The organism is Microbacterium zouquanmingi (genome assembly GCF_052266675.1).
In the GTDB taxonomy this organism is placed as follows: Bacteria; Actinomycetota; Actinomycetes; order Actinomycetales; family Microbacteriaceae; genus Microbacterium.
The window spans coordinates 1-55,257 of the sequence record NZ_JBQPRA010000007.1 but is presented as its reverse complement, the minus strand read 5'-3'; the positions used below and the strand labels follow the sequence as shown (position 1 = coordinate 55,257).

Genomic DNA, 55,257 nt, shown 5'->3' with positions numbered 1-55,257 from the left:
GATTCCCGAGTCGCTTCCGGTCGTCGCGCTCGCAGGCATGCGCGATGCCGAGGTGCCGCAGGCGGTGCTCGATGAGACCACGGCGGGTGAGCAGCTGACCCGCCACCTGCTGGAGCTGGGACACCACACAGTGCACCACGTGCGCGTGCCGGCCGCGGGTCGAGAAGACGGGCGAACGAGCGGATGGCGCCGCGCGCTGGACCTCTTCGGTGCTGAGGTCCCACCAATGCGGGATGCGACCTGGGACCCGCGCAGCGGCGTGGTCATCGGGCGAGAGCTCGCCGCCGAGTCTGATGTCACCGCAGTGTTCTGCGGGAACGACGAGATCGCGATGGGAGTGATACGCGGCATCGTCGAGAGCGGGATGCGCGTGCCCGAGGACATCTCAGTCGTGGGGTTCGACAATCATCCGCTGTCGGGGCTGTGGACGCCGCCGCTGACAACCGCCGAACAGGACTTTGCCGGCCTGGGGCATCGCGGGATGCAGCTGCTGCTCGATCAGTTGCGCGGCGCGCCGGGGAATCTGTTCTCCTCGGAGCGTCCGCCGCTGGTGCTGCGCGAGAGTACCGCCCGGCCCTCATCTGCTCGCATCTGAAGCCAGCCGCGCCGCCTCGTAGCACGCCACCGCACCGTTCATTTGACCCCACCCATTACCCCGCATTACACTTGGCCAGGTGTGTGCACGTCTTGACGTGCCTGCACGCGGGCTCCGATCCATATCGGTCAGCCCCCACGGCATACTCGCCACACCAAAAGCACGCCTGATCGGGCGTGCCGGTGAGTCATGATGTGAAACCCATCACGCTGTCACCGTGCAGCATTATGAGGAGAGAACGTGCCAACCATTCAGCAGTTGGTTCGCAAGGGTCGCTCGCCCAAGGTCACCAAGACCAAGGCGCCGGCGCTCAAGTCGAACCCCCAGCAGGCCGGTGTCTGCACTCGTGTGTACACCACTACGCCTAAGAAGCCGAACTCGGCGATGCGCAAGGTCGCTCGTGTGAAGCTCCGCAACGGCACCGAGGTCACCGCCTACATCCCCGGCGAGGGCCACAACCTGCAGGAGCACTCGCTCGTGCTCGTCCGTGGTGGTCGTGTGAAGGACCTCCCCGGTGTGCGTTACAAGATCGTCCGCGGCGCCCTGGACACCCAGGCAGTCAAGAACCGTAAGCAGGCTCGTTCCCGCTACGGTGCGAAGAAGGGTTGAGTTAGATGCCTCGTAAGGGTCCCGCCCCCAAGCGCCCCGTCGTCAACGACCCCGTATACGGCGCGCCGATCGTCACCTCGCTGGTGAACAAGATCCTCGTCGACGGCAAGAAGTCGCTGGCCGAGTCGATCGTCTACGGCGCCCTCCGCGGTGTCGAGGCGAAGAACGGTCAGGATGCCGTCGCCACGCTCAAGAAGGCGCTCGACAACGTGCGCCCCACCCTTGAGGTCCGCAGCCGCCGCGTCGGCGGCTCGACCTACCAGGTTCCGGTCGAGGTCAAGCCTCACCGTGCCAACACGCTCGCCCTGCGCTGGCTCGTCAGCTACGCCAAGGGTCGCCGCGAGAAGACGATGACCGAGCGTCTCCAGAACGAGATTCTGGATGCTTCGAACGGCCTGGGCGCTGCTGTCAAGCGTCGTGAGGACACTCACAAGATGGCCGAGTCGAACCGCGCGTTCGCTCACTACCGCTGGTAACCCTTCGACAGGCTCAGGGACCGGGCTTGCCCCTCTGAGCCTGTCGAATACTCCACTCTTCGCAGTCTGACTGCTAGACAGAAAAGGACACTCCTGTGGCACAAGACGTGCTCACCGACCTGAGCAAGGTCCGCAACATCGGCATCATGGCGCACATCGATGCTGGCAAGACCACCACGACCGAGCGCATCCTGTTCTACACGGGTGTCAACCACAAGCTCGGCGAAACGCACGATGGCGGCGCGACGACTGACTGGATGGAGCAGGAGAAGGAGCGCGGCATCACGATCACGTCTGCCGCCGTGACCTGCTTCTGGAACAACAACCAGATCAACATCATCGACACCCCCGGCCACGTGGACTTCACCGTCGAGGTGGAGCGTTCGCTCCGCGTCCTCGATGGCGCTGTCGCCGTCTTCGACGGCAAGGAGGGCGTTGAGCCCCAGTCCGAGACCGTGTGGCGTCAGGCTGACAAGTACAACGTTCCGCGCATCTGCTTCGTCAACAAGATGGACAAGCTCGGCGCTGACTTCTTCTACACGGTTGACACGATCGTCAACCGCTTGGGCGCAAAGCCTCTCGTCATCCAGATCCCGATCGGTGCAGAGAGCGACTTCGTCGGGGTCGTTGACCTCGTCGAGATGCGTGCACTCGTCTGGGAGGGTGACTCCAAGGGTGACGTGACCATGGGTGCTTCTTACGAAGTGCAGGAGATCCCGGAGAACCTCAAAGAGAAGGCTGCGGAATACCGTCAGCGCCTCCTCGAGACCGTCGCCGAGACCGACGACGCGCTTCTGGAGAAGTTCTTCGGTGGCGAAGACCTCACGGTCGCCGAGATCAAGGGCGCCATCCGCAAGATGGTCGTAAACAGCGAGATCTACCCGGTGCTGTGTGGTTCGGCGTTCAAGAACCGTGGTGTTCAGCCGATGCTCGATGCAGTCGTCGACTACCTGCCGAACCCCCTCGACGTCGGTGCCATCGAGGCACACGACCCGAAGGACTACGACACGATCATCAAGCGCAACCCCAGCTCCGAGGACCCGTTCGCGGCTCTGGCGTTCAAGGTTGCTGTGCACCCGTTCTTCGGTCGCCTCACCTACATTCGCGTGTACTCGGGCCACCTGGACTCCGGCTCGCAGGTCGTCAACTCGACCAAGGGTAAGAAGGAGCGCATCGGGAAGATCTTCCAGATGCATGCCAACAAGGAGAACCCGGTTCCCGCGGTCACCGCAGGTAACATCTACGCGGTCATCGGTCTGAAGGACACCACCACTGGTGACACCCTGACTGACGTGGCAGCTCCCGTCGTCCTCGAGTCGATGACGTTCCCGGATCCGGTTATCGAGGTTGCGATCGAGCCGAAGACGAAGGCCGACCAGGAGAAGCTGGGTGTTGCCATCCAGAAGCTCGCTGAAGAGGACCCGACCTTCCGCACCGAGCTCAACCCCGAGACTGGTCAGACGACCATCAAGGGCATGGGCGAGCTGCACCTCGACATCCTCGTTGACCGCATGAAGCGCGAGTTCAACGTTGAGGCCAACGTCGGTAAGCCGCAGGTGGCTTACCGCGAGACGATCAAGAAGTCCGTCGAGAAGCACGACTACACGCACAAGAAGCAGACCGGTGGTTCGGGTCAGTTCGCGAAGATCCAGTTCAACATCGAGCCGCTTGCGCTTGATGCTGACAAGACCTACGAGTTCGTGAACTCGGTCACGGGTGGTCGCATTCCGCGCGAGTACATCGGTTCGATCGATGCTGGTTTCCAGGATGCGATGAACGTTGGCGTGCTCGCCGGCTTCCCGATCGTGGGCGTCAAGGCGACCATCGTCGATGGTGCTGCACACGATGTTGACTCGTCTGAAATGGCGTTCAAGATCGCGGGCTCCATGGGCTTCAAGGAAGCTCTGCGCCGTGCCAACCCGGTTCTGCTTGAGCCGCTGATGGCCGTTGAGGTTCGTACGCCCGAGGAGTATATGGGCGACGTCATCGGCGACCTGAACTCGCGTCGTGGCCAGATCCAGTCGATGGAAGATTCCACCGGCATCAAGATCGTTCGCGCACAGGTTCCGCTGTCCGAGATGTTCGGATACATCGGCGACCTGCGCTCGAAGACTTCGGGTCGCGCTGTGTACTCGATGGAGTTCGACTCGTACTCCGAGGTCCCCAGGGCCGTCGCGGACGAGATCATCCAGAAGATCAAGGGCGAATAAGTCCTTAAGCCGACCGGCCCCTTCGCGGGGGCCGGTCGGACAACACACAACTTCACAAAGCTCTCTCTACTAAACTGAGAATCAAACCCCGTAGGGAACCGGTCACAATCCAGTGCCCGGCAATCTCTACACGAACGTCCTGAGGAGGACCCAGTGGCCAAGGCCAAGTTCGAGCGGACCAAGCCGCACGTCAACATCGGAACCATCGGTCACGTTGACCACGGCAAGACGACGCTGTCCGCAGCCATCTCCAAGGTGCTCGCCGACAAGTACCCGTCGGACACCAACGTGCAGCGTGACTTCGCCACGATCGACTCGGCGCCGGAAGAGCGCCAGCGTGGTATCACGATCAACATCTCGCACATCGAGTACGAGACCCCCAAGCGTCACTACGCACACGTTGACGCTCCCGGCCACGCCGACTACGTCAAGAACATGATCACCGGTGCTGCTCAGATGGACGGCGCGATCCTCGTGGTTGCCGCTACTGACGGCCCGATGGCTCAGACCCGTGAGCACGTTCTGCTCGCCAAGCAGGTCGGCGTTCCGTACCTGCTCGTCGCGCTGAACAAGAGCGACATGGTTGACGACGAAGAGATCCTCGAGCTCGTCGAGCTCGAGGTTCGCGAGCTTCTCGCCGGCCAGGGCTTCGACGAGGACGCACCCGTCGTCAAGGTCTCGGCTCTGAAGGCACTCGAAGGCGAAGAGAAGTGGGTCGACGCGATCCTCGAGCTCATGCAGGCTGTCGACGACAGCGTTCCGGACCCGGAGCGTGACCGCGACAAGCCGTTCCTCATGCCTGTTGAGGACGTCTTCACCATCACCGGTCGTGGAACGGTCGTCACCGGCCGCGCCGAGCGTGGCACCCTCGCCATCAACTCCGAGGTCGAGATCGTCGGCATCCGCCCGACGCAGAAGACCACGGTCACTGGTATCGAGATGTTCCACAAGCAGCTCGACGAGGCGTGGGCCGGCGAGAACTGTGGTCTGCTGCTCCGTGGCCTCAAGCGTGAGGACGTCGAGCGCGGCCAGGTCGTCGTGAAGCCGGGTTCGGTTACCCCTCACACGAACTTCGAGGGCACCGCGTACATCCTGTCCAAGGACGAGGGTGGCCGTCACAACCCGTTCTACACGAACTACCGCCCGCAGTTCTACTTCCGCACCACCGACGTCACCGGCGTCATCTCGCTGCCTGAGGGCACCGAGATGGTCATGCCTGGTGACACCACCGACATGTCGGTCGAGCTGATCCAGCCGATCGCCATGGAAGAGGGCCTCGGCTTCGCCATCCGTGAGGGTGGACGCACCGTCGGCGCCGGTACGGTCACGAAGATCAACAAGTAAGTTCTCTTACTTCAGCACAGGGGTCGGGCCTTCGGGCTCGGCCCCTTTGTCGTTCTCCTGACCGGCACGCTTCCTCGTAGCCGGTGCACAGTGCACAATGGGGAGTGCCGACGGGTGCCCGTTGGTGACAGAGATCCGAAGGGGGACCCGCACATGGCTATCGACGATCTGGTGAACAAGGGCAAGGACCTGTACGAGCAGAACAAGGACAAGGTCGACAGCGCGCTCAAGAGCGAGCAGGCGGAAGACGTCAGCGACAAGGTGCTCGACGGAGTCGCGGACTTCGCGAAGAAGATCGCCCCAGACGCCTCGGCGAAGATCGACGAGATCCGCGACGCAGCGGACAAATCGATTGGCAACGAGTAGTCTCACCCACTGAAGGCGGCGCATTTTCGGATGCGCCGCCTTCGCTCTGCTCATGCGGGGATCGAGCGCGACACGCCCGGGTTTGCGTAAGTGAAATCGGCCATGGCAGAATAGATAAGTTCCACATTCCGGAGGTGCGCTATGCGCGCTGGAAGGATCACTACCACGGCAGTGCATAGGCGGCGCATAAGCGCAGGGTTCTAGGCCGCGGGTAGCAGGACAAGCCCCGACACCTCGCATCGACGTTTCGTCGTGCGTGACGGGCTGATAGAAGAACAGTGGCGCAGTGCGTCCAATGCCCCAGAGTCATCCGGCTCTGGACGGTACGACGCTTTATAGAGAGATGAGCAGACAATGGCGGGACAGAAGATCCGCATTCGCCTGAAGTCGTATGACCACGAGGTCATCGACACGTCGGCGCGCAAAATTGTCGACACCGTGACCCGTGCGGGCGCGACTGTCGTCGGCCCCGTGCCGCTTCCGACCGAGAAGAACGTCGTGTGCGTTATTCGGTCGCCCCACAAGTACAAGGACAGCCGCGAGCACTTCGAGATGCGCACCCACAAGCGCCTCATCGACATCGTGGACCCGACGCCGAAGGCTGTCGACTCGCTGATGCGTCTCGACCTCCCGGCTGACGTCAACATCGAGATCAAGCTGTAAGGGGTCTCGCATGGTTGACATCAATTCAAAGATTTCCAAGGGAATGCTGGGCACCAAGCTCGGCATGACCCAGGTGTGGAACGCGGACGGCAAACTCGTCCCCGTCACCGTCATCGAGCTGGCACCGAACGTGGTCACCCAGGTCCGCACGCCCGAGAAGGACGGCTACAACGCTGTTCAGATCGCTGCTGGCCAGATCGACCCCCGCAAGGTGAACAAGCCCCTCACCGCTCACTTCGAGGCCGCCGGCGTTACGCCGCGCCGTCACGTCACCGAGATCCGCACCGCGGATGCTTCTGACTACTCGCTTGGTCAGGAGATCACGGTTGACGGACTCTTCGAAGCCGGTCAGCTGGTCGACGTCGTCGGCACCAGCAAGGGCAAGGGCACCGCTGGTGTCATGAAGCGCCACAACTTCAAGGGCGTTTCGGCATCGCACGGTGCACACCGCAACCACCGCAAGCCCGGCTCCATCGGCGCATCGTCGACCCCGAGCCGCGTCTTCAAGGGCATGCGCATGGCCGGCCGTATGGGTGGCGAGCGCGTGACCGTCCTCAACCTGACGGTGCACGGCATCGACGCCGAGAAGGGACTGCTGCTCGTCAAGGGCGCCGTCCCCGGTGCTCGTGGCCGCGTCGTCTACGTCCGCAACGCAGTGAAGGGTGCCTGATCATGGCTGACTCGACTCTCGCGCTCGACGTTCTCAATGCCGACGGCAAGAAGGCTGGCTCCATCGAGCTGCCCGCCGCGCTTTTCGACGTCAAGACGAACATTCCGCTGATCCACCAGGTCGTCGTCGCGCAGCGCGCGGCGGCTCGCCAGGGAACGCACTCGACCAAGCGTCGTGGTGAGGTCTCCGGTGCTGGCCGTAAGCCCTTCAAGCAGAAGGGCACCGGTAACGCCCGCCAGGGCTCGATCCGCGCGCCGCACATGACCGGTGGTGGCATCGTCCACGGCCCGAAGCCGCGTGACTACTCGCAGCGCACCCCCAAGAAGATGATCGCTGCCGCCCTCCTGGGTGCGCTCAGCGACCGCTTCCGCGGTGAGCGTCTGCACGCCATCGAGTCCTTCGGCATCGACGGAGCTCCTTCGACCAAGGCAGCCGCGACTTTCCTCGCGACCGTCGCATCCTCGAAGAACATCCTTGTCGTCACCGAGCGCAACGATGAACTGACCACGAAGAGCATCCGCAACCTTGCGAACCTCCACGTGCTCAGCTTCGACCAGCTCAACGCGTACGACGTGATCGTCTCCGACGACATCGTCTTCACCAAGGCCGCTCTTGAGGGCTTCATCGCCTCCAAGACCAGCGCAACCGAGGAGGTCTCGGCATGACCGAGCAGAACGGCGCCCTCCAGTCGGCGTTCAACAAGGACCCCCGCGACATCATTCTGAAGCCGGTTGTCTCTGAGAAGAGCTACTCGCTGATCGACGAAGGCAAGTACACCTTCCTCGTCGACCCGCGCGCTTCGAAGACCGAGATCAAGCTCGCCATCGAGAAGATCTTCGACGTCAAGGTCGCGTCGGTCAACACGATCAACCGCGTCGGCAAGGCCCGTCGCACCCGCTTCGGCACCGGAAAGCGCAAGGATACCAAGCGCGCCATCGTTGCTCTGAAGTCGGGCACCATCGACATCTTCACGGCAATCGGCTGACCCGGGGGATAAAGGACAATCATGGCTATTCGCAAGTACAAGCCCACGACCCCCGGTCGCCGTGGCTCGTCAGTGGCTGACTTCGCCGAGATCACTCGATCGACGCCCGAGAAGTCGCTGCTGCGCCCACTGAGCAAGACCGGTGGCCGTAACAACCAGGGCCGCATCACCACCCGCCACATCGGTGGTGGACACAAGCGCCAGTACCGCGTCATCGACTTCCGTCGTAACGACAAGGACGGCGTGAACGCCAAGGTCGCTCACATCGAGTACGACCCCAACCGCACCGCACGCATCGCGCTGCTGCACTACTTCGACGGTGAGAAGCGTTACATCCTCGCCCCGAACAAGCTGAAGCAGGGCGACGTCGTCGAGAACGGCGCATCGGCTGACATCAAGCCGGGCAACAACCTTCCGCTGAAGAACATCCCCACCGGTACCGTGATCCACGCGATCGAGCTCCGCCCCGGCGGCGGCGCGAAGATGGCTCGCTCGGCCGGAGCATCCGTTCGTCTGGTTGCTAAGGACGGCCCCTACGCGCAGCTTCGTCTGCCGTCGGGTGAAATCCGCAACGTCGACGCACGCTGCCGCGCCACGATCGGCGAGGTCGGCAACGCCGAGCAGTCGAACATCAACTGGGGTAAGGCCGGCCGCAGCCGCTGGAAGGGCATCCGCCCGACCGTCCGCGGTGTCGCGATGAACCCGGTCGACCACCCGCACGGTGGTGGCGAGGGCAAGACGTCCGGTGGACGTCACCCCGTCTCCCCCTGGGGTCAGGCCGAGGGTCGTACCCGTCACGCCAACAAGGAAAGCGACAAGTACATCGTGCGTCGTCGCACCGCCGGCAAGAAGCGTAAGTAGGAGTAGAAGAAGATGCCACGGAGTCTCAAGAAGGGCCCCTTCGTCGACGAGCACCTGCTTCGCAAGGTCGTCGTGCAGAACGAAGCCGGTACCAAGAACGTCATCAAGACCTGGTCTCGCCGGTCCATGATCATCCCGGCAATGCTGGGTCACACGATCGCGGTCCACGACGGACGCAAGCACATTCCTGTGTTTGTCTCCGAGACCATGGTCGGTCACAAGCTGGGCGAGTTCGCGCCCACCCGCACCTTCCGCGGCCACGAGAAGGACGACAAGAAGGGCCGTCGCCGCTAACGCGGCGACGATAGAGGAGAGAGAAATGGTGGAGTCCATCGCACGCGTGCGACACATCCGCGTGACCCCTCAGAAGGCTCGTCGTGTCGTCGCGCTCATCAAGGGCAAGCAGGCCCAGGAAGCTCTGGCGATCCTGAAGTTCGCCCCGCAGAGCGCCAGTGAGCCGATCTACAAGCTTGTCGCGTCGGCTATCGCCAACGCACAGGTGAAGGCGGATCGTGACGGCGAGTACCTCGACGAGCAGGACCTGTACGTAGCTAATGCCTACGTCGACGAGGGCACGACGCTCAAGCGTTTCCGTCCCCGTGCACAGGGTCGCGCTTTCCAGATCAAGAAGCGCACGAGCCACATCACGGTCGTGCTCTCGACGCCTGAGGTCGCTGCTGCGGCTGAGGGCGACAGCAAGAAGAAGGCGAGCAAGTAATGGGCCAGAAAGTAAACCCGTACGGCTTCCGCCTCGGAATCACCACGGACCACGTGTCTCGTTGGTTCTCGGACTCGACCAAGCCGGGGCAGCGTTACGCCGACTACGTGGCCGAGGATGTCAAGATCCGCAACCTGCTGAAGACCCAGCTCGACCGAGCTGGTGTCTCCAACATCGAGATCGAGCGCACCCGCGACCGCGTCCGCGTCGACATTCACACCGCCCGTCCGGGCATCGTGATCGGTCGTCGTGGAGCCGAGGCCGAGCGCATCCGCGGTGACCTCGAGAAGCTCACCGGCAAGCAGATCCAGCTGAACATCCTCGAGGTGAAGAACCCCGAGGCTGACGCTCAGCTCGTCGCACAGGGCATCGCCGAGCAGCTCTCTGCTCGTGTGGCGTTCCGTCGTGCGATGCGCAAGGGCCTCCAGGGCGCGCAGCGCGCTGGAGCCAAGGGCATCCGCATCCAGGTCTCCGGCCGCCTCGGTGGCGCCGAGATGAGCCGCTCGGAGTTCTACCGCGAAGGTCGTGTGCCGCTGCACACACTGCGCGCGAACATCGACTACGGCTTCTACGAGGCGAAGACCACCTTCGGCCGCATCGGCGTGAAGGTCTGGATCTACAAGGGTGACCTCACCGCTAAGGAGCTCGCTCGCGAGCAGGCCAACGCGCCGAAGTCACGCGGTCGCGACGACCGTGGTGGCGACCGTCGTCGTGCCCCGCGTAACGAGGCACCTGTTGCAGAAGGAGCGTCGGCATAATGCTCATCCCCCGTAAGGTCAAGTTCCGCAAGCAGCACCACCCGGGTCGCTCGGGTCAGGCTACCGGCGGCACGAAGGTCTCCTTCGGCGAGTACGGCATCCAGGCTCTGACCCCCGCGTATGTGACCAACCGTCAGATCGAGGCAGCTCGTATCGCGGTGACCCGTCACATCAAGCGTGGTGGAAAGGTGTGGATCAACATCTACCCCGACCGTCCGCTCACGAAGAAGCCTGCTGAAACCCGCATGGGTTCCGGTAAGGGTTCTCCCGAGTGGTGGGTCGCAAACGTCAAGCCGGGTCGCGTCCTCTTCGAGGTCGGCGGTGTCAGCGAGGAACTTGCTCGCGAAGCACTGACCCGAGCCATTCACAAGCTGCCTCTGAAGGCACGCATCATCAAGCGCGAGGAGGGCGACGCGTAATGGCGATCGGCACCAAGGAGCTCGCCCCGGCAGAGCTCGACACGTTCGAAGACCAGCGCCTCGTTGAGGAGCTGCGTAAGGCCAAGGAGGAGCTTTTCAACCTCCGATTCCAGTCGGCTACCGGCCAGCTGGAAAGCCACGGCCGCATCCGCGCCGTCAAGCGCGACATCGCGCGCCTCTACACGGTGATCCGCGAGCGCGAGCTGGGCATTCGTGCCACGCCCGCGCCCGTCGAGGCCCCGGCCAAGAAGGCGTCCAAGTCGAAGGCGAAGAAGACCGAGGATGCCTCGGCTGACGCCGAAGGGAAGGCTGAGTAATGGCCACCAAGAAGGAAGCGGCAGCGGAAGCTCCCGTCTCGCACGATGTGCGTGACGAGAACGCCCGCGGTTACCGCAAGACGCAGCGCGGCTACGTCGTCAGCGACAAGATGGACAAGACCATCGTTGTCGAGGTCGAAGACCGCGTGAAGCACCCGCTCTACGGCAAGGTCATCCGCCGTACCGAGAAGCGCAAGGTGCACGACGAGACCAACTCGGCGGGCATCGGCGACCTGGTCGTCATCAGCGAGACCCGTCCGCTCAGCGCCACCAAGCGCTGGCGTCTGGTCGAGATCGTCGAAAAGGCCAAGTAAGCCGCAGGCTTACTTAAGGAGTAATAGTGATTCAGCAGGAATCCCGCCTCAAGGTCGCCGACAACACCGGCGCGAAGGAGCTGCTCACGATCCGTGTTCTCGGTGGTTCGCGCCGCCGTTACGCCGGTCTGGGTGACACCATCGTCGCCACCGTCAAGGACGCGATCCCGGGTGGAAACGTCAAGAAGGGCGATGTGGTCAAGGCCGTCATCGTCCGTACCAAGAAGTCTGTCCGTCGTCCGGACGGCTCCTACATCAAGTTCGACGAGAACGCCGCCGTCCTCCTGAAGAGCGACGGGGAGCCTCGCGGCACCCGCATCTTCGGACCGGTCGGTCGCGAGCTTCGTGACAAGAAGTTCATGAAGATCGTCTCGCTCGCCCCGGAGGTTATCTGATCATGGCGAACATCAAGAAGGGTGACCTGGTTCAGGTCATCTCGGGTGCTAAGCCCGAGCGCGGCGGAGACCGCGGCAAGCAGGGCAAGGTCCTCGAGATCCTTGCCGCGCAGAACCGCGTGATCGTCGAGGGCGTGAACTACATCACCAAGCACACCCGCGTCGGCCAGACGCAGCGTGGCACCAAGACGGGCGGCATCGAGACTCTCGAGGCTCCCATCCACATTTCGAACGTCGCACTCGTCGACCCCGAGACCAAGAAGCCGACCCGCGTCGGCCGCCGGGTCGAGGAGCAGACCAAGGACGGCGTCAAGCGCATCGTTCGTGTGCGTTACGCGAAGAAGTCAGGTAAGGACCTCTGATGAGCACCGAGACTGCCGCGCCGGCTGGCAAGATCCAGCCGCGCCTGAAGCAGAAGTACAAGGCCGAAATCCAGCAGAAGATGCAGGAAGAATTCGGCTACGAGAACGTGATGCAGATCCCCGGTCTCGTCAAGGTCGTCGTCAACACCGGTGTCGGTGAGGCGGCTCGCGACAGCAAGGTGATCGATGGTGCGGTCGAGGACCTCACCAAGATCACCGGCCAGAAGCCGATCGTCACGAAGGCCAAGAAGTCCATCGCGCAGTTCAAGCTGCGTGAGGGCCAGGCCATCGGCGCGCACGTCACCCTCCGTGGCGACCGTGCGTGGGAATTCGTCGACCGTCTCGTCTCGCTCGCACTGCCCCGCATCCGCGACTTCCGCGGCCTGTCGGGCAAGCAGTTCGACGGCCACGGAAACTACACCTTCGGTCTCCAGGAGCAGAGCGTGTTCCACGAGATCGATCAGGACAAGATCGACCGCGTTCGCGGCTTCGACATCACCGTCGTCACCACTGCGAAGACGGACGACGAGGGTCGGGCACTGCTCCGTCACCTCGGCTTCCCCTTCCAGGCGGAGGACGCAAAGGCGTAACACTGCGGACCCCTGCCCGTCGGGCAGGGGTCCGGTGTGCGCTTACAATTGAAGATTGCATCTCATAGAAGGTCGTCTGTCGTGTAACGGCAGCCGAAACCTCATGATCAAAGGAAAATACTCATGACAATGACAGACCCGGTCGCAGACTTGCTGACCCGTCTGCGCAACGCGAACTCGGCACACCACGACTCCGTGTCTCTGCCGTCGAGCAAGCTCAAGACCAACATCGCCGAGATCCTCAAGCAGGAGGGTTACATCTCCGGCTACGAGGTCAGTGACGCACGCGTCGGACAGAACCTCACCCTCACGCTGAAGTACGGTCCCAACCGTGAGCGTTCGATCGCGGGCATCAAGCGCGTGTCGAAGCCGGGCCTGCGCGTTTACGCGAAGTCCACGGAGCTCCCCAACGTCCTCGGCGGCCTTGGCGTGGCCATCCTGTCCACCTCCTCCGGTCTTCTCACCGACCGTCAGGCTGAGCAGAAGGGCGTAGGCGGAGAAGTTCTCGCCTACGTGTGGTAATTCGAAATGTCGCGTATTGGACGACTTCCCATCGAGATCCCCGCGGGCGTCACCATTTCGGTTGACGGACGTGCGGTTGCGGTGAAGGGCCCCAAGGGTGAACTCACCCTCAATGTGGCCAGCCCCATCGAGGTCGCGGTCGAGGACACCCAGGTGGTTGTCTCCCGTCCCGACGACGAGCGTGAGTCCCGGTCGCTTCACGGCCTGACCCGCACGCTCATCAACAACAACATCATCGGCGTCACTCAGGGCTACACCAAGGGCCTCGAGGTCGTCGGCACCGGTTACCGCGTGCAGCAGAAGGGCAGCTCGGTCGAGTTCGCTCTCGGCTTCTCGCACCCGGTCCTGATCGACCCGCCCGAGGGCATCACCCTGACGGTCGAGGGCAACAACAAGCTCACCGTCAGTGGCATCGACAAGCAGGCTGTCGGCGAGGCAGCTGCGAACATCCGCAAGATCCGCAAGCCCGAGCCGTACAAGGGCAAGGGCGTGCGTTACGCCGGCGAGGTCGTGCGTCGCAAGGCCGGAAAGGCTGGTAAGTAACCATGGCTGTGAAGTCGAAGTCCGACGCCCGCGCGCGTCGTCATGCCCGTCTTCGCAAGAAGATCGTCGGCACCGAGGCGCGTCCGCGTCTTGTCGTGAACCGTTCGGCCCGCCACGTCTTCGTCCAGCTGGTCGACGACAGCAAGGGCCACACCGTTGCCTCGGCGTCCACCCTCGAGACCGAGCTGCGCTCGTTCGACGGTGACAAGACCGCCAAGGCCCGCAAAGTCGGAGAGCTCGTCGCAGAACGCGCCAAGGCTGTCGGTGTCACCGAGGTCGTCTTCGACCGCGGTGGTAACCGCTACGCCGGCCGTGTCGCGGCGATCGCCGACGGCGCCCGCGAAGGGGGGCTGGCACTGTGAGTGACAACAAGGAGAACGAAGTGACCACCGAGCAGCCTGCTGCTGAGAACGCACCGGTCGAGACCGCTGCGTCCACCGAGCAGCCGCAGCGCGACGAGCGCCAGGGCCGCCGCGGTGGCCGCGACCGCGGCCAGGGTGGCCGTGACCGCAACTCGCGTGACCGTGGGGACAACCAGTTCCTGGAGCGCGTCGTCACCATCAACCGCGTCTCGAAGGTCGTGAAGGGTGGTCGACGGTTCAGCTTCACCGCTCTCGTGGTCGTCGGTGACGGCAACGGTCTGGTCGGCGTCGGCTACGGCAAGGCCCGCGAAGTTCCTCTCGCCATCTCCAAGGGTGTCGAAGAAGCCAAGCGGAACTTCTTCCGTGTTCCCCGCGTCGGCACCACGATCCCGCACCCGGTTCAGGGCGAGGCCGCTGCCGGTGTCGTTCTGCTCCGTCCGGCTGCTGCTGGTACCGGTGTTATCGCTGGTGGTCCGGTTCGCGCCGTACTCGAGTGCGCTGGTGTCCACGACGTTCTGTCGAAGTCGCTCGGTTCGTCGAACACGATCAACATCGTGCACGCGACCGTCGCGGCGCTCAAGAGCCTTGAGGAGCCTCGCGCTGTCGCGGCTCGTCGTGGTCTTGACTACGACGCCGTCGTTCCGGGCATCATCATCCGTAACGAGGCAAAGGCGGCTGCTGCAGCCGCTGCAAAGGTAGGTGCCTGATGGCCGCCCGTCTGAAGGTGACCCAGATCAAGTCCAAGGTGAGCGAGAAGCAGAACCAGCGTGACACGCTGCGCAGCCTCGGTCTCAAGCGCATCGGTGACACCACCGTTCGCCCCGACGACGCGCAGACGCGCGGCTACGTCAAGACCGTCGCCCACCTCGTAAAGGTTGAGGAGATCGACTAATGGCTGAGAAGAACGACGCCGTCGAGGAGAAGGCCGCAAAGGCCCCCGCCAAGAAGGCTGCCGCTCCCAAGGCTGCGGCTGAGAAGAAGCCCGCTGCGAAGAAGGCGCCTGCAAAGGCCGCTGCCGACGCGAAGGCACCCAAGGCTGAGCCCGCTGCGAAGAAGCCTGCTGCGAAGAAGGCCAAGCCTGCGGCGGATGCTCCGGCCTCCCGTCCAGGAGTGCTCAAGGTTCACCACCTGCGTCCGGTCCCCGGTGCCAACACCGCGAAGACCCGTGTCGGTCGCGGTGAGGGCTCCAAGGGTAAGACCGCTGGTCGCGGAACCAAGGGCACCAAGGCTCGCAACACCGTACGCATCGGGTTCGAGGGTGGGCAGATGCCTCTGCACATGCGCACCCCGAAGCTGCGCGGCTTCAAGAACCCGTTCCGCGTCGAGTACCAGGTCGTGAACCTGGCCAAGCTCGCGGAGCTGTACCCGAAGGGCGGCGACGTCACCGTCGGCGACCTGGTCGCAAAGGGCGCCGTTCGCAAGAACGAGAAGGTCAAGGTCCTCGGCAACGGCGACATCGATGTGAAGCTCACCGTCTCGGTCGACAAGGTCTCGGGATCTGCTGAGCAGAAGATCGTGGCCGCTGGCGGAACCGTCAAGTAGTCACATCAGAGAGGGGTCGGAGATTCTCCGGCCCCTCTCTGCGTTACGCTGGTCTTTCGGCCGCCCTCAGCGGACCGGCAACCATTCCTGGAGGAACGCCCTTGTTTAGCGCTATCGCGCGGATCTTCCGCACCCCCGACCTACGGCGGAAGATCGGTTTCACCCTGGCGATCATCGCCCTCTACCGGCTCGGCTCGCATGTGCCGGCTCCGTTCGTGCACTTCCCGAACGTCGAAGAGTGCCTGCGTCTGAATGCGGGTACTGAAGGGCTGCTGAGCCTGGTCAACCTCTTCTCGGGCGGCGCTCTGCTCCAGCTCTCGATCTTCGCTCTTGGCGTTATGCCCTACATCACGGCGACGATCATCACGCAGCTGCTTCGTGTGGTCATCCCGCACTTCGAGGCGCTGCACAAGGAAGGTCAGGCAGGACAGGCCCGCCTGACCCAGTACACCCGCTACCTCACGATCGCACTTGCACTGCTACAGTCGACGACTCTCGTGACGGTCGCGCGAAGCGGCCAGTTGTTCGGAACAACCGACATCGCCGCTTGTCAGCAGCTGCTGACCAATGACGTCTGGTGGGCTCAGCTGCTCATCATCATCGCCATGACCGCGGGTACGGGCCTCATTATGTGGTTCGCAGAGCTGGTCACCGAGCGGGGTATCGGCAACGGAATGTCGCTGCTCATCTTCACCTCGATCGCTGCGACCTTCCCGTCCGCGATGTGGATGATCTTCGAGTCGAACGGCTTCGAGACATTCCTGCTTGTTCTCGCAATCGGAATCGTGGTCACCGGCCTCGTCGTGTTCGTCGAGCAATCGCAGCGCAGAGTTCCCGTGCAGTACGCAAAGCGTATGGTCGGTCGCCGCACATACGGCGGCACGAACACCTACATCCCGATCAAGGTGAACATGGCGGGTGTGATCCCGATCATCTTCGCGTCGTCGCTGCTGTACATCCCGATGTTGATCGCACAGTTCAACACTCCGCAGGATGGTTCGGAGCCGGCCGGCTGGGTCGTCTGGATCTCGCAGAACTTCACCACAGGCGACCAGCCGCTGTACATGGCGGTCTACTTCCTGCTGATCATCGGATTCACCTACTTCTACGTCGCGATCACGTTCAACCCGGTCGAGGTCGCCGACAACATGAAGAAGTACGGCGGATTCATCCCCGGCATCCGCGCGGGGCGTCCGACGGCCGAGTACCTGGACTTCGTGCTCACGCGCATCACGTTCCCGGGGTCCATCTATCTCGGTCTGATCGCACTCATCCCGCTCATCGCTCTGGCCACCGTCAACGCGAACCAGAACTTCCCGTTCGGCGGCGCGTCGATCCTCATCATCGTCGGTGTGGGACTGGAGACGGTCAAGCAGATCGATGCGCAGCTCCAGCAGCGTCACTATGAAGGGCTTCTCCGTTGACACAGGCTCAGCACACCGCAGCATCCGCTCGTCTTCTGATCGTCGGCCCGCAGGGCTCCGGCAAGGGCACGCAGGGCGTGCGCATCGCTGAGGCCTACGGTATCCCCGTCGTCTCGACTGGCGATATCTTCCGCGCCAACATCAAGGGCGGAACCGACCTCGGCAAGCAGGTCACCGCGATTCTCGACCGTGGGGATCTCGTGCCCGACGAGCTGACCGGTGAGATCGTGCGCGATCGCCTGTCGCAGGATGACGCTGTGCATGGTTTCCTGCTCGACGGCTATCCGCGTAACGCCGCACAGGTCGGTCACCTCGACGAGTTCCTCACCGCTCGTGGTGAGTCGTTGGATGCCATCATTCTGCTAGACGTTCCGCGCGACGAGAGCATCGCGCGTCTGAAGCTTCGCGCAGAAGAGCAGGGCCGTTCGGACGACACCGAAGAGGGCATTGCGCACCGTCTCGACATCTACGAGAACGAGACTGCGCCGATCCTCGCTGTCTACGGTGAGCGAGGCATCGTCGACCGCATCAACGGCGTCGGCTCGCTCGACGAGATCACCGAGCGGATCATGTCGGCGCTGCAGGCGCGTGGCTTGACGCTCGCGGCCTGAGCTGTGTTCCGTCGCTCGATCTACAAGACCCCAGCGCAGCTGCGGGCGATGATCGAACCTGGACTCATCACCGCAGCCTCACTCGACGCTGCTGGCGCGGCGATTCGTGCCGGGGCGTCGACAGCGGAGGTTGACTCTGCGGCGTCCGCTGCGATCACGGACCGTGGCGCCGAGTCGAACTTCAAGCTCGTGCGCGGTTACCGCCACACCACGTGCATCTCGGTGAACGAGCAGGTCGTGCACGGCATCCCCAGCGCACGCGTATTGGCGCCCGGCGATATCGTCTCGGTTGACAGCGGTGCGCAGTTCCAGGGATGGAACGGCGACAGTGCACGGACATTCATCGTGCCCGACCCGGAGCGACCGGAACTGGTCGCGCGGCGCTCGGAGCTGTCTCGCGTCACCGAGGGCTCGATGTGGGCGGGGATCGCCGCGATGGCATCCGTTTCTCACATCGGCGAGATCGGTGCGGCGATCCAGGAATACATCGAGGCACAGGGCTCTTCTGAGGTTTCGGGCTCGACCTACGGCATCCTGCGCGAGTACGTGGGGCACGGCATCGGGCGCAAGATGCACGAGGCGCCGAGCGTGTTCAACTACCGCACACCCGATCCAGGGGCTGAGATCAAGCCGGGTCTGGTCCTTGCGATCGAGCCGATGGTCACCGCCGGGGGAGAAGACACCCTGGTCGAGGATGACGACTGGACGGTCTCGACGGTCGACGGCACTGACGGCTCGCACTGGGAGCACTCGGTCGCATTCCACGCCGACGGTATCTGGGTGCTGACTGCCGCTGACGGCGGCGCCGCGGGCCTCGCCCCGTTCGGCATTGTGCCGGTGCCGGTGGCGTAGCCTCGCGCCGCGCGAAAAACGTCTTGCTGCATGAAAAACGTGGTGCCAGCACCTGTTTCATGCGGCAAACCATTTCTCGTGGCGTGACGACTTGTCCTGCACCATCCGCGGTCCGAGCTGAAGCTGGGGATAGCGCCGTGTGAGAGCGCCGGTTCGGGCACGATGAGCGGATGCCATTGACACTGCTCGACCGCGCGTGCGCGGTCTCCCCGCTTCCGCTGTGCACGACCGAAGATACTCGGCGGCTCGGCATCCGACTGAATTCGGCCTGGCTGCGCGTGCGCAAGGGGATATATGTCGACCGCGCCGCGTATGACAAGCTTCCGGCGCGCAAGAGGTACGCCGTGCGCGTGTATGCGTTCCTGCGCAAGAACCCGGATGCTGTGCTCTGCCTCGAGTCGGCGGCTGTCATCTGGGGCCTGCCGCAGTTCAACGAACCGAAAGACATCCACGTCTTCGACCCCGATCGCACTGCGTCGTGGCGGTATGGAGATGTCTGTGTGCACACCAGTCGGGATCCCCGCGAGATCGAACAGGTCAACGGGGCCAACGTGACCAGCATGCTGGACACCGTCTGCGATCTCGTTCGGGTCGTTTCACCGGCACAGGCGCTCGCTATCACGGATGCTTCGATCTCGCCGGTGCAGGGCGGACTGCTCAGGCGCAGCGAACTTCGGGAGCGGGCCGGCGGCCAGCAGAATCAGCGTGGGCGAGCACGAATGCAATCGGTGTGAGAACTGGCTGATCCGCTGGCGGAGTCACCCGCTGAAAGCGTGAGCCGAGCAGTCATCCTCTGGAGCGGGTTCGAGGTGCCGGTGCTGCAGCGCGAGTTCTTCTATGAGGGCGAACTCGACCGGGTCGACTTCTTCTTCAAGTCGGTCCGCGCTATTGGCGAGTCTGACGGCTGGGGCAAGTACAACCTGGAGGATCCTGCCGAGGCGGCGAACAAGCTCAAGGACGAGAAGCGCCGTGAGGATCGGCTTCGCCGTCACCAGCATCCATTCGCTCGATGGGAAATGCGCGGCATCTGGAAGGTGACCCCCTCTGTCAGGCGCTGGTGTCCATCGGCGTGCCGATCGTCCGGCCGCGGCAAGACGCAATGCTGGTCACGCTCACGCACAATTCGCGGGCGAAGCCGTGGAATCACCGCGCCTGACCTCGCCTGCGCTGCGCGCGAGAAACGGCTAACTGCATGAGGCAGGTGCTGGCACCACGTTTCTCATGCAGAAGGACGTTTCTCGCGGGGGAATGGCCCGGGGAAAGCGCGAGCAGGGGGTGAGGGAGGGGGTCGCGCTCCCTGCGGGGGCATAGGATTCTGGGGAAAGATGAAAGGGTATGGGCGCTCGGCGCCACCCTCCTTCTACTGAACGGAACGTCATGGCCGCTGCTGCCAAGAGCAACACCAACTGGTTCGCCATCGGAATCTCGATCGCGGTTGTCGTGGTCCTCGTGGCACTCGGCGGACTCGTCGTCTTCCTGAACAATCAGGCGAGCGCTCCGGGCGTCGCCCCGCAGAGCGCGATCATCAACGATGAGACCGGCGCTGTCAGCTTCGGTACCGGTGAAGATCAGGTCGATACATTCGTGGACTTCATGTGCCCCGCGTGCAACGCTTTCGAGCAGCAGTACGGTGTGCAGCTCCAGGCGGCTGCGGCGAACAACGACATCACGCTCAACGTGCACCCCATCTCGATCCTCGACCGCTTCTCGCAGAACACCGACTACTCGACGCGTGCTGCCGCGGCGTCCTACTGCGTGGCAGAGACGGCACCTGACTCGTTCCTCGACTTCTTCAACCTTCTCTTCGAGAAGCAGCCTGCCGAGAACACGACTGGTCTGACCGATGACGAACTTGCTGCCTTCGCCGACCAGGTGGGTGCGGGAGACGCCGCGGACTGCATCGCGGCCGGCACCTACATGGACTTCATCGGAGACCAGACCAACGCGCACGAGATCCAGGGCACACCCACCGTCGACATCAACGGCGAGCGACTCGACCTGCAGGCCGGCGACGCAGCGAAGATCGAGCAGCTGCTGGGCTGATCCGCCCGCACCCACCTCGAGTTGCCGAGGGGCACCATAGCGGATAAGATGGAGCGTTGGTGCCTTGCGCCCAGTTTCGGCGTGTCCGTCTGGAGCGGCATCACAATCATCCATCCAACGCAGATCGACCGGTCTGCAGAAGCGTCAGCGAGGCTATGGCTAAGAAAGACGGTGTCATCGAGATCGAGGGCGTGATCTCCGAGGCTCTGCCCAACGCGATGTTCCGCGTTGAGCTCAGCAATGGACACAAGGTCCTTGCAACGATCTCGGGCAAGATGCGACAGAACTACATCCGCATCATCCCCGAAGACCGTGTCGTCGTGGAGCTCAGCCCCTACGACCTCACCCGCGGTCGTATCGTCTACCGCTACCGCTGATCGGTCGAGAAGTAACGGCCTGCCCCTGCCCGGGGCGGTACGAAGACAGCGAACAGGAAACATCATGAAGGTCAATCCCAGCGTCAAGCCCATGTGCGATCACTGCAAGGTGATTCGCCGTCACGGCCGCGTCATGGTGATCTGCAAGAGCAACCCGCGCCACAAGCAGCGCCAGGGCTGATCGAACAGATCTGACACACAACTGAATACACGCAGGCAGGGTCAAGAAGCCGCGAAAGCAGCCGACACCTCGGGACAGAGGCCCGGGTCCACATCCTGCCCCACACCTCTACTCATCTCAGGAGAAACCGCATGGCACGTCTTGCCGGCGTTGACATCCCGCGCGACAAGCGCGTGGTGATCGCCCTTACCTACATCTACGGCGTTGGCCGTACCCGCTCGGTCGAGATCCTCAAGGCCACCGAGATCGACGAGTCGATCCGCGTCAAGGACCTCTCGGACGACCAGCTCATCGCGCTTCGCGACTACATCGAAGGCAACTACAAGGTGGAGGGTGACCTGCGCCGCGAGGTCGCCGCAGACATCCGCCGCAAGGTTGAGATCGGCTCCTACGAGGGCATCCGTCACCGTCGTGGCCTTCCGGTCCGCGGCCAGCGCACCAAGACCAACGCCCGTACCCGCAAGGGCCCGAAGCGCACCGTCGCAGGCAAGAAGAAGGCCCGCTAAGCAGCGGCCAGGGAATAGGAGAAAACTTTCATGGCTGCACCTAAGGCCGCCGCGCGCAAGCCGCGCCGCAAGGAAAAGAAGAACATCGCGCTGGGCCAGGCCCACATCAAGTCGACGTTCAACAACACCATCGTTTCGATCACCGACCCGTCCGGCGCTGTCATCAGCTGGGCATCCTCGGGTGGCGTGGGCTTCAAGGGCTCGCGCAAGTCGACCCCGTACGCCGCTGGTATGGCTGCTGAGTCGGCTGCCCGCCAGGCTCAGGAGCACGGCGTCAAGAAGGTCGATGTCTTCGTGAAGGGTCCGGGCTCCGGCCGCGAGACCGCGATCCGTTCGCTCACGGCCGCAGGCCTCGAGGTCGGTTCGATCCAGGACGTCACGCCGCAGGCGCACAACGGATGCCGCCCGCCGAAGCGTCGCCGCGTCTGATCAGGTTGTTGCGAGGGATGCGCACGCATCCCTCGCTCTGCCCGTCAGGGCACTGACTTTCACAACTCAAAAACCTCACCCAACACATGTCATATAGCGGGCATGTGATCGAAAGGAACACAGAGTGCTTATTGCACAGCGTCCCACACTTACCGAGGAAAAGATCGCCGAGGACCGGAGCCGGTTCATCGTCGAGCCGCTCGAGCCCGGCTTCGGGTACACCATCGGAAACGCGCTGCGTCGCAGCCTGCTCTCCTCGATCCCCGGTGCTGCTGTTACCAGCATCCGTATCGATGGCGTCCTGCACGAGTTCAGCACCATCCCCGGTGTGAAGGAGGATGTCACTGAGATCATCCTCAACATCAAGCAGCTCGTCGTCTCGAGCGAGCGCGACGAGCCCATCACGGCTTACCTGCGCAAGACCGGTGCCGGAGAGGTTACCGCCGCTGACATCTCGGCTCCTGCCGGTGTCGAGGTGCACAACCCCGAGCTCGTCATCGCAACGCTCAACGACACCGCGAAGTTCGAGCTCGAGCTCACGATCGAGCGTGGCCGTGGCTACGTGTCGGCGACCCAGAACCGCAACGAGTACGCCGAGGCGGGGCAGATCCCCGTCGACTCGATCTACTCGCCGGTCCTCAAGGTCAGCTACCGCGTCGAGGCGACTCGCGCCGGTGAGCGCACCGACTTCGACAAGCTCATCCTCGATGTCGAGACCAAGAACAGCATGCTCCCGCGCGACGCTGTCGCTTCGGCTGCAAAGACCCTGACCGAGCTGTTCGGCCTCGCTCGCGAGCTGAACGTCGAGGCAGAGGGCATTGAGATCGGCCCGGCACCTGTGGAGCCCGTGCTCTCCAGCGAACTGTCGATGCCGATCGAAGACCTCGACCTCTCGGTCCGCTCCTACAACTGCCTCAAGCGCGAGGGCATCAACACGGTGTCCGAGCTCGTGGCGCTGTCGGAGACGCAGCTCATGAACATCCGCAACTTCGGCCAGAAGTCGGTCGACGAGGTGCGCGACAAGCTCATCTCGCTCGGTCTGTCGCTCAAGGATTCGGTGCCCGGTTTCGACGGCGCCCACTTCTACGGCGCAGGCGAAGACGAGTCCTTCTGACCTCCCCGAAATTCTGACCAGGAGTTAGACCAATATGCCTAAGCCCACTAAGGGACCCCGCCTCGGAGGCGGCCCCGCACACGAACGTCTGCTGCTTGCCAACCTGGCTGCTGCTCTCTACACGCACAAGTCGATCAAGACGACCGAGACGAAGGCCAAGCGCCTGCGTCCGCTCGCTGAGCGACTGATCACGTTCGCCAAGCGCGGCGACCTGCACGCCCGCCGCCGGGTGCTGTCGATCATCGGCGACAAGAACGTGGTTCACACGCTCTTCACCGAGATCGCACCGCTGGTCGCTGACCGTGAGGGTGGCTACACCCGCATCACGAAGGTCGGAAACCGTAAGGGCGACAACGCTCCTATGGCTGTCATCGAGCTCGTCCTCGAGCCCGTCACGCCGAAGGCCAAGAAGTCGGCTGCCAAGGCCGCCCCGAAGGCTGAGAAGACCGAGAAGGTCGAAGACGCACCCAAGGCAGAGGAAAAGCCTGCCGAGGATGTCGCCGCCGAGTCGCAGCAGGAGGGCGCTTCAGCTGAAGCTGCCGCCTCCGATGCAGTCGAGGGCGACAAGTAACACACCCTCGTAGAGAAGGCCCGCGCTCCCGTCAGGGAGGGCGGGCCTTCTCTCGTTGGGGGCAGTGCGACAGGGGAGTGCGACAGGGGAGTGCGACAGAGGGCGGATGCCGCACCCATTAGGCTTGCCGAGTGAGTGAGCTGACCAGTCCGATAACCCGAGGTCCGCGCGCGTACCTCACCTTCATCTTCATCGGGTTGATCGCAGGTCTGCTCTCAGGGCTCTTCGGGGTCGGCGGAGGCACGGTGATTGTGCCGCTGCTCGTGCTCATGGTGCATTTTGACCAGCGGATCAGCGCCGGCACGTCTCTTGCGGCCATCGTGCCGATCGCGAGCATCGGTGTGATCTCCTACGCCATCCACGATTCCGTCGCCTGGATCCCCGCGCTCCTCCTCGCTGTCGGCGCAGTGGCCGGCGCGCAGGTCGGCACCCGACTGCTTCCGCGAGTCTCGCAGACGGCGCTCCGGTGGGGCTTCATCGGTTTCATCGTCATCGTCATCGTCATGCTGTTCGTGGTCATACCCTCGCGCGAAGCGACCTTCGAGCTGGGCTGGATCAACGGTGCAGCCCTCATTCTTGTTGGCATCGTCACCGGCATCATCTCCGGCCTCATCGGCGTCGGCGGTGGCGTCATCGTCGTGCCGGTGCTGATGATGGGATTCGGCACCACCGACCTCGTCGCCAAGGGCACATCGTTGCTCATGATGATCCCGGCGGCCCTGTCCGGCACGGTTGGCAACCTCCGCCACCACAACGTCGACCTGGTCGCTGCAGCCCTCATCGGTGTCGCCGCCTGCACGATGACGGCCTTGGGCGCATGGCTCGCCACGCTCGTCAACCCCTTCTGGGGAAACATGCTCTTCGCCGCATATCTCGTGGTCATCGCGGTGCAGATGATCATCAAGGCGCTCAGGATGCGGCGAGGCTGAGCGACGCGGCGTCGGCTGGATAGACTTGTCCGGTGCCTGTGAACAACGAACTGGTCGGCCGGGAGTTCCCGCCGACGCCTCCGTACCTGGTCGGTCGTGAGAAGGTGCGTGAGTTCGCTCGCGCGGTCTTCGCCGACGCTCCGCTGCACACTGACGTCGAGGCCGCGCGTGCCGCGGGCTTCGCTGATGTGGTCGCGCCCCCGACGTTCGCAATGGTCATTCAAGACCAGACGCTGCAGCTGCTGCTGGCCGAGCCCGATTCTGGCATCGTGCTCGCGCGCACGATCCACGCAGAACAGAGGTTCACGTATTCGAAGCCGATCGTCGCAGGCGACGAGCTCACCGGGCAACTGAAGGTCACCGGCATCCGCATGATGGCCGGCAACTCGATGGTCACCAGCGAAGCCGTGATCACGGATGCCGCAGGCGAACATGTCGTAACCGCCACGAGCGTGCTGCTCGTCGGCGCGGAAGAGGGGGACGCATGACTTTCACCGTCGGAGACGTCATCGCCGAGCGCACCATCCACCTCACGCGCGAATCGCTCGTCCGCTACGCGGGCGCCTCGGGCGACTTCAACCCCATCCACTACCGTGACGACATCGCGGAGTCCGTCGGCCTTCCCGGTGTGCTCGCGCATGGGATGCTGACGATGGGACTGGCCTCCTCTGTTGTGGTCGCAGCCCTTGACCCTGAAGTGAAGATCACCGAGTACGGTGTGCGTTTCACGCGTCCCGTCGTCGTCGACCCGCGAAGCGGCGCGGATGTCTCGGTGCTCGCGAAGGTCGGTGCCGTCGATGAAACCAGTGCGCGCATCGACCTCACCGTCACACACGCAGACACCACGGTCCTCGTCAAGGCGCAGCTGCGCGTCGCTCTCTGACGGTCCGCGATGGTAGATATCACCCCGATACCGCTTTCCGAGCTCACGACCCTGCACACGGGCGCGGCTCCCGAGCGGATGATGGATGCCACGAGCACCGATGAGCTCGTCGACACACTGCGTGAGGTGTGGTCTCTGGGCGAGGAGTGGTTCGTCCTCGGCGGCGGCTCGAACCTGTTCGCAGGCGATGAGCCCTTCGATGGTGCGGTCATCCGCATTCTCACCTCGGGTATCGAACGGGCGGAGTCCCCGCACCCCGGCCGCACCCGAGTGCGCGTGCAGGCAGGGCACAACTGGGACGACCTCGTCGCCTACACAGTCGAGCAGGGACTCGCGGGCATCGAAGCGATGAGCGGCATCCCCGGCACGGTCGGCGCAGCCCCCGTGCAGAACGTCGGAGCATATGGACAGGAGATCCAGGAGACTCTCGTCGAGGTCGAGCTCATCGACGAGTCCACTGGCGAGGTCTCAACCGTCCCGGCATCCGAACTGGGTCTGGGATTTCGCACCTCGGTGCTCAAACACCACTACGGCGGCGCACCTCTGCGTCGCGCGGTGATTCTCTCTGTGACCCTCGATCTCGCCGACGTCGGCGTCGGCGGCCGGCGGATCGGTGGCGAACAGCTGCGTCGCGCGCTCGGCATCGAGGGCGAAGAGACCGTCCCGCTCTCGTCGGTACGTGAGCGGATCCTCGAGATCCGCGCGGCGAAGGGGATGCTTCTGAACCCCGCCGATCCCGATACCCGCAGCGCTGGATCGTTCTTCCAGAACCTGATCGTCCCCGAGATGGTTGCCGCGCAGCTTCCTCCCGAGTGCCCGCGCTGGCCCGTGCAGCCGGATCTCGACGCAGCGACCGTGATCCCGCTGGAGTCGTACGACGGGCATGTGCCTCCTGCGTCGACGACGCGTCCGGAGGTCAAGGTGAGTGCGGCCTGGCTCATTGAGAATGCCGGAATCACCAAGGGGTTTCGTCTGCCGCGCTCGCGCGCGGGGATCTCGACCAAGCACGCCCTCGCCCTCACCAACCGCGCACACGCTACGGCAGGAGAGGTCAGCGAACTGGCCCGCTACATCCAGGCTCGTGTGCACGCGGAGTTCGGACTGCTGCTGCAGCCCGAACCGGTTCTCGTAGGTGTGGAACTGTAGCGACTACACTCGCGGGATGAGCGGACTCGTTCCCTACCTGTACTTTCCCGGAAACGCTGCGGAGGCGCTGGGCTTCTATCACGGGGTCTTCGGCGGCGAACTGCAGCTGTTCACGTACGAACAGTTCGGGCGCACCGATGGGCCCGGTGCCGCGATCGCTCATGGTCAGCTGAAAGGTGTCGTCGAGCTCTTCGCTTCGGATGCCGCCGGCGATGAAGACGCGGTCCACATGGTCGGCGCGACATTCTCGCTCCTCGGCACCGCCGAACCAACCACTCTGCAGAAATGGTTCGCTGCCCTCGGCGAGGGTGGCGGGATCATCGATCCATTGCAGAAGCGCCCGTGGGGCGACTTCGACGGTCAGGTCACCGACCGCTACGGCATCCGCTGGCTGATCGGATACCAGCAGAGCTGACGCGTCCGCTCAGGCGAACAGCTTCTGCAGGCGCTGGATGCCTTCGAGTAGCTGGTCATCGCCGAGTGCGTACGACAGGCGCAGGTATCCGGACGGGCCGAACGCCTCGCCGGGAACGACGGCGACTTCAGCCTTCTCGAGGATGAGGTCGGCGAGCGCCAACGATGTCGTGGGCGTGACGCCCTGCCAGGTGCGGTTCAGCAGACCCTGCACGTCGGGGTAGACGTAGAAGGCTCCGAGCGGGTTCGGCACCTGGACGCCATCGATCTTCGAGAGCTCCGACACGATCATCCGGCGACGACGGTCAAACGCCTCGCGGAACTGCTCCGCCTCGGTCTGCGGGCCCCAGAGCGCTGCAATGGCCGCGCGCTGGGCGATGTTGTTCACGTTGCTCGTGAGGTGGGACTGCAGGTTTCCGGCAACCTTGATGGCGTCGGCGGGGCCGACCATCCAGCCCACCCGCCAGCCCGTCATCGCGTAGGTCTTGGCGACGCCGTTGACGAGGATCGTCTGATCGGCGACCTCGGGAACCGCCTCGACGATCGAGGTGGCCTTCGTGCCTTCGTAAGTGAGGTTCTGGTAGATCTCATCGGAGATGATCCAGATGCCGTGCTCGAGCGCCCACTGCCCGATCGCTGTGGTCTCCTCGAGCGTGTAGACGGCTCCCGTGGGGTTCGAGGGCGAGACGAACACGAGTACAGTCGTGCGCTCGGTGCGAGCGGCCTCGAGCTGCTCGACGGTCACCTTGTAGTCCTGATCGGCGCCGGCGAATACCTCGACCGGGGTGCCATCAGCCAGGCGGATCGCTTCGGGGTAGGTGGTCCAGTACGGCGCGGGCAACAGCACGTCGTCTCCCGGGTTCACCACGGCCTGGAACGCCTGGTACACAGACTGCTTTCCACCGTTGGTGACGATCACCTGCGACGGTGCGACCTCGAGTCCGGAGTCACGCAGCGTCTTCGCGGCGATCGCCTCGCGAAGAGCGGGGAGCCCGGGGGCGGGGGTGTAGCGGAAGTTCGCGGGATCCTTCAGTGCCTCGGCGGCGGCATCCACGATGAACTGCGGCGTTGCGAAGTCGGGCTCGCCAGCGGCATAGGAGATGACCGGCTTGCCTTCCGCCTTGAGCGCCTTGGCCTTGGCATCGACCTTGAGAGTCGCCGACTCGGCGATGGCGGACAGTTTGCGGGAGAGGGGGGCGCGTTCAGTCACGCCTCAAATGGTACAAGGCTGCGCAGTCGTCCACAGCGTCCAGCACTAGTTGTGAAACTGAGTGTCAGATACACTGGCGCTGAGTCTCGATCGACCGGCTCGGCTCGCAACATTCAACTCAGGAGTGAACGATGAGCGCTGCAACCCCTTACGTCCCGCCCGTCGCGGACTACGCCTTCCTCTATCGAGAGGCTTTCGGCCGTGACATCGTCGCCGCGGCATCCGGCGGTGCGATCACTGCAGACGATGCCGTCGAGATCATCGCAGGCGCCGGAGAATTCGCCGCCGAAGTCCTCGCGCCGCTCGATCGCGCGGGCGACCAGATCGGCGCCCGGCTCGAGGGCGGTCAGGTGCACCTGCCCGAGGGCTTCCCCGAGGCCTACCAGGCGCTCGTCGAAGCGGGCTGGGTCAGCGCGACAGCACCGGAGTCCGCCGGAGGTGATGGGCTTCCGCAGTCGGTCGGCGCGGGGCTCGGCGAGATCTGGAACGCCTCGAACGCGGCATTCGCGCTGTGCTGGATGCTGGGGGCTGGAGCCATCCACGCGCTTGACGCCGCCGCATCCGAAGAGCTTCGTGAGACCTACCTGACCAAATTGGTCAGCGGCGAGTGGACCGGCACCATGAATCTCACCGAGCCCGAGGCCGGCACCGACCTCGGTGCGATTCGTACGATGGCCACTCCGCGCAACGATGGCACGTACGCGATCAGCGGCCAGAAGATCTTCATCACCTGGGGAGATCACGATGTCGCGGAGAACATCGTCCACCTCGTTCTCGCTCGCACGCCCGGCGCGCCCGACGGCGCGAAGGGGCTCTCGCTGTTCGTCGCGCCGCGCACGCTCGTGAACGCAGACGGCTCACTCGGTGGGCGCAACAGCGTTGAGACGGTCGCCATCGAGCACAAGCTTGGCATCCACGGCAGCCCGACTTGTGTGCTGGCCTATGAGGATGCCACCGGCTACCTCGTCGGCGAACTGCACGGCGGTCTTGCCGGAATGTTCGTAATGATGAACTCCGCGCGAGTGGGCATGGGGCACCAGGCTACCGGCATCTCTGATCGTTCCTATCAGGGGGCCGCTGACTACGCGCTCTCTCGTCTGCAAGGGCGCGTGCAGGAGCGAGCTGAGGGGACGCCGATTGCCGAGCATCCCGATGTGCGCCGCATCCTGCGCTCAATGTCCAGCCAGATCTTCGCGATGCGCGCACTATCTGTCTACGTCGGCGACCTGTTCGACCAGGGCGAGGAATCCGTGCGACTCGCCGAACTCTTCGTGCCGATCCTCAAGGGCTGGGCGAGTGAAGAGGCCCTGCGGGTGACGAGCGATGGTATTCAGGTTTATGGCGGCATGGGCTTCATCGAAGAGACCGGTGCGGCTCAGCACTACCGTGATGCCCGCATCGTGCCGATCTACGAGGGCACGACCGCCATCCAGTCGAACGACCTGATCGGGCGAAAGGTGCTGCGCGATCAGGGCGCGACGGTGGCAGAGCTGTTCGCGAAGATCGACGACACGGTGAGCGCATTGCGCCAGGCCGGGGGAGAGGTCGCCGCGCGCGTCGCCGATCGACTCTCGCGTGCGCTGGATTCTGCGCGTCGCGCGACCGATGGGCTCCTCGCGTTCGGTGCGGGGCGGGATGCCTCGGCCGTCAGTGTTCCGTACCTCATGCTGCTCGGCACGCTTGCCGGCGGCTGGATGCACGCCCTCACAGTCACCGCTGTGACGGCCCACCCCTCGCCGGAAGAGGCGGATGCTGCGCGACTCATCGACGCTGACTTCTACAGTGCCCACCACCTCGTCCGCGTGCACGCGCTCGCCGAGACGGTCGCTGGCGGCGAGATCGCCTGAGACTGTTCAGCTCGCCCGTAAGAACAGCCCGATGCGGTCAGTCCTCGTCGACCAGGAACTTCGAGTAGGCCGACAGCGTGAGGAAGGCCGGGAACTCGGAGCCCAGCGACACCTCGCGGAAGATCTCCGCGGCGTCGTCGTAACGGTCTCCCGCAGAGCGCGTCGCCTGAGCGAGCACCTCAGTGATGATGCCCTCGATGTACTCCGGTGTGATGCGGGTGCCGTCTTGGGTGGAGCGGTCCTGGTGGATCCACTGCCACACCTGCGAACGCGAGATCTCTGCCGTCGCAGCATCCTCCATGAGGTTGTCGATTGCAACGGCGCCGAGACCTCGCAGCCACGCCTCGATGTAGCGGATCGCCACCGACACGTTGCCGCGCACACCCGCCGCCGTGATGGGACGTCCGATGCGCAGGTCGAGGAGTTGCTCTGCCTTCACATCGACATCGTCGCGCTGTCGGTCGATCTGGTTCGGCCGATCGCCGAGCACCGCATCGAACTCCGCCTGAGCCGTGGGGATCAGATCGGGGTGGGCGACCCAGGTTCCGTCGAAGCCGTCGCCGGCCTCTCGCTTCTTGTCAGCGGTGACCTTCTCGATCGCGGCTGCTGTGACATCGGCATCCCGACGGTTCGGGATGAAAGCGCTCATGCCGCCGATCGCGAAGGCGCCCCGTTTGTGGCAGGTCTGCACCAGCAGCTCGGTGTACGCCCGCATGAACGGCACCGTCATCGTGATCTCACTGCGGTCCGGCAGCACGAATCGTGCGCCGCGGCCGCGGTAGTTCTTGATGATCGAGAAGATGTAGTCCCAGCGTCCGGCGTTCAGGCCAGCGCAGTGATCGCGGAGTGCGTAGAGGATCTCGTCCATCTCGAAGGCCGCCGGCAGCGTCTCGATGAGGACCGTGGCGCGGATCGTGCCGTGATCGATCCCGACGTAGTCCTCGGCGAACGTGAAGATGTCGTCCCAGAGGCCTGCCTCTTCGCTGGATTCGAGCTTGGGGATGTAGAAGTACGGCCCGCGACCCGCGTCGATCAGCGCCTTGGCGTTGTGGAAGAAGTACAGGCCGAAGTCGACCAGAGAAGCGGATGCCGCCATGCTGCGGCCCGTTCGGTCGACGAAGGCCAGGTGCTTCTCGACCAGGTGCCAGCCGCGCGGGCGCATCACGATGGTGGGAGTCTGCTCGGCAGTGACCTCGTAAGTCTTGCCTTCGGGGGAGGTGAACGTCAGTCGCCCAAGGATCGCGTCGCGCAGCGACAGCTGGCCGCCGATGACGTTCTGCCAGGTGGGGCTGGTGGCGTCCTCCTGGTCGGCGAGCCAGACCTTCGCGCCCGAATTGAGGGCGTTGATGGTCATCTTCGGATCGGTGGGGCCGGTGATCTCCACGCGGCGATCTTCGAGGCCGGGGCCCGCTCCCGCCACACGCCAGTCGGCGTCTTCACGGATGTGCTTCGTGTCGTCGCGGAACTGCGGATCGCGGCCACTGCCGATCTCGAAGCGGCGACGCAGGCGGTCCGCCATGCGGTCGTGGCGGCGGCCTGCGAAACGATGGTGCAGCTCGGTGAGGAAGGCGAGTGCTTCAGGGGTGAGGATCTCGTCGAACCGATCGCGGACGGGGCCGGTGACCGTGAGAGTCGGTCCCTGTTGGATGGTCTGCGTGGGAGCAGTGGTGGGTGCAGCGGTGGGAGTGCTCATGATGTCTCCTCGGTTCGGTCGAGCTACGGAGTGGCTTGACACCCACTCTGTGTGAAGTTCAGGCGTCCAGATGGATATTCTCGAGGTGAAGAATTCTCAAATTTCTGCTTTCGTGACAGAATCAGCCGCATGATGACCCTTCGACAGGCTCAGGGCCCGGAAATCACAGAAGACGCCGATGCTCTCACCATCGGGCGCCGCATCCGCCAGCTGCGCACTGCACGCGGGATGACGCTCGAGGATCTCGCCTCTGCCGTCGACCGCGCGCCCAGTCAGATGTCGATGATCGAGACGGGAAAGCGCGAGCCGAAGCTCACCCAGCTGCAGGCGATCGCACGCGCTCTCGGCGTCAGCCTCGACGCGGTGCTGGAGGGCGAGCCGCTCGACGAGCGCAGTGCCACCGAGATCGCTCTCGAGCGCGCGATGAAGGGGCAAACCTTCCAGGCGCTCGGCATCGATCCGTTCCGCATCTCGAAGACCGTGCCGACGGAGGCGCTCAAGGCTCTTCTCGCCCTGCATGAAGAGATCGAGCGGCTGGGGGACGAGCGCGCTGCCACTCCCGAAGAGGCCCGGCGTGCGAATGTCGAGCTGCGGCACCTGATGCGCGATCAGGACAACCACTTCGAGGATCTGGAGGTTCGCGCCGCTGAGATCCTCAGCGCGGTCGGGCACCCTGGCGGACCATTGACTCAACGCACAGCATCCGAGATCGCCGCATACCTCGGGTTCACCCTGCATTACGCGCCCGACCTGCCGCAGACCACGCGCAGCGTGGCCGACCTCGCCAACGGTCGGCTGTACCTGTCGAGCAGTGTTTCGGCGAAGGGCGACGCGCGCACCGCGGTGCTGCAAGCGCTCTCGAGTCGCATCCTCGGGCACGCCGAACCGCGCAGCTACGCCGAGTTCCTTCGTCAGCGGGTCGAGACGAACTACCTCACAGGCGCGCTACTGATCCCCGAGACGCACATCGTCCCGTCGCTGAAGGATGCGAAGCAGCGCAGAGCGATTTCGATCGAAGACCTGCGCGACACGTACTCGGTCTCATACGAGACCGCGGCGCACCGTTTCACCAACCTCGCCACGCGGCACCTCGACATTCCGGTGCACTTCCTGAAGGTGCACGAGTCGGGAACGATCACCAAGGCCTACGAGAACGACGACGTGAACTTCCCGACCGACCGGTTGGGTTCCATTGAGGGTCAGATGTGCTGCCGCCGGTGGACGAGCCGGGTCGTGTTCGACGAGGACGACCGCTTCAACCCGTACTACCAGTACACCGACACCGGGAACGGCACTTACTGGTGCACGGCACGGGTCGAGGCATCCAGCGAGGGCTTGCACTCGGTGAGCGTCGGCGTGCGCTTCGATGACACGAAGTGGTTCGTCGGCCGAGACACCGCGAACCGCGGTGTTTCGAAGCACTCCGTCGAGGTGTGCTGCCGCCGGGCTCCCGCCGACCTCGAGGAGCGTTGGCGCGAGCAGTCGTGGCCGAACGTGAAGACTCCGCGCACGCTGCTCGCGACCCTGCCGACCGGGTCTTTCCCCGGTGTCGACACCACGGACGTGTACGAGTTCCTCGAGGCGCACGCTCCGCGCTGACTCTGCAGCGCTCTCGCGGATGACGAGCGGGATGTTGGCTAGTCTGGGGGAGCCGCACGCACTAACCGGAGGATGATGAGATGACTGCTCGCTCGCGCCTCGCAGATGTCTTCGCCTCGCGTGATCCGGGCAGGGCGCGGCTCACCGTTGCGATCGGCGTCGCGGCGGGTGCGCTGGCCAGCGCCGCGGCCGGAATGGCGATCATCAAGGCACTCCATGCCGACAGCGGGCTCCTCGCGATGGCGATCTTCCTGTCGGTGATGGCGGGCAACATGGTCCATGACCGCTCCGCGGCGGGCAGAGCGGGAACGACAGCACTCATGCTGCCAGTACTCGGGCTCGTGATCGCTGCCGCGACACTGCTTTCGGCGTATCGCCCGGTGCTCATCGGCGTATTCATCGTGTTGACCGGGGCAGCGATCTGGGTCCGCCGGTTCGGTCCGCGGGCTGCGTCACTCGGCTCGCTCGGCTTCATGGGGTACTTCTTCACCCTCTTCATGAAACCGACGATCGACGCGCTTCCTGCGTTCCTCCTGATCGGCCTCACCGCTGTCGCCGCGCAGCTTGTGGTTCGACTGGTCCTGCTGCTGAAGAGACCGCGGGCAGAGATCGAGGTGCTGCTGCGAGAGCTGCGTGCTGCCTCTGCCGCTGCTCTGCGAACGGCATCGCGTGATGGCCACGGAAGTGCGCTGCGCATGAGCCTTGCGCGCCTCGATGAAGTCGGTCGGGCGATCGCCGCCTGGCAGCAGCACTTCCCGACCGACCGCTTTATCGCTTGCGACGAAGACACGCTTGCCGAGCGGGTGCTGGATGCTCGCGTCGACACCGAAGAGGCCTGTTACGAACTTGCCAGGCACGCCGCGCCTTCGAGCGCAGCATCCGCTCACGCGCCGCCTGTGACGCTCGCCCACCTCGAAGTGCTTCTCGACGACCACGCCTCCACCAGTCGCACCGCGGAAGCCACGGCCTGGGCCGAACAAGCGGTCACCCGTAGCGACCAGGGCGGTGACTTCGAGAACTATCTGGTGGCGCAGAGCACGCTCGCGCACGCGCGACTGCGTGCCATCAACCTCTCGCATGGGCTGGTGCATGACGGCCGCAGGGTGAACGACTCCGCCTCGCGCTCGCCGAAGGTTGCGGAAGAGCACCATCGCTCGATTCGCTGGCTCCCTTGGGGGCAGTGGCAGGCGAGCAGCCGCATGGCGGTGCAGGCGATGATCGCCGCATCCGTGGCGTCGGTCGTCGGTGAGGCAATCTCGGCCTCACGCTGGTACTGGGCCGTGATGACCGCATTCGTGATCTTCGTCGGTGCGACCACGCGCGGCGGCATCCTCACCCGAGCGTATCGACGGGTCGCCGGCACCGCGCTCGGCATCGTCGTCGGCATCGTTCCGGTGATACTCGCGGGGCACAATGACGTGATCCTGGTCAGCATCTGCGTGCTCAGTGTGTTCTGCATGCTGTACTTGGGGCCTTTGAACTACGTCTACTCGGCCTTCTCGATGACGGTTATGCTGGTCGCGCTCTACGGTCTGCTGGGAGTGCTGGACACCAGCATCCTCGAACTGCGTGTCGTCGAGACGGTCTCGGGAGCGGCTATCGGGGTGATCTGCGCGTACCTGATCGCGTCGACGAACTCCCGACCTGTGCTGGCGGCCACGGCGAAGGTGTATCTGGACGCGCTCGACGCGCTGCTGCAGTCGGTGTCGTCGGCGCTCGGTTCCCCGCAGCATTCGGCCGATGTGCTATCGAGACTGGATGCGCTCGAAGCAGCCCAGGCCGACGCTGATCGTGCGGTCTCCTCGATGACGGCCGCTTTCCGTCTGAGCAGATCGCAGCGAGAGACGACCGCCGTCCATCTCATGTACATCACCACTCGCTCCGCGGCCCGCCTCGTGCAGAGCACCGTGACAGTCGAGTCCGCCAGCGCCACAGACGTGCGCGCGGCGACACGTCAGGTCGTGGACGAGTCGATCGATGAGGTCAGAGGATCGATCGCCGAAGCGCGACACTCGCTGGGCGGGGCGGATGCGGGAGACCAGACGACGCGATCGGACGCAGTCCTGGCTCTTGACCGACTCCCCACCGGCGCGAGCCCCGCGGCGTCCGCCGCGATCATGGCGCTCGTGAGGATCGATTGGGCACTGCGACAGCTCGGTGACGATGACGCAGGAAGCGGGCGACGGTCACGCAAGAAGTCTCCTGTCGCGCTGCCGCCAAGCTGACGCGGCGGCTCAGGCCGTCTGCAGCGCGGCCCACAGCTCGGCGCGCGCGGGGAACGACGAGAGGTCCATCCCCAGCAGTCGGGAAGCGTCCGCGATGCGCGCTCGCAGCGTGTGGCGATGGATGCCCAGCGCCTCTGCGGCAGATTCGATCCTGGCGTCATGGGCCAGCCACGTGCGCAGCGAGTGTTCAAGATCGCGTCCGTCGGCATGCAGTGGCGCGAGGCGTGACTGAGCGACGAGTCTCGCCTCATCTGTGGCGAGTACGCCGAGGATGCTGGTCGCAATGGTGTCCGCGTAGTGCACCGCTGCGCTCTCCTCCTGTGAACGAGCCTGTGTCAGCGCGACACCCGCCTGCGTGTGCGCGCGCGAGAACGCCTCGTAGTCCTCTGGATCGGACACCCCGATGCGGATGCCGACGCTCGCCGCCAGCTCGTCGAACAGGCCGGCATCGTCAGCTGTCACGACCATGGTGAGGCCCAGATCCGAATCCGCGTCGAGGACCATGGTGCCGTGGCCGGCACGCTGCCGCTTCCACCACTGGTCGAGCGCGTCCGCCGACGCATCGGAGTCCGCAATCGCCACCACGATCGGTGCGGAGGGGATGGAGCCCAGCACATGTCGGGCCAGGGTCGGGTCGTCGAGAAGCAGCGACTCGAGCACGCTGGTCCGCAGTCGACGACGGGCTATGGTGAGCTGTTCGTTCTGCTCGACAGCGAGCCCGGCCATCGCGATCACCGAGGTGACGACCGTGCGCGACTGCGCATCCAGCGATGCCGTGCCGATGCCGATCAGACCGCGCAGATGCCCGGTGCGCCCGAGCGTGAACAGGGTGAATGATTCTGTGCCGAGCGTCAACGACTGTCCGGCTTCGGTGCCGCGGCTGAGGAGTTCGGTCGCGCGCGCAGTGAGCGCGTTGATCTCGTCGGCGCGCACCCCTTGTTGCGGATGCTCGTGAACGAGCACTCCCGATGCGTCGAACATGCCGACCCAGCGGTCGAGCCGGCGTGCGAGTTCTGTGAGTGCGGATTCGAGTCCGCGTGGGCGGAGGGCTGCGATCGCGAGCGCCCGATGGGTGTCCAGCGCCCAGGTCTGTCGTGCGTAGGTCTGCGCGGCGATCGCTTCGGCGTGGGCGCGCGCGATCGCGATGAACGGAGTGTCATAGGGCACCTCGAACAGGGGAATCCCCGCGTCGGCACAGGCCTCGATGAGACGCTCCGGCACGTCGCGCTGCTGCACTCCGGTGCCGAAGCCGAGCCCCACGATTCCGTGGGCAGCGAGCCGGGTGACGTACTCGGCGATGTCTTCTTCATTCCCGTCACGGAACTGGCTCCCGGTGGTGAGGAGGGCGAGATCGTCGGCCAGGAACGGGGTGGGGTCTGCGAGGTCGGAGGAGTGCACCCAGCGCAGAACGCGGTCCACTCCGTCGTCCTGCTCCGTGATGAGCCGAAGTCCGAGATCCCCGCGATTCAGCAACGCGCGCAGTGTCGGTTGGTCCACGGCATCCTCTGCTATACGCTCTGGCGAATTTTCTACCAGAATCATACAGTCCGGCGAGTGCAGGGTTGGTCTGCCGGGTCTACGCTCACGACTATGGCACTCCTTGATTCCGCACCTTCCGTCACGACTCTCGGTGGTCCCGACCTCCCGCAGGAGCGTCGCCTGGTCACCGATCTGCCTGGACCGCGATCCGCGGCCATCCTCGCGCGCAAAGCAGATGCTGTTCCTGCTGGTGTGGGCCACACCGTTCCCGTCGCAGCTGTGGCTGCCGGTGGCGGTGTCGTCGTGGATGCTGATGGCAACTCACTCATCGACCTCGGAAGCGGAATCGCCGTCACCACTGTCGGCAACGCGCACCCGAAGATCGCAGCCGCTGTCGCCGCGCAGGCCGCGCAGTTCACGCACACCTGCTTCATGATCTCTCCGTATGAGTCGTACATCGAAGTGGCCGAGGCGCTGAACCGGCTCACCCCTGGCGGCTTCGCGAAGAAGAGCGCACTGTTCAACTCGGGTGCTGAGGCCGTAGAGAACGCGATCAAGATCGCCCGCAAGCACACCGGACGCCAGGCCGTCGTCGCCTTCGATCACGGTTACCACGGCCGCACCAACCTCACCATGGCGCTGACGGCGAAGTCGATGCCGTACAAGAGCGGCTTCGGACCGTTCGCCCCCGAGGTCTACCGCGCGCCGATGTCATACCCGTTCCGTGACGGGCTCGCCGGTCCCGAGGCGGCAGCACGCGCGATCTCGCAGATCGAGAAGCAGATCGGCGCAGACAACCTCGCGGCCATCATCGTCGAGCCGATCCAGGGCGAAGGCGGGTTCATCGTTCCCGCAGAGGGCTTCCTCCCCGCACTCGTGGACTGGTGCCGCGAGAACGGTGTCGTGTTCATCGCCGATGAGGTCCAGACCGGGTTCGCGCGCACAGGGCACATGTTCGCCAGCGAGATCTTCGGCATCGAGCCCGACCTGATCACCACGGCGAAGGGGATTGCCGGAGGCCTCCCGCTCGCGGCCGTCACCGGCCGCGCAGAGATCATGGACGCTTCTCACGCAGGCGGACTCGGCGGCACCTACGGCGGCAACCCGATCGCGTGTGCCGCAGCGCTCGCCGCAATCGATGTGTTCGAGAACGATGGTGTCATCGAGCGCGCACAGCGGATCGGCGAGATCCTCGGTGGTCGCCTTCGCGAGCTGCAGGCATCGGATGCCCGCATCGGGGATGTGCGCGGACACGGCGCGATGATCGCCGCAGAGTTCGTCGATCCGGAGACCAACGCCCCGGATGCCGCGCTCACCGCGGCTGTCGCGAAGACGGCCATCGCCCAGGGCGTGATCGTGCTGACCTGCGGCACCTACGGCAATGTCATCCGATTCCTGCCGCCGCTGTCCATCGGCGACGATCTGCTCAACGAGGGAATCGACATCGTGGCCGCGGCTCTCGCCGGGGTCTGAGAACGTCCGGTCGCGGGCGGGTCGGGGGATTCCGATTCCGCGACCGGCACCTACAACAAGGGAGTTGCAGATGGCTGAGATCACACGGGACGTCGTCATCGTCGGAGCAGGAGCGGCGGGCCTGACCGCTGCGAACGACCTGCGCAGGGCGGGGCTCTCCGTTGCAGTGCTGGAAGCGCGTGACCGCGTCGGCGGCCGGCTGTGGACCGACGTCATCGACGGCGCCATGCTCGAGATCGGCGGGCAGTGGGTCTCGCCCGACCAGGACGCGCTGAAAGACATGATCGAGGAGCTCGGCCTTGAGACCTTCGATCGCTATCGCGATGGCGACAGCGTCTACGTCGGGCCCGATGGCGTCACCAAGCGCTTCACGGGCGAGATGTTCCCCGTCACAGCGGAGACCGAGAAGGTCATCGATGACATCACCGCGCAGCTCGACGCGATGGTCGCCGAGATCGACCCGGATCGTCCCTGGGCTCATGCCAAGGCGCAGGAATGGGACGAGATCTCCTGGGACGCGTGGCTGCGTGAACAGACCGACGATGACGAGGCAGTGCGCAACCTCGCCTTCGCCACCGGGTCTGCGATGCTCACCAAGCCGACCCACGCGTTCTCACTGCTGCAGTCGCTGCTGATGGCAGCATCCGCTGGTTCGTATTCGAATCTCGTCGACGCCGACTTCATCCTCGACAAGCGGGTGATCGGCGGACTCCAGCAGGTGCCGCTGCGGCTCGCCGAACGTCTCGGCGAAGACGTCGTGCTCGACCAGCCGGTTCGAACCCTGGAGTGGGACCCTTCAGGGACCGGCGGCGTCACCGTGACGACGGACGGGCTCACCGTCAGGGCGCGATTCGCGATCCTCGCGCACGCGCCGATCCTCTACAGCCGCATCTCGTTCGTCCCGCCGATGCCGCGTCGCCAGCACCAGCTGCATCAGCATCTATCGATGGGCTTCGTCATCAAGGTGCACGCCGTCTATGATCGGCCGTTCTGGCGCGAGCAGGGCCTGAGCGGCACGGCGTTCAGCCCGTACGAGCTCTCGCATGAGGCCTACGACAACACCAACCACGGCGATGAGCGCGGGACCCTGGTCGGTTTCGTCAGCGACCAGCACGCTGACGACCTGTTCACGCTGTCGGCCGAGGAGCGCAAGCAGCGCATCCTCGAGTCCCTCTCGCACTACTACGGGTCAGAGGCGCTGAACCCGGTCGTGTACTACGAGAGTGACTGGGGCAGTGAGGAGTGGACGCGCGGCGCTTATGCCGCCAGCTTCGACATGGGCGGCCTGCACCGCTATGGTGCCGACCTTCGAACTCCCGTCGGTCCGATCCACTTCGCCTGCAGCGACCTCGCCGGAGCGGGCTATCAGCACGTCGACGGCGCCATCCGCATGGGACACCTCGTCGCCTCGAACATCGTCGATGCGAGCCGGTCGGCCGGCGCATCCACAGGCGGTGTGCGATGAGCGGCACGATCGTCGTCGGGTACACCGCGACAGAGTCAGGGGCGGATGCCGCTGCCCTCGGCGCCCGCCTCGCGCGCAGTCTCGGCGCGCGCCTGCACCTGGTGATCGTGCTCCCCTCAGAGGGCACCCGCAGTGCGGCTGTTCCACCGGAGCGCGCCTATGAGGACGTGATCCGCGAACAGGGCAAGAAGTGGCTCTCCGACGCGATGGCCGAGATTCCGCAGGACCTCACTCGCAGCGGACACGTGCGCTTCGCGGAGTCATTCGCCGAAGGGCTCATCGCTGCCGGTGAAGAGTTCGGTGCCCGGCTCATCGTCGTCGGTGCCGCTGCTGGCGCTATCTTCGGCCGTCACCGGCTGGGCGGGGTGGCATCCGCTCTCCTGCACTCCTCGCCGATCCCCGTCGCGCTGGCACCTTCTGGAACGGCGAAGCAGGCGGAACTGTCCGTGCCTCGCATCACCGCGGCACTCGGCACCAGAACCGGCGCCGATGTGCTGCTCGACGAGGCGGTGGCGCTCGCCGCCGACAGCGCGAGCGCACTTCGTCTTGTGTCGCTCGTGCCTTTCGATGTGCCGCCAGGGCTCGATACCGGCGCGATCCGCGTCGTGGCAGGCGGACATGCCGATGAGGTGCTCGCCACTGCGGAGAAGACGCTCCCCGCTGGCATCACCGCCACGGTGGAGCAGGCACCAGGAGACACCGTCGAGGACGCGGTCTCGCACCTGTCCTGGCTTCCCGGCGAGGTCATCCTCGTCGGCTCGAGTCGGCTCGCCCAGCCGCGCCGACTCTTCCTCGGATCGACGGCGGCGAAGATGCTGCACGTGCTCCCCGTACCCATGATCGTCGTGCCACGCACCCGCACCGGTGCCCAGGTCGAAGGAGACCTCGCATGAGCGCCACGCCCCACACTGAAGAACCGGCACCTGTCACCGGCGGGCTATCGCAGAAAGGGCTGAGCGCCGGAACCGTCGGCCTCATCGGCGCCGTCGTCATCGGCATCTCGTGTATCGCTCCGGCATACACGCTCACCGCGGCCCTGGGCCCGACCGTCTCAGAGGTCGGCTTCCAAGTGCCGGCGATCATCCTCGTCGGCTTCATCCCGATGCTCTTGGTCGCCTTCGGCTATCGCGAACTCAACCGCAGCATGCCCGACTCGGGCACTTCGTTCACGTGGGCCGCCCGCGCCTTCGGCCCGTGGGTGGGATGGATGGCCGGGTGGGGCCTCATCGCGGCCACGATCCTCGTGCTCTCCAATCTCGCGGGCATCGCGGTGGAGTTCCTCTTTCTGCTGATCGACCAGATCGCCGGAAGCCCCGGCACGATCGCCGAACTGGCCTTCAACCCGTTCATCAACGTCGCGGTGTGTCTGCTGTTCATGCTCGGCGCCACCCTCGTCTCGTATCGCGATATGCAGACGACGCAGAAGCTGCAGTACTTCCTGGTCGGATTCCAGGTGCTGGTGCTGCTGGTCTTCTCGATCACGGCGTTCGTGCAGGTCGCCCAGGGCAATGCCTTCGACGCGAGCCCGATCGAGTTGAGCTGGTTCAACCCGTTCGCCGTCGGATCGGTCGGTGCGGTCGTGGCCGGTCTCTCGCTGTCGATCTTCATCTTCTGGGGGTGGGATGTCACGCTCACGATGAACGAGGAGACCAAGGACCCCGAGAGGACCCCGGGGCGAGCCGCGACCCTCACGGTGATCACGATCGTCGTCCTCTATCTGCTGCTGTCGATCTCGCTGCTGTCGTTCGCAGGGATCGGCACGGGGGAGCTGGGTCTGGGCAACGGAGACATCCAGGGCAACGTCTTCTTCTATCTGTCAGGGCCCATCCTCGGGCCGCTCGCGTTTCTCGTGTCCCTCGCCGTGCTCACCAGCTCGGCATCCTCTCTGCAATCGACGTTCGTCTCGCCCGCCCGAACGCTGCTGGCGATGGGGCACTACGGGGCGCTGCCTGGCAGCTTCGCCAAGGTGAGCCCGCGCTTCTTCACCCCTGGCTACGCGACGGTCGTGGCATCGATCGTGGCATCCGCCTTCTATGCGGTGATGCGCTTCATCAGCGAGGACGTGCTCTGGGACACCATCACCGCGCTCGGCATGATGATCTGCTTCTACTACGGCATCACCGCGTTCGCCTGCGTCTGGTACTTCCGCAAGCAGTGGTTCGATTCGGCGCGCACGTTCGTGTTCACCCTGCTGTTCCCGCTCGTCGGCGGCGTTATCCTGGCCGCACTGTTCGTGATGACTCTCGTCGACAGCATGAACCCCGACTACGGCAGCGGATCGAACATCGGTGGTGTCGGTCTGGTGTTCATCCTGGGCGTCACAGTGATCGTCCTCGGCGTCATCATCATGATCTGGCAGGCGGTACGACGCCCGGCGTTCTTCCGCGGCGAGACGCTTGCGATAGACGCTCCGGCCAGCCTGCGCCGCCGATAAACAGCTTCACCACCCACCGAAAGAGAGACCGATGACCATCGCACTCGCAGCGAACGAGACCGCACTGCTCGACAGCGTTCCGAAGGGACTGTTCATCGGGGGTGAATGGACCGACGCCGAAGGCGGACGCACCTTCGACGTGCGTGATCCCGCGACGAACGCGGTGATCGCCTCGATCGCCGATGCCTCGGCCGATGACGGCATCCGCGCTCTCGATGCCGCCGCTGCGGCGCAAGACGGGTGGGCGGCGACACCGGCGCGCACCCGCAGCGAGATCCTCCGCCGTGCCTTCGACCTCGTGCAGGAGCACAAGGAGGACCTCGCTCTGCTCATGACGCTCGAGATGGGCAAGCCCCTGGCTGAAGCCCGCGGCGAGGTCGTCTACGGCGGAGAGTTCCTGCGCTGGTTCAGCGAAGAAGCGGTGCGCATCTCGGGGCGGTACGGCACCAACCCTGAGGGCACCGGTCGCATGGTCGTCTCGCAGCGTCCAGTGGGGCCTTCGTTCTTCATCACGCCGTGGAACTTCCCGTTCGCGATGGCCACGCGCAAGATCGCTCCGGCGCTCGCCGCAGGCTGCACTGTCGTCATCAAGCCCCCGGCACTGACCCCGCTGACGACGATGTTCTTCACCAAGCTGCTCGAGGAGGCAGGGCTGCCAGCCGGTGTCGTCAACGTCGTGCAGACTTCTTCGTCGTCGAAGCTGTCTGCGCCGATCATCGCCGACCCCCGGCTGCGCAAGCTGTCCTTCACCGGTTCGACCGAGGTCGGACGCAAGCTCATCTCGCAGGCTGCAGAGGGAGTGCTGCGCGTATCGATGGAGCTCGGCGGAAACGCGCCGTTCGTCGTGTTCGATGACGCCGACCTCGATAAGGCTGTGGAGGGCGCGATGGCTGCGAAGTTCCGTAACATCGGTCAGGCGTGCACGGCAGCGAACCGGTTCATCGTGCACTCCGCGGTGGCGACCGACTTCGCCGACCGGGTCACCGAGCGCGTGAAGGCCATGAAGATCGGTCGCGGAACCGAAGACGGGGTTGCGATCGGCCCGCTCATCGATGCGGATGCTGTCGACAAAGCTGTCGAGCTCGTCAAGGATGCTGTCGACCGAGGCGCGAGTGTTCGCACCGGTGGCAGCGCGATCGACGGCGAGGGAACGTTCTTCGAGCCGACCGTCATCACCGACGTGGCGAAGGGAAGCGACATTCTCCGCGAGGAGATCTTCGGCCCGGTGCTCGCGATCGCGACCTTCGAGACCGAGGAAGAGGCCGTGCGCCTCGCGAACGACACCGAGTACGGTCTCGTCTCCTACGTGTTCACACAGGACCTCGCCCGCGGCCATCGGATGATCGACGCGCTGGAAACCGGCATGATGGGTCTGAACGTAGGGGTCGTGTCCAATGCGGCCGCCCCCTTCGGCGGCGTCAAGCAGTCTGGCGTCGGCCGCGAGGGCGGGTTCGAGGGCATCCATGAATACCTCTCCACGAAGTACACGCTGATCCCGAATGACTGATCGAAAGACCGCACGACTGAGAGGACGATCATGACCGACTACGCCGTCGTCAACCCGGCCACGGGCCAGACCCTCGCCGCCTACGACACGTTCGCCGACGCGCAGATCGAGGAAGCCATCGCCGCAGCAGATGCTGCGCACCGAGGCTGGTCGCGCGCATCTACGGTCGCCGAGCGGGCGGCGCTCCTGCGCCGTGCGGCAGAGCTGCATCGAGAGCGCCGGGAGGAACTCGCGGACATCTTCGTGCGCGAGATGGGCAAGCCTCGCGAGGCAGCGCTGGGCGAGGTCGACTTCGCCGCCGACATCGCCGAGTACTACGCCGACCAGGCGGAGGCCATCATGGCCGATCAGTCGATTGCGATCCTCGGCGACGGCACGGCGGTCATTCGTCGAGACTCGCTGGGTCCGCTCATCGGGATCATGCCGTGGAACTTCCCGGCTTACCAGATCGTCCGCTTCGCCGCCCCCAACCTCATCGTCGGCAACACGATTCTGCTGAAGCCCGCGCCGCAGTGCCCTGAGTCGTCGACGGCTCTCGCGCAGATCTATCTGGATGCCGGCTTCCCTGAGGGCGCGTACGTGAACATCCTCGCGACGAACGAGCAGATCGCAGGTCTCATCGCCGACCCGCGCGTGCAGGGTGTCTCACTGACCGGCTCCGAGCGAGCAGGGGCGGCAGTCGCCGAGGTCGCAGGGCGCAATCTGAAGAAGGTCGCGCTCGAGCTCGGCGGCTCGGACCCGTTCATCGTGCTGTCCACCGACGACCTGGACGCCACGGTACAGGCCGGCGTCGACGCACGCCTGGACAACAACGGTCAGGCCTGCAACGGCGCCAAGCGGTTCATCATCGTCGACGATCTGTACGACGCGTTCGTTTCGAAGTTCACCGCGGCCATGTCTGCTGTGACGGCAACTGACCCGATGCTGGATGACACTGTGCTCGGCCCGCTGGCGTCACAGGTTGCCGCGGAGCACCTGCAGGAGCAGATCGATCGGGCCGTATCGCAGGGTGCGACGCTGCTCACCGGTGGCAGTCATGACGGCGCGTTCTTCAAGCCGACGGTGCTGACAGATGTCACACCCGACATGGATGCCTATCGCGAAGAGCTGTTCGGCCCGGCTGCCGTCATCTACCGGGTGGCCGACGAGGACGCCGCGGTGGATCTCGCCAACGACACGCCCTTCGGTCTCGGCTCGTACCTGTTCACGACCGACGCCGAGCAGGCCGAGCGGGTCGCCGACCGGATCGAGGCGGGCATGGTCTACGTCAACCTCGTCCTCGCCGACAGCCCGGAGCTGCCCTTCGGCGGCGTCAAGCGCAGCGGTACTTCGCGCGAGCTGGGGCTGCTGGCAGCTGACGAGTTCGTCAACAAGAAGCTCATCCGCACGGCATAGGCGTCTGCGGCGGGTGCTGCATGCTCCGACCAGTACCGTGGAGCTATGAAGATCGAGCGCATCACCCGCACGCAGTCCGTCGTCGACGGGCTGCTCGATGAGATCATCGCCGGTCGTCTCGTCGCGGGGGAGACGCTTCCTGCTGAGGCCGATCTCGCGGAGCTTCTCGGCGTGTCCAGGCTCACCCTCCGCGAAGGGGTGCGCCTGCTGCAGGCGCAGGGTGTCATCGTCCCGGTTCCCGGCAGCAGGCACCGGGTCGCCCCGGTCGATGAGTGGACCGGCCTCGAAGCCGTGGTGCGGTACTCACGCAGCGGGGGAGCGCGCCGCCGTTCATCGCTCGAGCTGCTGGATATGCGCGTGATGTTCGAGACCGGAGCGGCTGAGCTCGCAGCGCCCCGCGCCACAGACGAGCACATCGCGCTGCTGGAAGAACTGCTCGAGAAGATGCATGCCGCTCACACGCACGGCGACGTGCCGGGGTTCGTCGACGCCGACCTCGCGTTCCACGATGTGATCTTCAGTGCCGCAGACAACCGGATCCTGGTCGCATCCGTTCGCCCGCTCACCACGATGCTGCAGGACTCGCGCAGCGAGACCAGTGCGGTGCTCGAGATCCGCGAACATGCGCTCGCTGAGCACGCTTTGGTGCTCGAGGCGATGCGCACCCGGTCAGCGGATGCCGCGCGCGAGGCGATGGCCAGCCACATGAAGCAGACGAGGGACGACCTTCTGCGCTACGTTCTGGGCGAGTGAGCGGCGCGATCGTCGCATGCTGATGCTTGCGTCGGGATGGATTTAGGCGTACGCTCGTTATCTGATATCGGATAACCCGTCCCGGTTTCACCTGATCCCTCTGAACGAAGGAGTTCCTGTGCACATCGACGCGCTTCTCGCCGGCATCCCGGCTCCGGTCGATATCGACGCTGCGGCGGTTCGCGCCTCACTCGATCCGCAGGGAGTCCTCGTCGTTCTGGACGACGACCCCACCGGCACGCAGTCCGTCGCGAATCTCCCTGTGCTCACTCGGTGGGAGAAAGCCGACCTCGCAGAGGCCTTCGCCACTGGTGCGCCGGCTATCTACGTGCTCACGAACACGCGCTCCCTCGATGAGCAGACCGCGGCAGAGCGCAACCGCGAGGTCGTCGCTGTCGCGCTTGCCGCGGCATCCGACGCCGATCGCCGTGTCACGTTCGTTTCGCGCGGAGACTCGACGCTGCGCGGACACTTCCCGCTCGAGACCGATGTGCTCTCCGCAGAGATCGTCGCGCACGGCGGCGCCGCCCCGCAGCTGACGCTGCTGGTGCCCGCGTTCCCGGATGCTGGCCGCATCACCGTCGACTCGGTGCACTACTGGGTCACCGACGGCGAGGCGACTCCGGTTGGTGAGACGCCGTTCGCGCAGGATGCCACGTTCGGGTTCGCCTCCTCCGATCTCCGTGATTGGGTCGCCGAGAAGACCGAGGGGCGGATCCCCGCCGCGGCGGTCGCTGCCCTCACGATCGACATCATCCGTGCCGGTGTGGAGGCGGTCACGGCGTTCCTGAGCGAGGTGCCGTCGGGATCCGTCATCGCCGTCGACGTCGTCGATGAGAGCGATATGCGTGTTGTCGCTCTCGCGCTGCACGGCCTGGAACGCGAAGTCCTGCTGCGGGTGGGGCCGCCCTACGTCCGTGCCCACATCGGTCAGGACATCGCCGAACCAGTCTCGTCAGCAGACATCCCGTTCGCGTACGACCGCGGAGGACTCGTCGTCGTCGGCAGCCATGTGCCGCTCACTACGGCTCAGCTCGAAGAGCTGCGCCGTCAACGTCCAGACACCGTCACCGTCGAGCTGGATGTTCGCCAGCTGATCGACGATCGTCGCGAGGCGCACCTGACCGAGCAGGCGCATGCGGTCGCCGATGCGCTCTCGTCAGGGTCGGTCATCGTGCACACCACGCGTGAGCTCGTCACCGGAGCCGACGGCGAGGAAAGCCTCGAGATCGCTCGACGGGTCTCCAGCGGCGTGGTCGACCTCGTTCGCCGGGTGCTCGCGATCGCCCCGCCACGCTTCGTCATCGCCAAGGGCGGAATCACCTCGAGCGATGTGGCCAGCGAAGCGCTTGAGATCCGCCGTGCGACCGTGCTCGGACCGATGCTCCCCGGCATCGTGTCGCTCTGGCAGCCGCAGACCGGCCCCGCCGTCGGCATCCCGTACATCGTCTTCGCCGGAAACGTCGGCGACACCGATTCGCTGGCCCGCGTCGTCGCGACGCTCGCCGACGCTCACTGAGATTCGAAAGGAACTGTCATGACTTCTGCTGTTGCCGTCATCGGCCTGGGAGCAATGGGCCTCCCGATGGCCACACGTCTTGCGGAGCGCTTCGAGGTGCGCGGCTTCGACATCGCCGAAGCTCGCGTCGCGCTCGCATCAGAGCAGGGCGTCACGCCCGCGGCATCCGCTGCCGAAGCGGTTGCTGACGCGCAGGCCGTGCTCGTCGCGGTCCGCACCGGCGCGCAGCTGAACGATCTGCTGTTCGGCGAGACGGGGCTGGCCCCACACCTCGCCGACGGCGCGGTTGTGATCCTCACCAGCACTGTCGGCACGGACGGCATCGGCGAGATCGCCGATCGCCTGGCAGGGCACGGCGCCCAGCTGGTAGATGCTCCGCTCTCCGGCGGTCCCGTCCGCGCAGGAGAGGGAGATCTGCTCATCGTCGTGGGTGCTGCGCCTTCGGCTCTCGAAGTCGCCCGTCCGGTTCTCGAGCAGCTCGCATCGACGCTGTCGATCGTGGGGGACAAACCCGGCGACGGGCAGGCGCTGAAGACGGTCAACCAGCTGCTGTGCGGTGTGCACATCGCTGCGGCCGCAGAAGCACTCGCGCTCGCTGACGCTCTGGGTCTTGACCGGGAGAAGACGCTCGAGGCTCTCACCGCGGGAGCGGCGAACTCCTTCATGCTCGGCAACCGTGGGCCGCGCTCACTGCAGGCCTACGACGAGGAAGGCGCCGAGGTGCTCAGCCGTCTGGACATCTTCGTCAAGGACCTCGGCATCGTCGGGAACGCTGCCCGTGCCGCGCACCTGTCCACGCCCGTCGCAGGTGCGGCCGAGCAGCTCTTCCTGCTCGGCGAAGCGCAGGGACTCGGGGCCCTGGATGACTCTGCGGTGATCCGCGTCATCGCCCCTGAGCGTCTGTCCTGATTCCCATTACCATGAGGGCGCACCCGCGCCCCTGAAACCGAAAGAACAGATCCAGAGATGCTCCCTCTTCCCGCGTTGATCGCGATCGGAGTCGCAGGGCTCGCGCTGCTGCTCCTGCTGATCATCCGATTCAAGATGCAGGCCTTCTACGCCCTCATCCTCGTGTCGATCCTCGTCGGCATTGCTGCCGGCCTGCCGATGACCACCATCCCGGCGAGCGGCGATACGCCGGAACAACTCGGCATCATCCAGGCGATCATCGCCGGTGTCGGCGGCACGCTCGGTTCCGTCGCCGTCCTCGTGGCTCTCGGCTCGATGCTCGGCAAGATCATCGAACTCTCCGGAGGGGCGGATGCGCTCGCCGGAAAGTTCACGAAGTGGCTCGGCCCGAAGCGGGTCGGCATCGCCCTGGTGATCGCCGCCGGCATCCTGGCCATTCCGGTCTTCTTCGATGCCGGATTCATCATCCTCGTGCCGATCATCTTCGCGTTCTCGAAGCTCGCGGGCCTGAGCCCGATCAAGTTCGGTCTCCCTGTCGCTGGCATCATGCTCGCGGTGCACGTGGCCGTCCCGCCGCACCCCGGAATCGTCGGCGGCGCCACGATCCTCGGCGCGGACATGGGCTGGGTGCTGATCTTCTCGCTGATCATCTCGATCCCGCTCGCCGCTCTCTCTTACTGGGTCGGCAAGCTCATCAACCGTCGCGAGTACGCGATGATCGAGGCGACGAAGGAGATGTTCGAGAGCTTCGGTACCGAGAAGACGTCGCTCAACGCCGGACTGGGCGAGGGCGAGAAGGCACCGAGCGCGTTCACGGTGCTCGGGCTCATCCTGCTGCCGCTCGTGCTCATCATGATCGGCACCACCGTCGCTCCGACTTTCGAAGCCGGAACGTTCTGGAACGGCTTCCTGTCGATGATCGGTCAGCCGATCTTCGCGCTCATGGTCGCGATCGCTGCGGCGATGTTCTTCCTCGGCGTCCGTCGCGGATGGTCGCCGGCCAAGCTCGGCGAGGTCATGGAGTCGGCACTGCCCTCGGCCGCGGTCATCATCCTCGTCACGGGTGCAGGTGGTGCCTTCGGGAAGATCCTCACCGAGACCGGCATCGGCGGTGCTGTCGCCGAGCTGATGGCGGGAAGCGGCATGCCGATTCTGCTGGCAGCGTTCCTCATCTCGCTCATCATGCGTGCAGCTCAGGGCTCGGCCACCGTCGCGATCACCACGACAGCCGGCCTGCTGCTGCCGACCGTGTCGGTGCTCGGACTCGACACGATCCACATCGCGCTGGTCGCGGTTGCGATCGGCTACGGTGCGCTTGGGCTCAGCCACGTGAACGACTCCGGCTTCTGGGTCGTCACGCGCTACCTCGGGCTCTCGGTCAAGGACGGGTTGCGCACGTGGACACCGCTGACCACCGTGCTGGGTGTCGCCGGGTTCCTCCTCACCTGGCTGACGTACGCAGTCATCCCGATGGGCTGACGAACACCTCTCCCAGAGAGCCCTCGGCGCCCGCGTGAGCGGATGCGGGGGCTCTCTGTTGGTCCCGCGGCGTTCCGGCAACAGATAGAGGCACGGGACGGCGTGCAGCTCTACTGACAACGCGCGCCTCCCGCCACTATGGTCGGAGCCATGGTCACTGTCGCAGAGAACCTCGTCCAGACTCTTCGTGCGAATCACATCGATCGGGTCTACGGCATTCCAGGAGATTCGCTCAACGGCTTCACCGATGCGCTCCGCAAAGACGGCACGATCCGGTGGCTGCACGTGCGCCACGAGGAGTCTGCGGCGTTCGCCGCAGCGGCGGATGCGGCGATCACGGGCGAGTTGGCGGTGGTCGCGGGTTCGTGCGGACCGGGCAACCTGCATCTGATCAATGGACTGTTTGACGCGCAGCGCTCGCGGGTGCCCGTGCTCGCGATCGCCGCGCACATCCCGACGAGCGAAATCGGCTCCGGCTACTTCCAGGAGACGCATCCGCAGGAGCTCTTCCGCGAGTGCAGTGTCTACGTCGAGTACGTCGCGGACCCCGTGCAGATGCCGAGGCTGTTGGAGATCGCGATGCGCGCGGCAATCGAAGAGCGCGGCGTCGCGGTACTCGTGATCCCTGGCGAGGTGGCTCTCGCCGAGGTGCCGGTGAACCGCGCCACAGTGATCGAACGGGCCAGGCCCTTCATCGTGCCCAGCGGTGCGGAGCTGGAGAAAGCAGCCGAACTGCTGAACGCGGCGAAGAAGGTGACCATTCTCGCCGGTGCCGGCACCGAGGGCGCTCACGATGAGGTGGTGGCACTCGCCGACCGCCTGGGCGCCCCGGTCGTGCATGCTTTGCGCGGCAAGGAGTTCATCGAGTACGACAATCCTTTCGACGTCGGGATGACCGGCCTTCTCGGATTCGCCTCGGGCTACCGTGCGATGGAAGACGCTGACACCCTCCTCGTGCTCGGCTCGGACTTCCCGTACACGCAGTTCTACCCCGATGGTGCTACGACGATCCAGGTCGACATTCGCGGCGCGCAGCTGGGTAAACGGCATCCGCTTGATCTCGGTCTCGTCGGCGATGTCAAAGCGACGGCAGAAGCACTGCTGCCGCGCGTGGCGCACAAGAGCGATCGTTCGCATCTCGACGACGCGGTCGCCCACTATCGCAGGACGCGGGCAAAACTCGATGAGCTCGCCGTGCCGTCGAAGGGGAACAACCCCATCCACCCGCAGTATCTCGCCAGGCTCCTCGACGAGCACGCGGCCGAGGACGCGGTCTTCACCGCGGACGTCGGTTCGCCCACAGTCTGGGCTGCGCGCTATCTGAGTATGAACGGCAGGCGCAGGCTCATCGGTTCGTTCACGCATGGTTCGATGGCGAACGCTCTCATGCACGGCATCGGAGCGCAGACGGCTCAGCCAGAGCGGCAGGTGGTCGCGCTCGCGGGGGATGGGGGGCTGGCGATGATGCTCGGCGAGCTCATCACTCTCACTCAGAACCGGCTGCCGGTCAAGACGATCGTGGTGAACAATTCCTCGCTCAATTTCGTCGAGCTCGAGATGAAGGCGGCGGGCTTTGTCACCTACGCCACAGATCTTGACAATCCGAACTTCGCCGCCGTTGCGGAAGCGTTGGGGATCTTCGCGCGTCGAGTGGAGCGCAGCGAAGACCTTTCGGATGCCGTCGCCGAAGTGCTCGCCCACGACGGCCCCGCGCTGCTGGACGTCGTCACCGAGCGTCAGGAACTCTCGATGCCGCCCGCCGTCACCGCGGAGCAGGTGAAGGGTTTCGCGCTCTACGCGATCCGCACCGTGATGTCTGGTCGTGGCGACGAACTGCTCGACCTGGCGAAGGCCAACTGGCGCCAGCTGTTCTGAGGTCGAGCAGAGACCGTCATCACAGTTCCGGTTCGCCGCGCCCCGCGGCATGCCGTACACTGGTCAGGCAGTTGTCTGCATTCTTTTCTCGTGCCTTCGGGTGCGGGGCAGAGGCAGATCCCGAGTCCGCAGGGGCTTTAGGGCGGTAGCTCAATTGGCAGAGCAGCGGTCTCCAAAACCGCAGGTTGCAGGTTCGATTCCTGTCCGCCCTGCGCGTCAGCGCCACGCTGACACACGAAAGGTACATTCATGATGGATCAGGACGAACCGCGCGGCGACATCGTCGCCGGTGGCGGCGCCGCCAGCGTGAAGCGACTCGGCTTCTTCGGCCGGATCGCACTGTTCTTCCGCCAGGTCATCGGCGAACTCCGCAAGGTCGTCACCCCGACTCGCAAGGAACTGTTCAAGTTCACCGCGGTCGTGCTGGTGTTCGTGGCCATCATGATGGCGATGGTCTACGGCCTGGACACCGCCTTCTCGTGGCTGACGGCCCAGGTCTTCGGGGTGCCGCAGTAAGCGTCGCTCCCGCGGTTCCGACCGCACTGATTGGAAAGAAATAACGTGTCTGAACGATATTCCGACGACGCCGACTGGGCGACCGCCGCGGAGCAGTCCAGCGAGGACGACGAGGCGCAAGAGGGCAACATCCTCGCCTCGGAAGAGAAGTCGTCTTCCGCTGCTGAGCATGAGGCGGTGCACATCGAAGGAGACGACGATGATGCCGATGATGAAGGCGCAGAAGACATCGAGATCAACGACCCGGAGGCTGACGCGATCGTGAACGACGCTCTGAACCTGGACGAGACCGCAGAGACCGAAGCCGCCGCTGAGGTGCTCACCGAGTCTGCCGCCGAAGACGTTGCGGAGGCCGACGCGGCCGCCGCAGAAGAAGTCACCCCCTACGAGGGTCCTGATGTGAACGGCGACGAGGATGAGTCGGCAGCTCCTGCAGAAGAAGACCCTTACGAGTCCTTCCGCATGGACCTGCGGATGCTCCCGGGCAAGTGGTACGTGATCCACTCCTACGCCGGTTTCGAGCGCAAGGTGAAGGCCAACATCGAGCAGCGCAAGTCGACGCTCGAGGTCGAGGACGACATCTACCAGGTCGAGGTCCCGATGGAGGACGTCGTCGAGATCAAGAACGGCCAGCGAAAGATGGTCACTCGCGTGCGCATCCCGGGCTACGTGCTCGTCCGCATGGAACTCAACGAGGACACCTGGTCGGTCGTTCGTCACACCCCTGGCGTCACCGGCTTCGTGGGCAACGCTCACAACCCGACGCCATTGCGCTTCGAAGAGGCCTTCAACATGCTGAAGGCGCTCGTCGAGGTCAAGGACATTCCGACCGCGAAGAACGTTCAGTCCAAGGGAGGCGTGGCTGTCGCCCGCTCGATCCCTGCGGAGATCGACTTCGAGGTCGGCGAGACCATCACGATCAAGGAAGGCTCGTTCGCGGGCCTGCCCGGTTCGATCAGTGAGATCAAGCCCGAGAGCGGCAAGCTCACCGTGCTCGTCTCGCTGTTCGAGCGTGAGACCCCGGTCGAGCTGTCGTTCGAGCAGGTCACCAAGATGCTCTGATCCGCACTCGCGGAGAACGCCCCGTCGGCCTGTGCCGGCGGGGCGTTTCGCATCGGGTACACTTGGATGGTTTGTGCGCCTGGTTCCTGAGCTTGTCGAAGGACGCGCGCAGAACACACCACATTCCGGAGATGCCGGTGTGTGGGAGAGCGGGAGCGTCATGCGTCCGCTCGATGAAAGGAAAAGGAAATGGCACCTAAGAAGAAGGTGACCGGCCTGATCAAGCTCCAGATCAACGCCGGCGCAGCCAACCCCGCGCCGCCGATCGGTCCCGCGCTCGGTCAGCACGGCGTGAACATCATGGAGTTCTGCAAGGCGTACAACGCCGCGACCGAGTCGCAGCGCGGCAACGTCGTTCCGGTCGAGATCACCGTCTACGAAGACCGCAGCTTCACGTTCATCCTGAAGACTCCGCCGGCTGCGGAGCTCATCAAGAAGGCTGCTGGCGTGCAGAAGGCTTCCGCCACGCCGCACACCGTCAAGGTCGGAAAGATCACGAAGGATCAGGTCCGCCAGATCGCTGAGACCAAGCAGGCTGACCTGAACGCAAACGACATCGAGGCTGCCTCGAAGATCATCGCCGGCACCGCCCGTTCCATGGGCATCACGGTCGAGGGCTGAGGGGAATAATCATGGCAAAGTCCAAGGCTTACAAGGCTGCCGCCGAGAAGATCGAGGCAGACCGTTTCTACACTCCGACCGAGGCAGTCGCTCTCGCGAAGGAGACCGGTTCGGCGAAGTTCAACTCGACCGTCGAGGTCGCGCTGAAGCTCGCTGTCGACCCGCGCAAGGCGGACCAGATGGTGCGCGGCACCGTCATCCTGCCGCACGGTACCGGTAAGACCGCTCGCGTCATCGTGTTCGCGACGGGCCCGGCAGCGGAGGCTGCAATCGCAGCTGGTGCTGATGAGGTCGGCGGTGCCGAACTCATCGAAAAGGTCGGCGCAGGCTGGACCGACTTCGACTCGGCAGTGTCGACCCCTGAGCTCATGGGCCAGGTCGGTCGCCTCGGAAAGGTCCTCGGACCCCGTGGCCTCATGCCGAACCCGAAGACCGGCACCGTGACTCCGAACCCGGCCAAGGCCGTTGAGGAGATCAAGGGCGGAAAGATCGAGTTCCGCGTCGACAAGCACGCCAACGTGCATTTCGTCGTTGGCAAGGCGTCCTTCACCGCAGAGCAGCTCGATGAGAACATCGGTACTGCTCTCGAGGAGATCGTTCGCCTCAAGCCGTCGAGCGCAAAGGGACGCTACATCCAGAAGGGTGTCGTCTCGACGACCTTCGGCCCCGGCATCCCGCTGGACGTCAACAGCATCTGAGTCGCGTAACCCGCACTCTGAGTGTGTGAAGAGGGTCCCTGTCTATCCGGCAGGGGCCCTCTTCGCGTATCTGGTGGAGGTCGAGCCGGCCTGTGAAGCAGCGCGACACGCCAGGGATTCCGCCCCGATTTGCCGAAGGTCTGGATCCCGCGTAAGTTATTACTTGTTCGCCCCACAGGGAAGCGGAAAGGCCGGAAGGCCTCACCCCCCTCAAGCGGAGAAACACCTCCCGAGTCCTTCACTTGAAGGCCTGGTCGTTTACGACTAGGATGGGAGATCCCACCTCTTCTGCGGTTCATCTGGACTGCGTAGCGGATCACTGATCCGGTCAGCGCGTCGATTTGACAAGCTGAACGAGGCGGGTAAGATTGAGAAGTTGCCCTGCGGGCCTGGTTGT

Annotated in this window: 64 protein-coding genes and 1 tRNA gene (1 of these 65 only partly in view); 62 read left to right on the top strand and 3 right to left on the bottom strand. The window is 64.7% G+C overall.

Going from position 1 to position 55,257, the window contains the following annotated elements; genetic code table 11:
* From ACTU6V_RS14620 to ACTU6V_RS14410, 43 genes are all read left to right on the top strand, one after another.
* A protein-coding gene (locus ACTU6V_RS14620) for a LacI family DNA-binding transcriptional regulator (RefSeq protein ID WP_443475914.1) crosses the window boundary here: on the top strand, positions 1-595 show its 3' portion. 422 nt of this gene lie to the left of the window's left edge; 595 of the gene's 1,017 nt are visible here — the last part of the coding sequence; the start codon falls outside the window, past its left edge; its stop codon occupies positions 593-595.
* Between the two features lie 240 nt (positions 596-835).
* Positions 836-1,204 carry a 30S ribosomal protein S12 gene (gene rpsL / locus ACTU6V_RS14615; RefSeq protein ID WP_017201609.1) on the top strand — a complete coding sequence of 123 codons (369 nt, stop codon included), beginning with the start codon at positions 836-838 and terminating at the stop codon, positions 1,202-1,204.
* A 5-nt stretch (positions 1,205-1,209) separates the two neighbouring features.
* Positions 1,210-1,680 (top strand): 30S ribosomal protein S7, encoded by a 471-nt coding sequence (gene rpsG / locus ACTU6V_RS14610; RefSeq protein ID WP_017201608.1) that lies wholly within the window; start codon positions 1,210-1,212, stop codon positions 1,678-1,680.
* A gap of 95 nt (positions 1,681-1,775) precedes the next feature.
* Entirely contained in the window at positions 1,776-3,890 is a 2,115-nt protein-coding gene (fusA, locus tag ACTU6V_RS14605; protein WP_443468809.1) for an elongation factor G, read from the top strand.
* Between the two features lie 153 nt (positions 3,891-4,043).
* The gene (tuf, locus tag ACTU6V_RS14600; protein ID WP_443468810.1) at positions 4,044-5,234 is read left to right on the top strand and encodes an elongation factor Tu; all 1,191 of its coding nucleotides are present in this window, start codon (positions 4,044-4,046) and stop codon (positions 5,232-5,234) included.
* Positions 5,235-5,387: 153 nt separating this feature from the next.
* Positions 5,388-5,600, top strand: a complete 213-nt coding sequence (locus ACTU6V_RS14595; RefSeq protein WP_443468811.1) for a hypothetical protein — start codon at positions 5,388-5,390, stop codon at positions 5,598-5,600.
* Between the two features lie 354 nt (positions 5,601-5,954).
* On the top strand, positions 5,955-6,263 hold the full coding sequence (gene rpsJ, locus ACTU6V_RS14590; RefSeq protein ID WP_017201594.1) for a 30S ribosomal protein S10: 309 nt from the start codon (positions 5,955-5,957) through the stop codon (positions 6,261-6,263).
* Positions 6,264-6,273: 10 nt separating this feature from the next.
* The gene (gene rplC, locus ACTU6V_RS14585; protein WP_417508713.1) at positions 6,274-6,933 is read left to right on the top strand and encodes a 50S ribosomal protein L3; all 660 of its coding nucleotides are present in this window, start codon (positions 6,274-6,276) and stop codon (positions 6,931-6,933) included.
* A gap of 2 nt (positions 6,934-6,935) precedes the next feature.
* Positions 6,936-7,598, top strand: coding sequence for a 50S ribosomal protein L4 (gene rplD, locus ACTU6V_RS14580; protein ID WP_443468812.1), 663 nt, complete (start codon positions 6,936-6,938; stop codon positions 7,596-7,598).
* Entirely contained in the window at positions 7,595-7,918 is a 324-nt protein-coding gene (rplW, locus tag ACTU6V_RS14575) for a 50S ribosomal protein L23 (protein WP_417508709.1), read from the top strand. The genes rplD and rplW overlap by 4 nt, the downstream gene beginning before the upstream one ends.
* A gap of 21 nt (positions 7,919-7,939) precedes the next feature.
* Positions 7,940-8,779 (top strand): 50S ribosomal protein L2, encoded by an 840-nt coding sequence (gene rplB / locus ACTU6V_RS14570; RefSeq protein WP_443468813.1) that lies wholly within the window; start codon positions 7,940-7,942, stop codon positions 8,777-8,779.
* A 12-nt stretch (positions 8,780-8,791) separates the two neighbouring features.
* Positions 8,792-9,073: a 30S ribosomal protein S19 gene (gene rpsS, locus ACTU6V_RS14565; RefSeq protein ID WP_017201589.1), complete on the top strand. Its 282-nt coding sequence runs from the start codon at positions 8,792-8,794 to the stop codon at positions 9,071-9,073.
* Between the two features lie 25 nt (positions 9,074-9,098).
* On the top strand, positions 9,099-9,497 hold the full coding sequence (rplV, locus tag ACTU6V_RS14560) for a 50S ribosomal protein L22 (protein ID WP_194421677.1): 399 nt from the start codon (positions 9,099-9,101) through the stop codon (positions 9,495-9,497).
* Positions 9,497-10,255, top strand: a complete 759-nt coding sequence (gene rpsC / locus ACTU6V_RS14555; protein ID WP_443468814.1) for a 30S ribosomal protein S3 — start codon at positions 9,497-9,499, stop codon at positions 10,253-10,255. Before rplV ends, rpsC begins: the two co-directional genes overlap by 1 nt.
* Positions 10,255-10,674 (top strand): 50S ribosomal protein L16, encoded by a 420-nt coding sequence (gene rplP / locus ACTU6V_RS14550; protein WP_417508700.1) that lies wholly within the window; start codon positions 10,255-10,257, stop codon positions 10,672-10,674. Before rpsC ends, rplP begins: the two co-directional genes overlap by 1 nt.
* Positions 10,674-10,991: a 50S ribosomal protein L29 gene (rpmC, locus tag ACTU6V_RS14545; RefSeq protein WP_147037971.1), complete on the top strand. Its 318-nt coding sequence runs from the start codon at positions 10,674-10,676 to the stop codon at positions 10,989-10,991. Before rplP ends, rpmC begins: the two co-directional genes overlap by 1 nt.
* The gene (rpsQ, locus tag ACTU6V_RS14540; RefSeq protein ID WP_206476036.1) at positions 10,991-11,305 is read left to right on the top strand and encodes a 30S ribosomal protein S17; all 315 of its coding nucleotides are present in this window, start codon (positions 10,991-10,993) and stop codon (positions 11,303-11,305) included. Before rpmC ends, rpsQ begins: the two co-directional genes overlap by 1 nt.
* A gap of 26 nt (positions 11,306-11,331) precedes the next feature.
* Positions 11,332-11,700, top strand: coding sequence for a 50S ribosomal protein L14 (gene rplN, locus ACTU6V_RS14535; RefSeq protein WP_378745198.1), 369 nt, complete (start codon positions 11,332-11,334; stop codon positions 11,698-11,700).
* 2 nt (positions 11,701-11,702) lie between these two features.
* On the top strand, positions 11,703-12,062 hold the full coding sequence (gene rplX, locus ACTU6V_RS14530; RefSeq protein WP_443468815.1) for a 50S ribosomal protein L24: 360 nt from the start codon (positions 11,703-11,705) through the stop codon (positions 12,060-12,062).
* Complete coding sequence (gene rplE / locus ACTU6V_RS14525; protein ID WP_443468816.1) at positions 12,062-12,652, top strand: 50S ribosomal protein L5; 591 nt, start codon at positions 12,062-12,064, stop codon at positions 12,650-12,652. The genes rplX and rplE overlap by 1 nt, the downstream gene beginning before the upstream one ends.
* A 123-nt stretch (positions 12,653-12,775) precedes the next feature.
* The gene (gene rpsH / locus ACTU6V_RS14520; protein ID WP_443468817.1) at positions 12,776-13,174 is read left to right on the top strand and encodes a 30S ribosomal protein S8; all 399 of its coding nucleotides are present in this window, start codon (positions 12,776-12,778) and stop codon (positions 13,172-13,174) included.
* A gap of 6 nt (positions 13,175-13,180) precedes the next feature.
* Entirely contained in the window at positions 13,181-13,717 is a 537-nt protein-coding gene (gene rplF / locus ACTU6V_RS14515; RefSeq protein ID WP_417508693.1) for a 50S ribosomal protein L6, read from the top strand.
* A 2-nt stretch (positions 13,718-13,719) separates the two neighbouring features.
* On the top strand, positions 13,720-14,079 hold the full coding sequence (rplR, locus tag ACTU6V_RS14510; RefSeq protein ID WP_443468818.1) for a 50S ribosomal protein L18: 360 nt from the start codon (positions 13,720-13,722) through the stop codon (positions 14,077-14,079).
* Positions 14,076-14,786 carry a 30S ribosomal protein S5 gene (gene rpsE, locus ACTU6V_RS14505; protein ID WP_443468819.1) on the top strand — a complete coding sequence of 237 codons (711 nt, stop codon included), beginning with the start codon at positions 14,076-14,078 and terminating at the stop codon, positions 14,784-14,786. Before rplR ends, rpsE begins: the two co-directional genes overlap by 4 nt.
* On the top strand, positions 14,786-14,971 hold the full coding sequence (gene rpmD, locus ACTU6V_RS14500) for a 50S ribosomal protein L30 (RefSeq protein WP_017201575.1): 186 nt from the start codon (positions 14,786-14,788) through the stop codon (positions 14,969-14,971). Before rpsE ends, rpmD begins: the two co-directional genes overlap by 1 nt.
* Positions 14,971-15,621 carry a 50S ribosomal protein L15 gene (gene rplO, locus ACTU6V_RS14495; protein WP_443468820.1) on the top strand — a complete coding sequence of 217 codons (651 nt, stop codon included), beginning with the start codon at positions 14,971-14,973 and terminating at the stop codon, positions 15,619-15,621. Before rpmD ends, rplO begins: the two co-directional genes overlap by 1 nt.
* A gap of 101 nt (positions 15,622-15,722) precedes the next feature.
* Positions 15,723-17,045, top strand: a complete 1,323-nt coding sequence (secY, locus tag ACTU6V_RS14490; RefSeq protein ID WP_417508686.1) for a preprotein translocase subunit SecY — start codon at positions 15,723-15,725, stop codon at positions 17,043-17,045.
* Positions 17,042-17,656: an adenylate kinase gene (locus tag ACTU6V_RS14485; protein ID WP_443475913.1), complete on the top strand. Its 615-nt coding sequence runs from the start codon at positions 17,042-17,044 to the stop codon at positions 17,654-17,656. The genes secY and ACTU6V_RS14485 overlap by 4 nt, the downstream gene beginning before the upstream one ends.
* A gap of 3 nt (positions 17,657-17,659) precedes the next feature.
* Positions 17,660-18,508, top strand: a complete 849-nt coding sequence (gene map / locus ACTU6V_RS14480) for a type I methionyl aminopeptidase (protein ID WP_443475912.1) — start codon at positions 17,660-17,662, stop codon at positions 18,506-18,508.
* Positions 18,509-18,678: 170 nt separating this feature from the next.
* The gene (locus ACTU6V_RS14475) at positions 18,679-19,242 is read left to right on the top strand and encodes a hypothetical protein (RefSeq protein WP_443475911.1); all 564 of its coding nucleotides are present in this window, start codon (positions 18,679-18,681) and stop codon (positions 19,240-19,242) included.
* 39 nt (positions 19,243-19,281) lie between these two features.
* Positions 19,282-19,704, top strand: coding sequence for a hypothetical protein (locus ACTU6V_RS14470; RefSeq protein ID WP_443475910.1), 423 nt, complete (start codon positions 19,282-19,284; stop codon positions 19,702-19,704).
* 181 nt (positions 19,705-19,885) lie between these two features.
* Positions 19,886-20,551 carry a DsbA family protein gene (locus ACTU6V_RS14465; protein ID WP_443475909.1) on the top strand — a complete coding sequence of 222 codons (666 nt, stop codon included), beginning with the start codon at positions 19,886-19,888 and terminating at the stop codon, positions 20,549-20,551.
* Positions 20,552-20,706: 155 nt separating this feature from the next.
* Positions 20,707-20,928: a translation initiation factor IF-1 gene (gene infA / locus ACTU6V_RS14460; protein WP_017201569.1), complete on the top strand. Its 222-nt coding sequence runs from the start codon at positions 20,707-20,709 to the stop codon at positions 20,926-20,928.
* Positions 20,929-20,992: 64 nt separating this feature from the next.
* Complete coding sequence (rpmJ, locus tag ACTU6V_RS14455) at positions 20,993-21,109, top strand: 50S ribosomal protein L36 (RefSeq protein WP_033106073.1); 117 nt, start codon at positions 20,993-20,995, stop codon at positions 21,107-21,109.
* A 131-nt stretch (positions 21,110-21,240) separates the two neighbouring features.
* Positions 21,241-21,615 (top strand): 30S ribosomal protein S13, encoded by a 375-nt coding sequence (gene rpsM, locus ACTU6V_RS14450; RefSeq protein WP_047524098.1) that lies wholly within the window; start codon positions 21,241-21,243, stop codon positions 21,613-21,615.
* A 30-nt stretch (positions 21,616-21,645) separates the two neighbouring features.
* Positions 21,646-22,044: a 30S ribosomal protein S11 gene (gene rpsK / locus ACTU6V_RS14445; protein ID WP_033106075.1), complete on the top strand. Its 399-nt coding sequence runs from the start codon at positions 21,646-21,648 to the stop codon at positions 22,042-22,044.
* 124 nt (positions 22,045-22,168) lie between these two features.
* Positions 22,169-23,158, top strand: a complete 990-nt coding sequence (locus ACTU6V_RS14440; protein ID WP_417508675.1) for a DNA-directed RNA polymerase subunit alpha — start codon at positions 22,169-22,171, stop codon at positions 23,156-23,158.
* 34 nt (positions 23,159-23,192) lie between these two features.
* On the top strand, positions 23,193-23,729 hold the full coding sequence (gene rplQ, locus ACTU6V_RS14435; RefSeq protein ID WP_443475908.1) for a 50S ribosomal protein L17: 537 nt from the start codon (positions 23,193-23,195) through the stop codon (positions 23,727-23,729).
* A gap of 140 nt (positions 23,730-23,869) precedes the next feature.
* Positions 23,870-24,658 (top strand): sulfite exporter TauE/SafE family protein, encoded by a 789-nt coding sequence (locus tag ACTU6V_RS14430; RefSeq protein WP_443475962.1) that lies wholly within the window; start codon positions 23,870-23,872, stop codon positions 24,656-24,658.
* Positions 24,659-24,690: 32 nt separating this feature from the next.
* A complete protein-coding gene (locus ACTU6V_RS14425; RefSeq protein ID WP_443468826.1) occupies positions 24,691-25,146 on the top strand; it encodes an FAS1-like dehydratase domain-containing protein in 456 nt (151 codons plus the stop codon).
* Positions 25,143-25,541: a MaoC/PaaZ C-terminal domain-containing protein gene (locus ACTU6V_RS14420; RefSeq protein WP_443468827.1), complete on the top strand. Its 399-nt coding sequence runs from the start codon at positions 25,143-25,145 to the stop codon at positions 25,539-25,541. The genes ACTU6V_RS14425 and ACTU6V_RS14420 overlap by 4 nt, the downstream gene beginning before the upstream one ends.
* A 9-nt stretch (positions 25,542-25,550) precedes the next feature.
* Complete coding sequence (locus tag ACTU6V_RS14415) at positions 25,551-26,687, top strand: UDP-N-acetylmuramate dehydrogenase (RefSeq protein WP_443475907.1); 1,137 nt, start codon at positions 25,551-25,553, stop codon at positions 26,685-26,687.
* 16 nt (positions 26,688-26,703) lie between these two features.
* The gene (locus ACTU6V_RS14410) at positions 26,704-27,102 is read left to right on the top strand and encodes a VOC family protein (RefSeq protein ID WP_443468829.1); all 399 of its coding nucleotides are present in this window, start codon (positions 26,704-26,706) and stop codon (positions 27,100-27,102) included.
* Positions 27,103-27,111: 9 nt separating this feature from the next.
* On the opposite strand, the gene ACTU6V_RS14405 is transcribed toward ACTU6V_RS14410, so the two are convergent.
* The gene (locus tag ACTU6V_RS14405) at positions 27,112-28,311 is read right to left on the bottom strand and encodes a pyridoxal phosphate-dependent aminotransferase (protein ID WP_443468830.1); all 1,200 of its coding nucleotides are present in this window, start codon (positions 28,309-28,311) and stop codon (positions 27,112-27,114) included.
* Positions 28,312-28,442: 131 nt separating this feature from the next.
* On the opposite strand from ACTU6V_RS14405, the gene ACTU6V_RS14400 reads away from it, so the two are divergent.
* Positions 28,443-30,158, top strand: coding sequence for an acyl-CoA dehydrogenase family protein (locus tag ACTU6V_RS14400; RefSeq protein WP_443475906.1), 1,716 nt, complete (start codon positions 28,443-28,445; stop codon positions 30,156-30,158).
* 37 nt (positions 30,159-30,195) lie between these two features.
* Here the strand turns inward: ACTU6V_RS14400 and aceB are convergent, their stop codons facing one another.
* The gene (aceB, locus tag ACTU6V_RS14395; protein ID WP_443468832.1) at positions 30,196-31,851 is read right to left on the bottom strand and encodes a malate synthase A; all 1,656 of its coding nucleotides are present in this window, start codon (positions 31,849-31,851) and stop codon (positions 30,196-30,198) included.
* Positions 31,852-31,980: 129 nt separating this feature from the next.
* Between aceB and ACTU6V_RS14390 the strand changes: the two genes are divergently transcribed.
* A complete protein-coding gene (locus tag ACTU6V_RS14390) occupies positions 31,981-33,450 on the top strand; it encodes a helix-turn-helix domain-containing protein (protein ID WP_443468833.1) in 1,470 nt (489 codons plus the stop codon).
* A gap of 80 nt (positions 33,451-33,530) precedes the next feature.
* Positions 33,531-35,675, top strand: coding sequence for an FUSC family protein (locus ACTU6V_RS14385; protein ID WP_443468834.1), 2,145 nt, complete (start codon positions 33,531-33,533; stop codon positions 35,673-35,675).
* Positions 35,676-35,684: 9 nt separating this feature from the next.
* On the opposite strand, the gene ACTU6V_RS14380 is transcribed toward ACTU6V_RS14385, so the two are convergent.
* Entirely contained in the window at positions 35,685-37,172 is a 1,488-nt protein-coding gene (locus ACTU6V_RS14380) for a PucR family transcriptional regulator (RefSeq protein ID WP_443475905.1), read from the bottom strand.
* 93 nt (positions 37,173-37,265) lie between these two features.
* Between ACTU6V_RS14380 and gabT the strand changes: the two genes are divergently transcribed.
* The 16 genes from gabT to rplA all read left to right on the top strand — a co-directional run bounded on the left by gabT (position 37,266) and on the right by rplA (position 54,860).
* Positions 37,266-38,627 (top strand): 4-aminobutyrate--2-oxoglutarate transaminase, encoded by a 1,362-nt coding sequence (gene gabT, locus ACTU6V_RS14375; RefSeq protein WP_443468836.1) that lies wholly within the window; start codon positions 37,266-37,268, stop codon positions 38,625-38,627.
* Positions 38,628-38,697: 70 nt separating this feature from the next.
* Positions 38,698-40,092 (top strand): flavin monoamine oxidase family protein, encoded by a 1,395-nt coding sequence (locus ACTU6V_RS14370; protein WP_443468837.1) that lies wholly within the window; start codon positions 38,698-38,700, stop codon positions 40,090-40,092.
* Complete coding sequence (locus ACTU6V_RS14365; RefSeq protein WP_443468838.1) at positions 40,089-40,985, top strand: universal stress protein; 897 nt, start codon at positions 40,089-40,091, stop codon at positions 40,983-40,985. Before ACTU6V_RS14370 ends, ACTU6V_RS14365 begins: the two co-directional genes overlap by 4 nt.
* The gene (locus tag ACTU6V_RS14360) at positions 40,982-42,526 is read left to right on the top strand and encodes an APC family permease (RefSeq protein WP_443468839.1); all 1,545 of its coding nucleotides are present in this window, start codon (positions 40,982-40,984) and stop codon (positions 42,524-42,526) included. The genes ACTU6V_RS14365 and ACTU6V_RS14360 overlap by 4 nt, the downstream gene beginning before the upstream one ends.
* A gap of 31 nt (positions 42,527-42,557) precedes the next feature.
* Positions 42,558-44,033 (top strand): NAD-dependent succinate-semialdehyde dehydrogenase, encoded by a 1,476-nt coding sequence (locus ACTU6V_RS14355; RefSeq protein ID WP_443468840.1) that lies wholly within the window; start codon positions 42,558-42,560, stop codon positions 44,031-44,033.
* A 30-nt stretch (positions 44,034-44,063) separates the two neighbouring features.
* Complete coding sequence (locus tag ACTU6V_RS14350; RefSeq protein WP_443475904.1) at positions 44,064-45,428, top strand: NAD-dependent succinate-semialdehyde dehydrogenase; 1,365 nt, start codon at positions 44,064-44,066, stop codon at positions 45,426-45,428.
* A gap of 45 nt (positions 45,429-45,473) precedes the next feature.
* Positions 45,474-46,181: a FadR/GntR family transcriptional regulator gene (locus tag ACTU6V_RS14345; protein ID WP_443468842.1), complete on the top strand. Its 708-nt coding sequence runs from the start codon at positions 45,474-45,476 to the stop codon at positions 46,179-46,181.
* Between the two features lie 118 nt (positions 46,182-46,299).
* Entirely contained in the window at positions 46,300-47,700 is a 1,401-nt protein-coding gene (locus ACTU6V_RS14340) for a four-carbon acid sugar kinase family protein (RefSeq protein ID WP_443475903.1), read from the top strand.
* Between the two features lie 18 nt (positions 47,701-47,718).
* Positions 47,719-48,609 (top strand): NAD(P)-dependent oxidoreductase, encoded by an 891-nt coding sequence (locus tag ACTU6V_RS14335; RefSeq protein ID WP_443475902.1) that lies wholly within the window; start codon positions 47,719-47,721, stop codon positions 48,607-48,609.
* 57 nt (positions 48,610-48,666) lie between these two features.
* Positions 48,667-50,088, top strand: coding sequence for a GntP family transporter (locus ACTU6V_RS14330; protein ID WP_443468845.1), 1,422 nt, complete (start codon positions 48,667-48,669; stop codon positions 50,086-50,088).
* A 150-nt stretch (positions 50,089-50,238) separates the two neighbouring features.
* Positions 50,239-51,963 (top strand): ubiquinone-dependent pyruvate dehydrogenase, encoded by a 1,725-nt coding sequence (poxB, locus tag ACTU6V_RS14325; protein WP_443468846.1) that lies wholly within the window; start codon positions 50,239-50,241, stop codon positions 51,961-51,963.
* Positions 51,964-52,102: 139 nt separating this feature from the next.
* Positions 52,103-52,175, top strand: a tRNA-Trp gene (locus tag ACTU6V_RS14320).
* Positions 52,176-52,215: 40 nt separating this feature from the next.
* Entirely contained in the window at positions 52,216-52,479 is a 264-nt protein-coding gene (gene secE, locus ACTU6V_RS14315) for a preprotein translocase subunit SecE (RefSeq protein WP_443468865.1), read from the top strand.
* A gap of 45 nt (positions 52,480-52,524) precedes the next feature.
* Entirely contained in the window at positions 52,525-53,541 is a 1,017-nt protein-coding gene (nusG, locus tag ACTU6V_RS14310; RefSeq protein ID WP_443468847.1) for a transcription termination/antitermination protein NusG, read from the top strand.
* Between the two features lie 189 nt (positions 53,542-53,730).
* Positions 53,731-54,162, top strand: a complete 432-nt coding sequence (rplK, locus tag ACTU6V_RS14305) for a 50S ribosomal protein L11 (RefSeq protein ID WP_417508634.1) — start codon at positions 53,731-53,733, stop codon at positions 54,160-54,162.
* A gap of 11 nt (positions 54,163-54,173) precedes the next feature.
* Complete coding sequence (gene rplA, locus ACTU6V_RS14300) at positions 54,174-54,860, top strand: 50S ribosomal protein L1 (protein ID WP_443468848.1); 687 nt, start codon at positions 54,174-54,176, stop codon at positions 54,858-54,860.
* The last annotated feature ends 397 nt before the right edge of the window (positions 54,861-55,257 follow it).

What these genes read in the sequence shown, in the direction of transcription:
- ACTU6V_RS14475 (WP_443475911.1), top strand. Translation starts at nt 18,679, where the DNA reads ATGCCATTGACACTGCTCGACCGCGCGTGCGCGGTCTCCCCGCTTCCG.
- ACTU6V_RS14355 (WP_443468840.1), top strand. Translation starts at nt 42,558, where the DNA reads ATGACCATCGCACTCGCAGCGAACGAGACCGCACTGCTCGACAGCGTT.
- secE (WP_443468865.1), top strand. Translation starts at nt 52,216, where the DNA reads ATGGATCAGGACGAACCGCGCGGCGACATCGTCGCCGGTGGCGGCGCC.
- rpsK (WP_033106075.1), top strand. Translation starts at nt 21,646, where the DNA reads ATGGCTGCACCTAAGGCCGCCGCGCGCAAGCCGCGCCGCAAGGAAAAG.
- ACTU6V_RS14345 (WP_443468842.1), top strand. Translation starts at nt 45,474, where the DNA reads ATGAAGATCGAGCGCATCACCCGCACGCAGTCCGTCGTCGACGGGCTG.
- rpsS (WP_017201589.1), top strand. Translation starts at nt 8,792, where the DNA reads ATGCCACGGAGTCTCAAGAAGGGCCCCTTCGTCGACGAGCACCTGCTT.
- rpmJ (WP_033106073.1), top strand. Translation starts at nt 20,993, where the DNA reads ATGAAGGTCAATCCCAGCGTCAAGCCCATGTGCGATCACTGCAAGGTG.
- rplQ (WP_443475908.1), top strand. Translation starts at nt 23,193, where the DNA reads ATGCCTAAGCCCACTAAGGGACCCCGCCTCGGAGGCGGCCCCGCACAC.
- ACTU6V_RS14350 (WP_443475904.1), top strand. Translation starts at nt 44,064, where the DNA reads ATGACCGACTACGCCGTCGTCAACCCGGCCACGGGCCAGACCCTCGCC.
- ACTU6V_RS14400 (WP_443475906.1), top strand. Translation starts at nt 28,443, where the DNA reads ATGAGCGCTGCAACCCCTTACGTCCCGCCCGTCGCGGACTACGCCTTC.
- ACTU6V_RS14465 (WP_443475909.1), top strand. Translation starts at nt 19,886, where the DNA reads ATGGCCGCTGCTGCCAAGAGCAACACCAACTGGTTCGCCATCGGAATC.
- rpsM (WP_047524098.1), top strand. Translation starts at nt 21,241, where the DNA reads ATGGCACGTCTTGCCGGCGTTGACATCCCGCGCGACAAGCGCGTGGTG.
- infA (WP_017201569.1), top strand. Translation starts at nt 20,707, where the DNA reads ATGGCTAAGAAAGACGGTGTCATCGAGATCGAGGGCGTGATCTCCGAG.
- rplB (WP_443468813.1), top strand. Translation starts at nt 7,940, where the DNA reads ATGGCTATTCGCAAGTACAAGCCCACGACCCCCGGTCGCCGTGGCTCG.
- rplA (WP_443468848.1), top strand. Translation starts at nt 54,174, where the DNA reads ATGGCAAAGTCCAAGGCTTACAAGGCTGCCGCCGAGAAGATCGAGGCA.
- rpsH (WP_443468817.1), top strand. Translation starts at nt 12,776, where the DNA reads ATGACAATGACAGACCCGGTCGCAGACTTGCTGACCCGTCTGCGCAAC.
- rpmD (WP_017201575.1), top strand. Translation starts at nt 14,786, where the DNA reads ATGGCCGCCCGTCTGAAGGTGACCCAGATCAAGTCCAAGGTGAGCGAG.
- gabT (WP_443468836.1), top strand. Translation starts at nt 37,266, where the DNA reads ATGGCACTCCTTGATTCCGCACCTTCCGTCACGACTCTCGGTGGTCCC.
- ACTU6V_RS14390 (WP_443468833.1), top strand. Translation starts at nt 31,981, where the DNA reads ATGATGACCCTTCGACAGGCTCAGGGCCCGGAAATCACAGAAGACGCC.
- poxB (WP_443468846.1), top strand. Translation starts at nt 50,239, where the DNA reads ATGGTCACTGTCGCAGAGAACCTCGTCCAGACTCTTCGTGCGAATCAC.
- rplE (WP_443468816.1), top strand. Translation starts at nt 12,062, where the DNA reads ATGAGCACCGAGACTGCCGCGCCGGCTGGCAAGATCCAGCCGCGCCTG.
- aceB (WP_443468832.1), bottom strand. Translation starts at nt 31,851, where the DNA reads ATGAGCACTCCCACCGCTGCACCCACCACTGCTCCCACGCAGACCATC.
- ACTU6V_RS14335 (WP_443475902.1), top strand. Translation starts at nt 47,719, where the DNA reads ATGACTTCTGCTGTTGCCGTCATCGGCCTGGGAGCAATGGGCCTCCCG.
- rplP (WP_417508700.1), top strand. Translation starts at nt 10,255, where the DNA reads ATGCTCATCCCCCGTAAGGTCAAGTTCCGCAAGCAGCACCACCCGGGT.
- rpmC (WP_147037971.1), top strand. Translation starts at nt 10,674, where the DNA reads ATGGCGATCGGCACCAAGGAGCTCGCCCCGGCAGAGCTCGACACGTTC.
- rplO (WP_443468820.1), top strand. Translation starts at nt 14,971, where the DNA reads ATGGCTGAGAAGAACGACGCCGTCGAGGAGAAGGCCGCAAAGGCCCCC.
- rpsJ (WP_017201594.1), top strand. Translation starts at nt 5,955, where the DNA reads ATGGCGGGACAGAAGATCCGCATTCGCCTGAAGTCGTATGACCACGAG.
- ACTU6V_RS14420 (WP_443468827.1), top strand. Translation starts at nt 25,143, where the DNA reads ATGACTTTCACCGTCGGAGACGTCATCGCCGAGCGCACCATCCACCTC.
- rplR (WP_443468818.1), top strand. Translation starts at nt 13,720, where the DNA reads ATGGCTGTGAAGTCGAAGTCCGACGCCCGCGCGCGTCGTCATGCCCGT.
- rplF (WP_417508693.1), top strand. Translation starts at nt 13,181, where the DNA reads ATGTCGCGTATTGGACGACTTCCCATCGAGATCCCCGCGGGCGTCACC.
- rplX (WP_443468815.1), top strand. Translation starts at nt 11,703, where the DNA reads ATGGCGAACATCAAGAAGGGTGACCTGGTTCAGGTCATCTCGGGTGCT.
- ACTU6V_RS14385 (WP_443468834.1), top strand. Translation starts at nt 33,531, where the DNA reads ATGACTGCTCGCTCGCGCCTCGCAGATGTCTTCGCCTCGCGTGATCCG.
- ACTU6V_RS14360 (WP_443468839.1), top strand. Translation starts at nt 40,982, where the DNA reads ATGAGCGCCACGCCCCACACTGAAGAACCGGCACCTGTCACCGGCGGG.
- ACTU6V_RS14415 (WP_443475907.1), top strand. Translation starts at nt 25,551, where the DNA reads ATGGTAGATATCACCCCGATACCGCTTTCCGAGCTCACGACCCTGCAC.
- rpsG (WP_017201608.1), top strand. Translation starts at nt 1,210, where the DNA reads ATGCCTCGTAAGGGTCCCGCCCCCAAGCGCCCCGTCGTCAACGACCCC.
- rplD (WP_443468812.1), top strand. Translation starts at nt 6,936, where the DNA reads ATGGCTGACTCGACTCTCGCGCTCGACGTTCTCAATGCCGACGGCAAG.
- rplV (WP_194421677.1), top strand. Translation starts at nt 9,099, where the DNA reads ATGGTGGAGTCCATCGCACGCGTGCGACACATCCGCGTGACCCCTCAG.
- rplW (WP_417508709.1), top strand. Translation starts at nt 7,595, where the DNA reads ATGACCGAGCAGAACGGCGCCCTCCAGTCGGCGTTCAACAAGGACCCC.
- ACTU6V_RS14410 (WP_443468829.1), top strand. Translation starts at nt 26,704, where the DNA reads ATGAGCGGACTCGTTCCCTACCTGTACTTTCCCGGAAACGCTGCGGAG.
- rplC (WP_417508713.1), top strand. Translation starts at nt 6,274, where the DNA reads ATGGTTGACATCAATTCAAAGATTTCCAAGGGAATGCTGGGCACCAAG.
- rplK (WP_417508634.1), top strand. Translation starts at nt 53,731, where the DNA reads ATGGCACCTAAGAAGAAGGTGACCGGCCTGATCAAGCTCCAGATCAAC.
- ACTU6V_RS14330 (WP_443468845.1), top strand. Translation starts at nt 48,667, where the DNA reads ATGCTCCCTCTTCCCGCGTTGATCGCGATCGGAGTCGCAGGGCTCGCG.
- ACTU6V_RS14365 (WP_443468838.1), top strand. Translation starts at nt 40,089, where the DNA reads ATGAGCGGCACGATCGTCGTCGGGTACACCGCGACAGAGTCAGGGGCG.
- rpsQ (WP_206476036.1), top strand. Translation starts at nt 10,991, where the DNA reads ATGGCCACCAAGAAGGAAGCGGCAGCGGAAGCTCCCGTCTCGCACGAT.
- ACTU6V_RS14370 (WP_443468837.1), top strand. Translation starts at nt 38,698, where the DNA reads ATGGCTGAGATCACACGGGACGTCGTCATCGTCGGAGCAGGAGCGGCG.
- rpsC (WP_443468814.1), top strand. Translation starts at nt 9,497, where the DNA reads ATGGGCCAGAAAGTAAACCCGTACGGCTTCCGCCTCGGAATCACCACG.
- ACTU6V_RS14595 (WP_443468811.1), top strand. Translation starts at nt 5,388, where the DNA reads ATGGCTATCGACGATCTGGTGAACAAGGGCAAGGACCTGTACGAGCAG.